Origin of the sequence: Clostridium ragsdalei P11, from assembly GCF_001675165.1 — a bacterium.
Classification (GTDB): Bacteria; Bacillota; Clostridia; order Clostridiales; family Clostridiaceae; genus Clostridium_B; species Clostridium_B ragsdalei.
Genome location: NZ_LROS01000023.1, coordinates 1 through 46,527 on the forward strand (window position 1 = coordinate 1; position 46,527 = coordinate 46,527).

41 protein-coding genes and 1 pseudogene are annotated in these 46,527 nt (G+C 29.7%); 38 read left to right on the forward strand and 4 right to left on the reverse strand.

Annotation, left to right across the window (positions count from 1 at the left end):
* Positions 1 to 20: 20 nt before the first annotated feature.
* From CLRAG_RS11650 to CLRAG_RS11810, 33 genes are all read left to right on the forward strand, one after another.
* On the forward strand, positions 21 to 932 hold the full coding sequence (locus CLRAG_RS11650; protein WP_065078583.1) for a DnaD domain-containing protein: 912 nt from the start codon (positions 21 to 23) through the stop codon (positions 930 to 932).
* Positions 933 to 1,023: 91 nt separating this feature from the next.
* Complete coding sequence (locus CLRAG_RS11655; RefSeq protein ID WP_065078584.1) at positions 1,024 to 1,779, forward strand: class I SAM-dependent methyltransferase; 756 nt, start codon at positions 1,024 to 1,026, stop codon at positions 1,777 to 1,779.
* A gap of 66 nt (positions 1,780 to 1,845) precedes the next feature.
* The gene (locus CLRAG_RS11660) at positions 1,846 to 2,586 is read left to right on the forward strand and encodes a class I SAM-dependent methyltransferase (RefSeq protein WP_065078585.1); all 741 of its coding nucleotides are present in this window, start codon (positions 1,846 to 1,848) and stop codon (positions 2,584 to 2,586) included.
* A gap of 259 nt (positions 2,587 to 2,845) precedes the next feature.
* On the forward strand, positions 2,846 to 3,607 hold the full coding sequence (locus CLRAG_RS11665; protein ID WP_065078586.1) for an SMEK domain-containing protein: 762 nt from the start codon (positions 2,846 to 2,848) through the stop codon (positions 3,605 to 3,607).
* A 192-nt stretch (positions 3,608 to 3,799) separates the two neighbouring features.
* Complete coding sequence (locus CLRAG_RS11670) at positions 3,800 to 4,027, forward strand: hypothetical protein (protein ID WP_065078587.1); 228 nt, start codon at positions 3,800 to 3,802, stop codon at positions 4,025 to 4,027.
* A 260-nt stretch (positions 4,028 to 4,287) separates the two neighbouring features.
* A complete protein-coding gene (locus CLRAG_RS11675; protein ID WP_065078588.1) occupies positions 4,288 to 4,752 on the forward strand; it encodes a hypothetical protein in 465 nt (154 codons plus the stop codon).
* Between the two features lie 206 nt (positions 4,753 to 4,958).
* The gene (locus CLRAG_RS11680) at positions 4,959 to 6,572 is read left to right on the forward strand and encodes a DUF4365 domain-containing protein (RefSeq protein ID WP_065078589.1); all 1,614 of its coding nucleotides are present in this window, start codon (positions 4,959 to 4,961) and stop codon (positions 6,570 to 6,572) included.
* A gap of 263 nt (positions 6,573 to 6,835) precedes the next feature.
* Entirely contained in the window at positions 6,836 to 7,372 is a 537-nt protein-coding gene (locus tag CLRAG_RS11685) for a sigma-70 family RNA polymerase sigma factor (RefSeq protein WP_083985690.1), read from the forward strand.
* Positions 7,373 to 7,411: 39 nt separating this feature from the next.
* Complete coding sequence (locus CLRAG_RS11690) at positions 7,412 to 7,576, forward strand: YvrJ family protein (RefSeq protein ID WP_023162382.1); 165 nt, start codon at positions 7,412 to 7,414, stop codon at positions 7,574 to 7,576.
* Positions 7,577 to 7,659: 83 nt separating this feature from the next.
* Positions 7,660 to 7,884, forward strand: a complete 225-nt coding sequence (locus CLRAG_RS11695; RefSeq protein WP_023162381.1) for a DUF1659 domain-containing protein — start codon at positions 7,660 to 7,662, stop codon at positions 7,882 to 7,884.
* 34 nt (positions 7,885 to 7,918) lie between these two features.
* The gene (locus tag CLRAG_RS11700) at positions 7,919 to 8,158 is read left to right on the forward strand and encodes a DUF2922 domain-containing protein (RefSeq protein WP_065078590.1); all 240 of its coding nucleotides are present in this window, start codon (positions 7,919 to 7,921) and stop codon (positions 8,156 to 8,158) included.
* 52 nt (positions 8,159 to 8,210) lie between these two features.
* Positions 8,211 to 8,891: a peptidoglycan recognition protein family protein gene (locus tag CLRAG_RS11705; RefSeq protein WP_065078591.1), complete on the forward strand. Its 681-nt coding sequence runs from the start codon at positions 8,211 to 8,213 to the stop codon at positions 8,889 to 8,891.
* A gap of 451 nt (positions 8,892 to 9,342) precedes the next feature.
* On the forward strand, positions 9,343 to 13,896 hold the full coding sequence (locus CLRAG_RS11710; protein ID WP_065078592.1) for an NACHT domain-containing protein: 4,554 nt from the start codon (positions 9,343 to 9,345) through the stop codon (positions 13,894 to 13,896).
* 267 nt (positions 13,897 to 14,163) lie between these two features.
* Positions 14,164 to 14,541 (forward strand): helix-turn-helix domain-containing protein, encoded by a 378-nt coding sequence (locus CLRAG_RS11715; protein ID WP_065078593.1) that lies wholly within the window; start codon positions 14,164 to 14,166, stop codon positions 14,539 to 14,541.
* Positions 14,541 to 15,362, forward strand: coding sequence for an ImmA/IrrE family metallo-endopeptidase (locus CLRAG_RS11720; protein WP_065078594.1), 822 nt, complete (start codon positions 14,541 to 14,543; stop codon positions 15,360 to 15,362). Before CLRAG_RS11715 ends, CLRAG_RS11720 begins: the two co-directional genes overlap by 1 nt.
* Entirely contained in the window at positions 15,346 to 16,152 is an 807-nt protein-coding gene (locus CLRAG_RS11725; RefSeq protein WP_154104985.1) for a hypothetical protein, read from the forward strand. Before CLRAG_RS11720 ends, CLRAG_RS11725 begins: the two co-directional genes overlap by 17 nt.
* Positions 16,153 to 17,394: 1,242 nt before the next feature.
* Positions 17,395 to 18,789, forward strand: a complete 1,395-nt coding sequence (locus CLRAG_RS11730; RefSeq protein WP_065078596.1) for a hypothetical protein — start codon at positions 17,395 to 17,397, stop codon at positions 18,787 to 18,789.
* Between the two features lie 327 nt (positions 18,790 to 19,116).
* Positions 19,117 to 19,950 carry an HNH endonuclease gene (locus CLRAG_RS20205; protein WP_083985694.1) on the forward strand — a complete coding sequence of 278 codons (834 nt, stop codon included), beginning with the start codon at positions 19,117 to 19,119 and terminating at the stop codon, positions 19,948 to 19,950.
* 149 nt (positions 19,951 to 20,099) lie between these two features.
* Entirely contained in the window at positions 20,100 to 21,662 is a 1,563-nt protein-coding gene (locus CLRAG_RS11740) for an ABC-three component system protein (RefSeq protein WP_065078597.1), read from the forward strand.
* Positions 21,659 to 22,381 (forward strand): ABC-three component system middle component 1, encoded by a 723-nt coding sequence (locus CLRAG_RS11745; RefSeq protein WP_065078598.1) that lies wholly within the window; start codon positions 21,659 to 21,661, stop codon positions 22,379 to 22,381. Before CLRAG_RS11740 ends, CLRAG_RS11745 begins: the two co-directional genes overlap by 4 nt.
* On the forward strand, positions 22,374 to 24,734 hold the full coding sequence (locus tag CLRAG_RS11750; RefSeq protein ID WP_065078599.1) for an AAA family ATPase: 2,361 nt from the start codon (positions 22,374 to 22,376) through the stop codon (positions 24,732 to 24,734). The genes CLRAG_RS11745 and CLRAG_RS11750 overlap by 8 nt, the downstream gene beginning before the upstream one ends.
* A gap of 151 nt (positions 24,735 to 24,885) precedes the next feature.
* Complete coding sequence (locus tag CLRAG_RS11755; protein WP_065078600.1) at positions 24,886 to 26,196, forward strand: hypothetical protein; 1,311 nt, start codon at positions 24,886 to 24,888, stop codon at positions 26,194 to 26,196.
* A gap of 1,155 nt (positions 26,197 to 27,351) precedes the next feature.
* Positions 27,352 to 28,491, forward strand: a complete 1,140-nt coding sequence (locus CLRAG_RS11760) for an AAA family ATPase (protein WP_065078601.1) — start codon at positions 27,352 to 27,354, stop codon at positions 28,489 to 28,491.
* Positions 28,484 to 29,263 carry a hypothetical protein gene (locus CLRAG_RS11765; protein ID WP_083985696.1) on the forward strand — a complete coding sequence of 260 codons (780 nt, stop codon included), beginning with the start codon at positions 28,484 to 28,486 and terminating at the stop codon, positions 29,261 to 29,263. Before CLRAG_RS11760 ends, CLRAG_RS11765 begins: the two co-directional genes overlap by 8 nt.
* A gap of 126 nt (positions 29,264 to 29,389) precedes the next feature.
* On the forward strand, positions 29,390 to 29,599 hold the full coding sequence (locus CLRAG_RS21315) for a hypothetical protein (protein WP_065078602.1): 210 nt from the start codon (positions 29,390 to 29,392) through the stop codon (positions 29,597 to 29,599).
* Between the two features lie 197 nt (positions 29,600 to 29,796).
* Positions 29,797 to 31,302 (forward strand): protein kinase domain-containing protein, encoded by a 1,506-nt coding sequence (locus tag CLRAG_RS11775; protein ID WP_065078603.1) that lies wholly within the window; start codon positions 29,797 to 29,799, stop codon positions 31,300 to 31,302.
* Between the two features lie 129 nt (positions 31,303 to 31,431).
* Positions 31,432 to 31,968, forward strand: coding sequence for a hypothetical protein (locus tag CLRAG_RS11780; RefSeq protein WP_065078604.1), 537 nt, complete (start codon positions 31,432 to 31,434; stop codon positions 31,966 to 31,968).
* Between the two features lie 937 nt (positions 31,969 to 32,905).
* Positions 32,906 to 33,493 (forward strand): sugar O-acetyltransferase, encoded by a 588-nt coding sequence (locus CLRAG_RS11785; RefSeq protein WP_065078621.1) that lies wholly within the window; start codon positions 32,906 to 32,908, stop codon positions 33,491 to 33,493.
* 29 nt (positions 33,494 to 33,522) lie between these two features.
* On the forward strand, positions 33,523 to 34,056 hold the full coding sequence (locus CLRAG_RS11790) for a GNAT family N-acetyltransferase (RefSeq protein WP_065078605.1): 534 nt from the start codon (positions 33,523 to 33,525) through the stop codon (positions 34,054 to 34,056).
* A 64-nt stretch (positions 34,057 to 34,120) separates the two neighbouring features.
* Positions 34,121 to 35,002 (forward strand): LysR family transcriptional regulator, encoded by an 882-nt coding sequence (locus CLRAG_RS11795; protein ID WP_065078606.1) that lies wholly within the window; start codon positions 34,121 to 34,123, stop codon positions 35,000 to 35,002.
* 81 nt (positions 35,003 to 35,083) lie between these two features.
* On the forward strand, positions 35,084 to 36,976 hold the full coding sequence (locus CLRAG_RS11800; protein WP_065078607.1) for an oxidoreductase: 1,893 nt from the start codon (positions 35,084 to 35,086) through the stop codon (positions 36,974 to 36,976).
* Between the two features lie 100 nt (positions 36,977 to 37,076).
* Entirely contained in the window at positions 37,077 to 37,700 is a 624-nt protein-coding gene (locus tag CLRAG_RS11805; RefSeq protein ID WP_065078608.1) for a class I SAM-dependent methyltransferase, read from the forward strand.
* A gap of 71 nt (positions 37,701 to 37,771) precedes the next feature.
* Positions 37,772 to 38,443 (forward strand): CPBP family intramembrane glutamic endopeptidase, encoded by a 672-nt coding sequence (locus tag CLRAG_RS11810; RefSeq protein ID WP_065078609.1) that lies wholly within the window; start codon positions 37,772 to 37,774, stop codon positions 38,441 to 38,443.
* Positions 38,444 to 38,469: 26 nt separating this feature from the next.
* On the opposite strand, the gene CLRAG_RS11815 is transcribed toward CLRAG_RS11810, so the two are convergent.
* A complete protein-coding gene (locus CLRAG_RS11815; protein ID WP_065078610.1) occupies positions 38,470 to 39,777 on the reverse strand; it encodes an exonuclease domain-containing protein in 1,308 nt (435 codons plus the stop codon).
* A gap of 73 nt (positions 39,778 to 39,850) precedes the next feature.
* A complete protein-coding gene (locus tag CLRAG_RS11820; protein ID WP_167351572.1) occupies positions 39,851 to 40,081 on the reverse strand; it encodes a hypothetical protein in 231 nt (76 codons plus the stop codon).
* A gap of 75 nt (positions 40,082 to 40,156) precedes the next feature.
* Here CLRAG_RS11820 and CLRAG_RS11825 point away from each other — a divergent pair, with 75 nt between their 5' ends.
* From CLRAG_RS11825 to CLRAG_RS11835, 3 genes are all read left to right on the forward strand, one after another.
* Positions 40,157 to 40,774, forward strand: a complete 618-nt coding sequence (locus tag CLRAG_RS11825) for a class I SAM-dependent methyltransferase (RefSeq protein WP_065078612.1) — start codon at positions 40,157 to 40,159, stop codon at positions 40,772 to 40,774.
* A gap of 19 nt (positions 40,775 to 40,793) precedes the next feature.
* Entirely contained in the window at positions 40,794 to 41,393 is a 600-nt protein-coding gene (locus CLRAG_RS11830; protein ID WP_065078613.1) for a nitroreductase family protein, read from the forward strand.
* A 327-nt stretch (positions 41,394 to 41,720) separates the two neighbouring features.
* Positions 41,721 to 42,575: a hypothetical protein gene (locus CLRAG_RS11835; RefSeq protein ID WP_065078614.1), complete on the forward strand. Its 855-nt coding sequence runs from the start codon at positions 41,721 to 41,723 to the stop codon at positions 42,573 to 42,575.
* Between the two features lie 141 nt (positions 42,576 to 42,716).
* On the opposite strand, the gene CLRAG_RS11840 is transcribed toward CLRAG_RS11835, so the two are convergent.
* Entirely contained in the window at positions 42,717 to 44,426 is a 1,710-nt protein-coding gene (locus CLRAG_RS11840) for a hypothetical protein (protein ID WP_065078615.1), read from the reverse strand.
* 370 nt (positions 44,427 to 44,796) lie between these two features.
* Here CLRAG_RS11840 and CLRAG_RS11845 point away from each other — a divergent pair, with 370 nt between their 5' ends.
* Together CLRAG_RS11845 and CLRAG_RS11850 are read left to right on the forward strand one after the other, a co-directional pair.
* Positions 44,797 to 45,369: a chromate transporter gene (locus CLRAG_RS11845; protein ID WP_065078616.1), complete on the forward strand. Its 573-nt coding sequence runs from the start codon at positions 44,797 to 44,799 to the stop codon at positions 45,367 to 45,369.
* A complete protein-coding gene (locus CLRAG_RS11850; protein ID WP_065078617.1) occupies positions 45,366 to 45,935 on the forward strand; it encodes a chromate transporter in 570 nt (189 codons plus the stop codon). Before CLRAG_RS11845 ends, CLRAG_RS11850 begins: the two co-directional genes overlap by 4 nt.
* On the opposite strand, the pseudogene CLRAG_RS11855 reads toward CLRAG_RS11850, so the two are convergent.
* Positions 45,917 to 46,408, reverse strand: a pseudogene (locus CLRAG_RS11855) (tetratricopeptide repeat protein); the annotation flags it as partial. The gene CLRAG_RS11850 and the pseudogene CLRAG_RS11855 sit on opposite strands and share 19 nt — an antisense overlap.
* Positions 46,409 to 46,527 lie beyond the last annotated feature (119 nt).

Genomic DNA, 46,527 nt, shown 5'->3' on the forward strand with positions numbered 1-46,527 from the left:
ATTTTTAGGAGGTTATTATAATGGCTAAGTACAGGCAGCTCCATACTGATTTCTGGAATGACGGATTTGTTTTAGATTTAACTCCCGAGGAAAAGTTCTTTTACATATACTTGATGACTAACTCGAACACTACCCAGTGTGGTATTTATGAGCTTCCTAAGCGAATTATAGAAACTCAGACTGGTTACAATAGAGAAACAGTGGACAAACTGCTTCTCAGATTTCAGGAGTATAAAAAGATATTTTACCTGGATGAAACAAAAGAAATAATGATTTTAAACTGGATTAAATACAATAAACCAAATAATTTAAATGCTGTAAAATGTGTCAATAGAGAGCTTAAAAATGTTAAAAACAAAGAATTTGTCTCACTATTTTATAAACAGTGTCTTAATGAAGAATTGGATATTGAAAGTATTTTTGATGGAATAGAAATAAAGGATCCTACTGATTCTGGAAATGAAGTTGTTGAGGACTTAAAAGAGCCCCTTACAAGCCCCTTGGAAGGGGCTTACAAGGAGCCTATAAGTAAGAAAGTAATAAATAATAAGCAAAAAATAATAAATAATAAGCAAGAAGTAAGGAGTAATAAGAGTACAGATGAACCTGTACCTTTTGACACCTACAGTAATGTGCTGGCATTTTTTGAGGAGAATATACATCCTGTAGGGGAAGCTGAGAGGGAGAAACTGCGTATGTGGAGCGGTGTTATAGACTTCGATGTGATTATCCTTGCGGTTGAGGAGGCTTTAAAGTACAATGCCAGGAATATAAATTATGTGGGGAGAATACTGCAGAGCTGGAGAAATAAAGGCTTGAAGACTGCCAATGATGTTAAGGAGTATAAGAATATGCGAGATCCGGGGGGAAAGTGCAGGCAGTATGATTTTAAGAAACTTGAAAGGCAGCTGCTTGGATGGGGTGATGGATAGATTTATACTTTTTGGGCTATTATGGTGTTAAAGGCTGATTTAGTATATAAGAATGTTAATAGAAATAGTAATTTGAAAGGAGGTTTAAATAATGGACTTTAGAATTACATTTGACCGAATACCAGAAATATTTGATAAATATAGACCTCGATATTGTGATGAACTCTTTACAGAAATTATTACTGTATCTGACTTAAATTCAAGCAAAGATGTACTTGAAATTGGTCCAGGTACAGGACAAGCAACAGAGCCTATTTTAAAAACTGGCTGTAATTATAAGGCAATTGAACTAGGGGAGAACTTTACAGAATTTATGGAAAACAAATATGGGACTTATAGTAATTTTGATATTGTAAATGCTGATTTTGAAACATATGATTTTGGAAATCAAACATTTGATTTAATATATTCAGCAGCTACAATTCAATGGATACCTGAAGAAATAGCTTTTTCAAAAGTCTACAATATACTAAAACCTGGTGGCATTCTTGCAATGTTTATGACCCGTTCAGATGAGAAAAGTGCAAATGAAGAATTGTACAATAGAATAGCCGAGGTATATAAAGAACATTTTTTTGTTAAGAAGAGATATAATTGTAAAATGAAATATGATAATGTTGTGAATTATGGCTTTGTTAATTACAAATATAAAGACTGGAAAAAGGTAAGAACACTTAATGCTGATGAATATATTTCATATATTAGTACACATTGTGAGCATATAACTTTAGAAGAGCCTTATAAATCTAAATTTTACACGGGAGTAAGAAAGGCTATTATGGATGCTGGCGATAAAATCATTATTAATGATACTATTCCATTATATCTTGCTCAAAAGCCACTATAAATTTCAATTTAAGGTTGAGTAGTAGAGATTGTAATACAAATAGTAAATTTGTGGAGGAACAAGGAAATGATAAAAGACAGTTCAACCGAATGTTGGAATCAGGTGAATATAGACGAATGGATTGAAAAAGCCCAAACAAATGATTTTAGAATATATTACATAATGCCATACACATTAGAAAAACTTGGAGATGTCAAAGATAAATATATTCTTGATTTGGGATGCGGCGAAGGTGGTTATTCGAGAGCATTATCACATAAGGGAGCAATCGTTACATCTGCTGACTGTTCAGAAGTTTTTATTGAGTACGCAAAAAATAAAGCAAAAGAAGAAGGTTTAAGAATTGAACATTATGTTCTTAATTCAAATACACTAAATGTAATTGACGACAATTATTACGATATAGTGCTTTGCTCAATGATGTTAATGGATGTTGAAGATTTGGATGGTACCTTAAAGGAAATTCATCGTGTTTTAAAGCAAAATGGGAAGGTATTTATTTCTATATTGCATCCGTGCTTCAAGGGTAAGAAAACTAAATGGATGGCAGATAATGAAAATATAGAAGTGCTTGTTTCTGATTATCATAATCCAAAAGAATGGATTGGAGAAATCAAAGGAATGAATGATCCAATTTTATATAGACATAGGACTTTGTCAGATTATATAAAAGCGTTTGTCAAAAATGGTTTTAAATTAATTGATATGAACGAACCAATACCAACAGAAGAACACTCTCAAATGTCATCGAGAGTCGCTTGGTTGAAGAAAATACCGATGTATTTGTTTATAGAATTAGAAAAATAGTCTCTAATTTAAGGATGAGTACTATAAATAGTAATTTAACTTTGAAAATGCAAATGAAATCTGAGAGTAGCATCTTGGATTTCCATGGTTTTTTCTATAAATTATTAAGGATAATATAACTATATGTAGAATTATAATTTATTCAAAGAACTAATGGAAAATAGTTTATTATTTCTACAATGCACGGTTGGAAAGTTTTAGGTTCAAGGAATTGTAAATACTAAGAAGTATATATTTAAGTTTAGTAAGGGGTGGAAAATTGATAAATAGTGGTAGATATATAAATTACATAATTGAAAAACTTAATATTATTAGATATGAACTCATAAGTAAAAACAAGTTAAATTTAACAGATGACAATATTATTTTAGAAAATTTTATAGGTAACATTTTAAATCTGACTTATAGCTACAGTTTAATAAACTTAAATTGTAAGGAAAAAAATTTTCCAGGTATTGATTTAGGTGATGAATCTATAGGGTTGGGAATACAAGTAACATCAGATAAAAGTGGTAAAAAGGTTCAAAAAACTTTGGATAAGTGTATTGAGAATAAAACCTATAAAAAGTACAATAAATTAAAGATTTTTATACTCTCAGAAAAGCAAAAAGCTTATTCTATGAGTTATAATAATGAGTTGCTTGAATTTAATGTCACTAAAGATATTTTTGATTTCGATGACTTGTACAGGGATGTTTTATATGTCTCAACTGATGTCAGGCGAAAAATATGTGAATATATAGATTCAGAAATAATTAATGTAATGGAGTCATTAGACGCTGATTTTTATGATCAATATGATTTTAAGCGTCTTGTTAAAGATATTAAAAAGGAAGAATGGGTTTACAGTGAGAAAGAAAAAAGCTATATGATTATCATAAATCATTTTTTTGGATATATCCCATTTCATGTTGATGTTTTGGAGGATAATTCAATTGTTATAGTTGGTGAAAAAAGATATAAGGATAAAGTGGAAATTTTTGCAAACGTTGCGTTTGACTGTAAGGTTTTGATTTCGTAATTTTACAATTTATGTAGTTATGGATAATCAAGCGTAAATCTATGCCAGAGACTAGAATGTATATATTCATACAAAATAATTAAATGATATAATTATAAGATATTGAATTAATAGGTAAATTCCAAATTTAAAGTTGAGTATTGTACATAGTAATTTATTGCTGATAAAATTGGAAGAATGGGGAGTCGAATTTTGAGTAATTATTCAGAGAAAAAACTTCGTGAAGTAGAAATATTAAAGAAAGTATTTGGTAATTCTTCACCGATAATCCAAGAAAGTGAACAACCAGATCTCATTCTTAAGTATAATGCTGATATTAAGTTTGGCATTGAGATAACAGAGTTGTATTACGACGGTACATCGGCTAGACTAAAAAAAGGAGAATATATAAATCAATTGCTACAAAAACAAAAATATTAGCATAAAGATGACAAGAAAAAAGTTAAAGTTAAAGAAATAACATATTTTTCAAAGAAAATGGAATATAAACAAATTAAAATGCCAGCATTATTTTTACCAAAATACACCATGCACAATTATTTAATTGCCTTAAAACATACAATCGAAAGTAAAGAAAAAAATCAGATAAATATTCAGCTGATGTTTCTAAGTATTGCATGTTAATAATATATGATTGTGAAGGATAATTTAAGGATACATCTGAAGAAAATATAGCAAAAATGTTATTTTCAATAGGATTAGTAGCGAGCATTAGAAAGTCACATTTTTATGAAATATATTTAGTAACAAATATAGATGGCGAGCAAAAATATATCCCACTAAAAGCCTATGTATTACTTTCAGATTGTTACCTATTTTTTGATTTTATAAGGGAATTTGAATTAAAAAATAAACTATGCAAAGCATGTGAACATCCTCTTTTTGGATTTGCTGAGGTATTAAAAAGACGAAGTAGCAATAAGGTTTTAGTAGGAAAGGTAGAAAATAATGAATTAATAGGAGACTTGGTTATTTATAATGGTAAATATGGCTTAGGAATGGTATTACACCCAGATGATAATTGGGAAATTGGAATTTTTGACACATTTCCTTTACAAAAAATTAGTAATATTAGAGAGATCGTGCTTGATGGTGAAAAAGATTTCTTTGATGATACATTGTTTCAAAAATATGAAAAAAACTAAAGATAGAATTGCTTCAATTGGATTTAATTTTCCAATAAATCAGTAATATTTTTTATTATTCCTAATAAAAAAGAAAACTGAATAACAGATAAATTTCAATTTAAGGTTGAGTAATGTAAATAGTGATTTATGGAACAGATAAAATAATTCGAGAAATGGTAAAAATATGGATGCCGTAATTGGAAAGAACCTAAAAGAGGGATGAAATGAAAGAAAAAAATATTGGTGGATATGATAAAAATTATAAATATGATAGGAAAGCAGTAAACTATTTAGAAGGCGTATTGTTAGAATCTGAACTTATTATACCTCATGTTGAGTCGGAAGATAAATTACCAAATTTGGATGGATATTTAGAGTTGTGTAAGTCTGCAGAACGAAAAGTTATCCCGATAGGACGATTTGATGTTCAAGTAAAATCTCTTAATCATGATTATAATAATAATAATGTGCGCGATAATTCAAAGTATTCATACAAGTATTCTTGTGATACAAAGGTTGTGAATGTTGTCTTGGAAGCACAAACGTACAATCCTGTGCTTCTAATTTTGGTTGATAGTAAAAACAAACATATATTTTGGAAGTATATGTCTATGCAGTATTGTTTGGAACTAGATGTTGGAACACAAGTAGAGAAAACAGTTTATTTTGATAAATCTGATGAAATCACGGATTCTAACAAGTGGTATGATATATTACATAATATCTATATAAAGTTTTCTTATGCGCAACAACATGAAGTTGAAAACTATTTTTTGTTATCAGATAAGAAACTAAAAGTTCCAATTACAATTGAAAATATGTCGGATTATCTAAATAATATTCTTGATAATGAATTATGGTTTATTAAACGAGTATACTTTCAGGATACATGGAAAATTGGAATAGCTTATTTAGATGGCGATAAAGGATCATTCGCTTGTGTTGGATTATATAAGATAAAAAAGGGTGAAAATGATTTATTTATAAAACAGTTCAAAGAAGAGGGTGAATATTTTTGTAGTATGCAGTATGGTGGAAGCTATAGTTTAGAGGATATTATTAGACAAACGCTAGAGAGATGGATCAATGATTTTTTCAAGAAAGATAACTATTGCTTGTTTTTATTCCCAGATATTGTGCTAGATGAGTTGCTTTTTAAAGACATTGATTATGCAATAGCGATATCAGAAACGAAAGACAGTACAAAGAAACATGTAGCTTTAGGGTGGCGTGGAACGAGTTTGTCAATGGAAGAATTTGATGATCTCGTTGAAAATATTCCAGAAAGTCAGCGTCTTCTAATTATACGACAAGAGTTAGAAAGAAGAGGTGTCAATCCTATATGTAGACCATGGGAAAAAATTATTGATTATCATATTTCAAAACAAGATGAACATTGTATTGAATATAAAGAAGATATTGACCGGGGAAAAGTAGATAGAAATAATATGGAACAATTTCTTAAACGATTTGAGGAGTTTTTTATTGCAAATAAAGAGAAATTTGGTAGTTGTTCAGAAAAGGTTTTTGAATTAAAGAATACATATGTATTAATTGTAGATGACAATATGGAAAGGTATACATATGGTGTAAAAGAATCAAAAATATTTTCTTTAGAATTTTATATTAAATCAGAAAATGAAAGCTTATACGAAGAAATAATTAATTCGTTTCAGTCTGCTTCAAAGAAATACATAAGATCAGGAAGAGGTATTCTTATTCCTAGTGATTATTCTTGGTATAAATTATGGAGAATTATTAATCGCAATCTTTTTCTGCATTATATCGGTGTAAAAGAAAATCATAGCATTGTAACTGATTATATGACATCTATGTGATTTGTAATTACATATTTAAGCCAAATTTTATCTGTGAAAAAATTCATAATAAATAATAAACAGACATTCTTAATAAAATATTGGATGCTGCAAGAACTGATTGGAGCTGTTGCACTTGGATATTCTGATGGAAAACCAAATTCAAGAGTGAGAAAGACACCTGATAGCATTATTGAATATAGGCTTTAAAAATCAATATTTTCCATTATGTCAAAAAATGGTCAATCACTGCCCTTTTACCTGTATAATCAAATAAAAAGGCGGTGGTTACCATAGAAGAGCTTGTTAGAAAAGCCAAATCCGGCGACAAAAACTCCATGGATTCTATCATTGCAAAATTCAGCTGCTTCATAATAAAAAAGGCATGCAAATACAATATTCCTTCCTATGATTTTGATGATCTAGTACAGCACGGATACCTTTCTGTAATAAAAGCAGTAAAACTCTACAAAATTGGAAAAGGCTCTTTTACAACTTACTGTACAAATTCCATAGTAAATAACTTCAATGCACTTTTAAAAGGTCAGATAAAACACTTTAGAGAAATACAGGATGAAGGGGTGCTGTCAATTCAGCCCTATGACTTTACCCTTGAGGATGAAGTTATTGCATTTGATCAGTCAGAAAAGATAAAATTTTCACTTAACAAACTTCAGGATATAGAGATGAAAGTAATTAAATCTGTGTACATGGAAGGCAGGACACTTAAGGAAACCGCTGAAATACTTAATATAAAATATAGACATGCTATAGAAATAAAAAAATCTGCCCTAAATAAACTGAAAAAATATATGAAATAGCATATATATTTTTATAATGGCAGAGGGAGGGTGATATTTATGTATGACCAGCTGGTTAGTTTAATCAGCACCGTAGGGTTCCCAATAGCAGTTAGTATATATTTACTCATAAGGTTTGAAAATAAGATTGACCTTTTAGTCAAATCTATTGAAGACTTAAGAGAAGATATATCAGCCGTTATAAAAAACCAGGAGAAGAAATAGGTAAAAGCCTATTTCTTTTTTTCTGCACTAATTTTTTAAAAGGCATATATATAAGTAAAAGTTAAAGAAAGGGGCGAATTGCTATGGCAGCAAAGTCAACAAAGCTTTCAAGTACGCTTTCTATTGTAGAAAAGACAGGGCTTAACAAACAGGGTAAAGAGATACTTAAGAAAGTTACACTTGGCAAAATTGCAATGGATGCAGCAGATCAGGATGTATATGATGTAGTAAAAGCTGTAGGTGATATACTGACTTATCCTGTAAATGAAATTCAAAAAGTGGACAACACCGTAATTACTAATGCCTAGTGAGCATGCAAAAATCAGGAAAGGAGGAGCTTAAATGGCAAACAGACTTAATATGAGGTTTACTACCGAGGAAGAAGGCAAATATTTTTCCCTGAGTGTGGACAACGTAAAAGAGGATGCAAATGGACAGCCTTCAGTTACCCAAGAACAGGTTGTATCTCTCATGAACCTTATAATTGCAAAGAAAATATTTGTTACTAAGAACGGTGCATTGGTTGGCAAGAAGGATGCTAAGGTTGTAACAACAGACTCAAAAGAATTTGAAATGAAATAGATCATAAAGGTTCTGCATATGTGCAGGACCTTTAAATTTTGGGGGTGGCATTTTGAACATAGTAAATTCTAATTTAAGTTTTAGGAGCACTTTAACCTGGGGCAATAATCCAGAAGTAGTTGTGCTCCACCATGCAGGTGCAAAGATGTGCAGCATAGAGGATATTCACAGGTGGCACCTTGAAAATGGATGGTGCGGCTGCGGTTATCATTATCTTGTGAGGAAAAACGGTACTATATATACGGGAAGAAATGAAAAGGCTGTAGGTGCCCATTGTCCAGGATATAATTCCAGATCCATAGGAATATGCGCTGAGGGTGATTTTAATGTTGAAGTTATGGGTCAAACACAGTACAGTGCATTATTAGAATTAACCCGCTCCATGTTAAGTAAATATGGAATAAGTAAAGTATATGGACATAGGGAGCTTTATTCTACGGATTGTCCTGGAGGAAATTTTCCATTAGACAGAATAAGAAATGAGGCTGCAGGAAGCAGCGGCAGGTTAGTTTATCCAGGGTATCTTATAAAGATGAATCCTAATTTGGAGGACAGCAATGTAAAAGCTGTTCAGGAAAAGCTTATGAGCAGAGGTTACAGCGTTGGAAGATGCGGTGCTGATGGATTCTTTGGAGGGGGTACCCTTGAGGCTGTAAAGAGTTTTCAGAGGGACAGCGGGCTTGTGGTTGATGGTATTGTTGGAGTTAATACATGGAATAGGTTGTTTGGATAAATTAATACCAGTATAAAGAAGGTTGGTATCATAAAAATGATGCCAACCTTCTTTATACTGTAAAATCAAAATCGCATATGGGGTATCTATAATAAGAGTTTAGTTAAAAGTTTGGTTTGTATGTGAATAAAAATATATAAGAGTAAGGAGCAGGGGCTTTCCAAACTTTAAATATTACAAAACTTGTATAGTCTTTGGTTTAAAAAATATCATTTAATAATGTATTAATTATTGAATGTAATATAAATTAGTATTAGCTTATTTTAAAAGATATGTAAAAAAGGTGTAAACTATATGTAGTAGTAGATATTTAATGATTAAGTATATGATTAAATACTAAAAAACGTATGATTGGTTAATTTGTGTTCATCTGTATTTTATATACAAAAAAATAGCTGTAGTTAGATTACATACAATGTAACTACAACTTAGCGAGAGGAGTCATTTAGATATGCCATATGAAAGCGGTGGACGTGCTGACAAATTAGGAAATACCTATGAAAGAAGATGGGTTATATATCAGATGCTGAGGGTTATAGAAGAAGAGTTAGTTAGTGTAGAATTGGAACCAATAGGTGAAGATGAAAAAGGAATTGATATATGGATTACATTTCAGGATGGTAGTTGCGAAGGACAGCAATGTAAAGGTAGAAATGCTAGTAAAGAAGAATGGGATATCAGTTCATTAAAGTCAAGAAATATAATTAAAAATTGGAAAAAACAGTTAGATAGGTGTAGTAGCAATAAGGTATCGTTAGTATCACCTTTATCATGCCAAATGTTGGAAGACTTAATTAAGCGTGCCAAAAACACAAATAATGTTCCGCAAGATTTTTTAAATTATCAAATTAAAAAATCCAGTCCAGAATTTATTAAATTTTTTAATGGTTATTGTAGTGAATTGAATTTAAATCCTGAAGTTAATATGGACTTATGTAAAATAATTAATTACTTATCAAGAACGTCTTATCATCAGGTGCCAGATTCGTTTCAAAAGGAGATAGTTTTAGATAAAATACAGTATTTATTTATTGGAGATAAGGATAATATATACAAATGTTTAGAAAATTTGGTAACTGAAGGTGAAATTTTAGGTAGAAATATTACTAATAGTTATTTGCGTGGGTACCTAAGGGAAAATAAGGTCTTATTTAGGGATATTGCTTTAGATACAAAGGTAGCTTCAAGAATTGAAGAATTAAATGATGAATACAAAAAAACGTTTATACCAATCAACGGAAAGCTAATATCTAGAAGTGAGTTTAAATTATGTAATGACAAAATATTAGAGGGAAAATCAATTATTATTCATGGAAAAGCAGGAAGTGGCAAAAGTGGCTGTACTCAGGCAATTATATCATTTTGTGAAAGTAATGGAATTCCATATATAGCTGTAAAGTTAGATATGAGGATACCTAATGTAAGTGCTGAAAAGTGGGGAAAAGATTTAGGATTGCCAGCTTCAATAGCACACTCTTTACATAGCATTTCTAAAAATGAAAATGCAGTAATAATACTTGATCAATTAGATGCGCTGAGATGGACACAAGCACATTCAAGAGATGCATTAAGTATATGTTCAGAAATAATAAAGCAAGTAGCAAATCTTAATTTAGAGCGGAATAAAAAAATATCAATTGTTTTAGTGTGTAGGACATATGATCTTGAAAATGATAACAATATTAAGTTACTTTTCAAGGAAAACAGTGAAGAAGAGAAGTCTGTAGGATGGTTAAAAATATTGGTTAAAGAGTTTGATGAAAATACTGTTAAAAGTGTTATTGGGAAAGAATATAATAGGCTATCAAAAAAATTAAAACATGTATTAAGAATTCCAAGTAGTCTTTACATTTGGAAACAGTTAGATAGAAAAAAAGCTTATGATGAATTTTCTACGGCTAATGAGTTAATTTGTGAATGGTGGAATCAATTATTAGAAAAATGTGAACAAAATGAAATAGATGAGCAAAATGTTCAAAAAGCAAAAAAAGAAATTGTTGATAGGCTTGATAGATGTGGAATGATGTATACTAATTATAAATTATTGAATGTTACACGAAGAAGCTTAAAGTATTTAGCATCTAATGGTTTTATAACAGTGATTAATAACAATGTTTCCTTTGCTCATCAAAGTATTTTAGACTATTTTTTGGTAGAAAAGATGCTGCATAAATACGATAATGGTGAAAATATTATAAGTATTATTGGATCTAAAGAAACCCAAACACCTGGAAAAAGGTATCAGATTCAAATGTTGCTTCAAAATATTGAAGAGTGTTATCCTGATAACTTTGTTAATGTTGGAGAGCAAATGTTAGAATCATCTAATGTTAGATTTTATGTTAAGTATGTATTTTTAGAAGTGTTAGGACAGAGTATATCAATAAATTCAAGTATAAAAAATTTCATTATGAAATACTTAGAAAAAGATGAATTTGCAAATCATATTATTGATAATGTAATTAATGGACATCCAATTTTTGTAGAATTGCTACTTAAAAATGGAGTTTTAGATAAGTGGATGCAGGATGAGACGAAAAAAAATGTTGCAATTAATTTAATGATAAGCTTACATCCACAATATAGTAATAATGATGTGGAATTTATTAAGAAATATACATTTATCTCTAAAGAAAACGATGAAAAATTATTCAGGTGTTTTAGTTTTAATATACAAGAAGATACTAATGAGATGTTTGAATTGAGAATGAAATTTTATGAGCATTATCCAGAGATGGCAGGATCTTATATTAATTTTAAAGAAATGTTTCAAAATTGTGATTTAAGATCTATTAGAATTTTTGAGCTATTATTAAAGTATAAGATTAAAAATAGTAGTAGAAGTATTTATAATTATGAAGAAAAATTAATAGATGAAAATAGCAATATATTAGTAAAGGACAGCAAAATAGTTTTAGATATATTACTGCCATACATACCACGAGAAAAGGAATATTATAATGTTTATTCAGGATGGGATGCAAGATACACTCATAACAGCGGGTTAGAAAGAGCATGTGTTGAGATAATAAAAAAAGCGAATACTGCATTAATTAATAAGAATCCAGGAATTTTTATAGAACGATATAAAGAATTTATGGGTAAAGCTTATGTGGTATTTAACGAAATAATATTAACTGCACTAGTGCAGCTCCCAGGTAAGTTTAGTGATAGGGTTGTGAGCTATGTTGCTACTAATTTAAATGAAAATATTTTTGATAAAACAAGCAGTAACGAAGATGAACTTGCTTTAGTTAAAGATGTATTAAGAAAACATACAGTATATTGCAGCAAAGATGTATTTTTAGCACTTGAAAATGCGATTATTTCGTATATTGATCCTAGAGCAAAGGAATGGTACAGAAGACGAATAGAGTACAATAAAAATGGAAATAGAGTGTATTGGAGTTTCTGGGGTGATATGCAAATGGCATTATTGCCATGTTTGCCGCTGAATAGAATTTCCCAAAAATCAAAGGAATTATTACGGGTACTTAATCGACGTTTTGAGAATGTACAAAATACATATACTCATTTAAATGGTCATTGTGGATGGGTTAGGTCACCTATAGCGGGGAAAAAATTAGGAAATCATCAATGGTTACAAGTGTTAACTAATAACAAATTGAAGAAAAAGAATTGTTCACATTGGAGTAAAGTAGAAGGTGGATTTATTGAAAATTCTATTGAAGAGTTTTCTACAAGTTTTCGGGAAGCCGTTTCTTATGATCCTGAAAGATTTATTAAATTGCTATTGAGTTGTGATAAAGATATGAGTGAAGTTTATATTGATTCATTATTTACAGGAGTAGCATTTAGTAATCGTTTGAACGAGGTCCCAATAAACTTGCTGGAAAAAATGATTTTGAAATATCGTTATAATTATGATTCATTTAGGGCTAGTTATATATGTGATATTATTGAGAAAAAAGAAGATACTCACTGGTCTCAAAATATAATTGACATATTGAATGATATTGCTATTAATCATTCAAATCCAAATAATGAAAAACCTAATGTAACATCTTCCGAAGATAAGGAGATGAAATCTTTTTACATGCTCCAAAGTAATGCTTTTAATTGTGTAAGAGGTACTGCAGCTATGGCTATTGGAAAGTTGTTATGGAGTAATAAAGAACTATATGTTAAGTTTAAAGATACAGTATCAAAATTATGTGATGACATAAATCCAGCAGTTAGGCTAGCAAATTTGTTTGCATTAGTTCCAATATATAATATAGATAGAGATTGGGCAGCTGAAAAAATTCTTTATACGTTTGAAAGAGATTATAGAATTGCTGGATATCATGGCTCAAAACAGTTGTTTTTTCTTATGTATCCTAAATTTAGAGAACGCATTTTAAAAATTATATTACAGTGTTACTTTTCAGATGATAAAGATCTGATAAAAGTTGGAGCTTGTAGTTTGACTGAAATGTATATTCAAAATGATGAATTTCAAGATGAAATATTTGATGTTCAAAATATGAATGAAACCCAGGTAAAAAGTATTCTGGAAATGGCATTACTTTATTTCAATAAAGAAGGATACAATGATTTAGTAAAAAGCATTATTAAAAAATTTACATTTAGTAAATTTGATTTGGAATTTCCAATATCCCAAATTTTTTATAATAATTTAGTCGAATTAGAAAGGGATAAGGATTTTTTAATTGAAATAATGGAATCTAATATGAGCAGAAGAATAATTTATGCTTTTGTACATTATTTAGAAGAAAATGCTAAATCAATTATTGATTATAAGGATATTATTTTATCTATGGGTTATGCTTTAATTGAAAATCATGTAGGAAACTCAGGTGATTATTGGAGAATAGATGATGAATTGTCCAAACTTATCATAGGCTTATATGATGAGACATCTCAATTATCAGATGAAAAACTGAAGAGTATTTCACAACAGTGCCTAGATATTTGGGATCTAATGTTCGAAAAACGAGTTGGTTCAGCTAGAGTGTTGAGCCAGCAGATGCTAGATAGGTAAAGGTGTAATAAATAATTAGTACTATTAAATTGATATTTACAATATTGTAAAGAAATTTTCTCTTTAGTAATAAACATGTTATTTGTAATACCTTCAATCTACTTGAAACAAAGTAACTTTTATCTAAAACAAGAGTATGTTACAGTATCTTATATAATAATTAAACAAAATAGATACTTTTTAATGAAAATATCATTTAAAAGTATCTATTTTGTTGACTAAAGTTAATCAAATTGAATATAATATAGATAAGAAGGAGGGATGTTTATGTTAAGTACGAATGAAATAATAGGAAGAAATATTTTAAAAATTTTAAATGAAAAAGATATAAAACAAACTCAATTAGCGGAAAAATTAAATATTTCAAAACAAACTTTAAATAAGATAATTCATGGAAGAAGGAACATTTCAATAAATGAAATAAAAGAGATATGTGATGCTTTATCTGTACCCATGGAAAAACTTACAGATGAAGATAGTTTAAATGAAGAGCAAATGGAGCCTATAAAGCTTTTTATGGGAGAAGTTAATAGCAAAGAAGCTAAATGCGGACTAATGCATGCACAGAATATTATGGATATGATTCTCTTTCATAGTGAAATTCAAGAGAAAAAGGGAATACTTCAGGAAGAGTGGGATGATTAATGCATGAACTAATTAGAAAAAGTATTTTTAATAGAAGTAAGGATACTTATGAAGAATTGGAAGATGGGGCTATTTCATTTTTAACTAGATATTTTGGTACCGGAGATAGAATGATTATGCAAGATGATATATTCAGTGTTATTATGAATTACTGTCCTGAACTAAAATTATTAATGTATCCAATTAGAGATAATGAAATATACGGATTTGTATGTAATTATAAGGGACAAATTTTCATGTATATAAACACCTATCTTCCACTAGAAAAGCAAATATTTACGGCAGCTCATGAATTATATCATTTAAAATATAATAAAGAACAGTTAGGTAAATGTTACAGTCATCTAGTGAAGAGTATAGATTTAGGAAAAGACATTGAAGAAAAGGCAAATCTTTTTGCAGCATTATTGTTGGTTCCAACTAATTCTTTAAAAAAGCAAGTTGAATTATTAAAGATTGATAAGAGAAAATTAAGTATCTTAGATATCATAAAGCTTATGGATGTTTTTGCTGTACCTTATAAAACTATTGTTTTACGTTTGTTTGAAATAGAATTTATAGATATGAAAAAAGCGGATGAACTGCTAGAAATTCCAGATAGGGATGAAAATGAAGGAATATTATATGAAATAAATAAGTATGAAATAGCTGTAAGGTGGCAAAAGAGAACAAATGATATTAGATATGACAATTTGAAAGCATTAATAATAGATAATAATTCGGAGGAATTAGTTCCAATTATGAAAGCTGAAGATGATATTAAATATATTACAAGAGATATTGATGATATTTATAGAGAGCTTGGTGAAAAAATTGATTAAGCTTGGTACAACTGTTTTGGACACAGACTCTATAATAAAATCTTCTATAACTTTAGAAGGAGAATCTTTACTGGAAAAATTCTTAACATTGGAAGGCTCCTATTATATTCATGCTCATATACGAAACGAAGTTGCATGGCCAGAAGAATCAAAAAAATTGCTAAACATGTTAATAGAAAAAGAAACTATAAAGGTGTTATCTGATAAAGACTTGATAGAGATGCTAAAAGAAAGTTATACGATGCCATACAGAACATTTTTAAGCAATTTGAAAGTTTGCTGCAGCATATTTAATACAAGGTATTATAATGACTATTATGTGGAATTGGAGAAACTAGATTTTAAAAATTTAGATATAGATGAGTTTTTAATTAAACTTAAAGTTATCGAGGATAGAATATTAGACGATTGTAAAAATAATAGAGTCCCTTCAAATTTAGGGGAATTAAAAACAGCTTTAATGTCAGCCATTTTATATGTGGTTAATAATACACAGGTAAATATTTTTGCATCTGATGATAGAAGAGCTAGAAGGTGTATGGTTATTGGATATAGTGGAGAGTATCATAGTTTAAAAGCTCTTAGTGTATTAGGAATTTTCTATATTCTTAGAGATTATTTAGATAAGGAAAAAGCTGTTGCATATATAAATAAATTTCATGAGCTTAGTTTTAAAATATGTGATAATAAAAACAATATGATTAAAAAAAGTGGAGAGGATATAATTGACCTGTTATATGCAGGAAAGCTTGTTTTACTTAAAGATGGTAATATGAAATTAGTACATTAAAAATAAGTACTGGTTAAAGCTGGTGCTTATTTTTTGTTGAGAGTACAAAGTAATTTGCTTTAAATTCATGAATCTATGGACTAGCTTTACCTCTTCGCGTACTCAGAATTAAAGCTGTTCCATAGAAATAAAGTTTAATGGGATGCTCCGCCCCAAACCCAGGCAGCAATCCTTTGAGGTCTTATAATAGGCTCCTTTTCAGTCGCAAGGAAGCTTTGGACAAGTACTTTCTTTTTCGCTTATTTGATGTATCAATAATCAACAAAAGTAAGATATTTTATATGTATACATAGTGTTTATCTTTGCAGTGCTCAAAACAAAGGCTAGTCCAAAGACAAATATACAAGTATATTAGTTAACTTCAGCTCGTGTGCTTATATCAATGTAACATTAGTATGGCAGATAGGTATCATAAAATAAATTCTAGTGTATTAAAATTATTTAATTAAATTGGATATGTATTTCAGGTTATAAAGGAAATTGGATCTAATAAGGATATAGTTACTGATGCATATAATGTATATTTAACATATTTGGGCACTTTAACTACCACCCAAAAAAGGACAGGTTTCTATCTAGTATTTCTAAGCTTTTATAAGTTCCTCCTTTATCCGGACCTTCTAAAAGCAAAGAAATACACGATTTTAACTAGTCCTTTATTTGGGTTCCCGGCAGAGTGCAAAGGGGAGGACATGCTCCCTGCAGAAACCTTTCATGTACAAGCATTAAAAAGACATGTTCATATAAGGTTTCGCAGCAAGGCAAGTCCACCCCTTCTCGGTATTCCTCTGGGGTCTTTCACTTGTGCTACTTCGCTAAACAAAGGGAGATTTAACGAAAGTACAAGCTTTTACAAAGCTTGATACAGTCGTCAAATCTATTGTTTAGCAAAATAAACAAGCGTTCAGGGGAGTTTCCAAGGGCCTTTATATGCATGAAGTTTTAGATAGCTTTTCAAAATATTTCTAAACAATTTGTAGTATACAGGTGAAAGGGTGGACATGCTTCTAATACTCGGCTCAGATATGGTTATATATGTAGAGATTGCTTATATGACCGGCATTACAAGGCAAGTCCACCCTATATAAAAAATCATACTTATTTTGTAAACATAAGTAATAATATGGATTTATATGATATAATTAGGGCATAACATCTTGTTGTATAGATGTTTAGTAGGTATAGAGGATTATGTCTATAATGGGTGGTTGGAATCAATAATACTGTGAGGGGGTACTTAATATGGAGTTATTAGATAATGGACTAGATTCTTTAAAGAAAGCAGTTTATAGATTAAAAGAAGTTAGCGAAATTGCAGAAACATCGCCTAAGTATGAGTATATGTTAAAGGAAATTATTATTAATTTGCACCATTCAACAGAAACCTTATTTAAATACTTGATTCATATAAAATCACCATATCTTATTTATGAAGATTTGAATAAATTCTTTAAGCAAAGTATAGAGAAGAAAATTAATAATTCTGAAAAGAATGTAAAATCAAACACTATACAATTTATGGATGCAATTAACTGTGTAATAACCATATACGATATTGATATTGAGAAAATTTTCTATAATAAAATAATAATGTTGAATGAAAATCGAAATGCTTTAACACATTATACTTTTTCATTCAAGCCCAAAGAAACTGAAAATTATATAGCATTGTTATTGCCAGAATTATTTAAGATATATGGAAAGTATATTCCTACTTTTGATACATTTGCAGAAACTAACAATTTATATGAAGATATAGAGAAAATAAGAGAGAAGATAGATGAACGAGGATTAGAAATAATACTTGCATTTATAAAAAAATGGGATGATGCAGAAGCAAATATGGTTATATTAGATCAGAATCCTAAAAATAAAGGCACTGTTTTTAACAACAGGAAGAAAGGAGCAACTTATTCTTTGTGTCCGTGTTGTAATGAAAATATGATTTATTTAACTTCAACATACATAACTAATTCAAAAGAAGAACTATATATTGGAAAATGTGAATATTGTGGTTTGGAAATTACTTTGGATGATGCTAAACTATTAGCTGCACAGTTTCAATCATATAGCAATATAGAAAGGAAAGATCTAGAACAAGTATTAAAATCATATCTATCAGGTTGTCTGTTGACATTTGAAGAGAAAGATTCAGAAAAGGTGAATGGATTTATCAAGAAAAATATTGGTATAATATCAGGAATCATCTCTAAAAATAGAGAAGACATTGTTGAAGACATGAAAAACAGATATCAGTATTTAATGGATGATATTTGTACTCAAATGGCAGAAGACTATTTTATGAAGAATATTTACTTTAATAATGATATTGTTGAGCAAAGTGTTAAAGATGATGATTTGGAAATTAAGCTAAGTTTTCTAGAAGCTTCTGAAAATATTGAATTAGATGAAAGATATGAAGAAATGATTAAAAGAATTAGAATTATTACTGAACGTATGAAGGCTATTGATTATAAGGCATATGAGATGTTGTTAAATAAATTAGCAACTACATATCTATCATATCATCCAGGGATGTATATGTCATGGGATCAAAATCAAGTTGATGTTGAGTTTACATTTTGCATCAATATTACCGGAGATGACCTTGAAAGTGTTATAAAATTCATTAGCTAGCAACTTGATTTGTTTTATAAAAATGGATTAAATAATATGATGAATATACAAACATAATATAACAATACGTTAGAATAAAACTTAGATGTCTTTATATAAGCACAATCGGCATACTAGTTTCTACGAATATGAATCTTCTTTCTAAGGTTGAAAAACGCAGTTGAAAAGTTAGGTGCTATAATATACTTTTAATTATTAACAAAATTAGACATGTTATATTATAACTACACTAATTAGGCTAAGGAATAGCTAAATATTTTAGATGAATATCATAGACAGAGATTAATAGTATAACGTAAATATTAATACGTTTAGGAGGTAGTTGTAATGAAAAAAACATCAATAAAAAAGTGGACAGAAAAGTTTATATTAAATAATAAAGAGGTAGAACAAAAGTTATTATTGGATTTGAATGATAACTTTTATGTTCAATCAGAGAAATATGAAAATAGTGTTCATTTGAAGGGAAATGATGGGCGTGTATATTGTCACTTAAATATAAAAGAAGGAAATTTATTTTTTATTAATCATATAACTGGTAATACATACAACAAAGTGGATGATAAGTTTATAAAGAATATTTATGCTACACTTTCAAATTATGAAAATCAAGAGAAGTTTTTTAATAATTCATATGGGAAAATTATATTATCTGAAAACATAGACATTTTAATTAAAAGTATATTAATAGAATATAGATTTAGAAATATGATTAGAAATGAAGAGATAGATGATATGAGTTATCAAGAGGATGTTATAAAAGCTGATGCAATTGATATTCCTAAAGAGCCACAAATAAGGTCGACAGCTGTTAATGTATGGCAAAGAGACCCTAAAATTGCAAAACGTGAAGTTATAAGAGCTAACTACCAATGTAGCATTGATAAAAATCATAAGACTTTTATTGCAAAAGCTACTGATAATAATTATGTAGAAGTTCATCACTTAATACCAATAAGTAAACAAGAGCATTTTAAAAAGAGTTTAGATGTAGCAGGAAACATTGTTGTTTTATGTCCAAATTGCCATAAAAAATTGCATTATGCTGTTTTTGATGAGAAGAAAGATATAATAGAAAAATTATATGATATGAAATTAGAAGAATTAAAAGCATTTGGAATAGAAATATCTTTAGATAGATTATTGGATATGTATAGATAGAAGAATAGAAATATGATTACATTTAAAATTCAATTATTTATAAAATTGGACAGACTATTTCTACATTGATTATCCTAATATAGGCCATAATGTTATAAATAATAAAATAGTCAAAAAACTCCAACATATACTATAGGAAGGATGGAAGTATGAATAAAGAAAATGGATGGGATGCTTCAGCTAGTTGGAATGGGTATATGTATCAAGGAAAAGTAGCTTTATTAATTACGTTGAAAACGATAAATGATATTGACGACACAAATGGATATTGGTTGGAATTAGAAGGAATAGAAGACTTTTCAATAGGGCTTAATAATAATTATAGATCTGTTCATCAGGTAAAGAACAGAAAAGATAATAAACTAGAAGATTATAAAGAGGCATTGTCAAATATAGTTAGGATGATAAGAGAACATCCAGATATCATTAATGGATATCTACATACAAAAAATGAAATTAAATCCGAAAATTTAGAACAGGAAATCATGGATAAATTAGAGAGTTACTATCCGGAAAAAATTCAGAAATTGCAAGACATAGTTCAGGATAACGATAAAAATGATATTGTTTATAATGAAATTGTAGAAAAATGGAATGAAAAGATAAAACGAATGAATCGAAATACAACTGATATAAATAAATTAATTATTGATAAAATTGAAAAAAATAATTCGATTAAAAATAAAGAAGATATAACAAAAGAAATGTTCAAAGTTGCAAGTAGGCAAGTTTTGCAAGATGAAAAGAAAAATTATGATTTCTCTGAGAAGAAAGAAGCAATTAAGAAAATTCTTTTATATACTTATCCAAATGATAACGGTTTTGCAGATAGTACTGATATTGTAGATATGACTTTAGATGAGATAAAAATATATTGGGGAGAATATAAGTCTTATAGAGAAGAAAAAGTTAATATATACTATATGAAACTTATGGAATTAATTAATGACAATATTACTAAAAGAGCGGAAATCAGGAGCAAAAATATTAGGATTTTGTTCACTGAATTTAAGGATATATTGAATTTAGATACATATTCTATTTGTACAGACACAAAAGAGGAAGAATTACTAAGATTAAAGTATTTGTATTTAAAAGAGAAAGATGATTTTTGTGAAAAAGATATATGTGAAGTAAAAAGTGAGAAAAATTGCTTGAATTGTAAGCTTGAAGAGATTTCAAATTATATTGTATCAAGTCCTTTAACTGAAATGGAGGGTATATTCAGAATCATGTCTTTACATAAGAAAGGAAAATTTACAGAAAAAGGATTTGAATTGTTTGGAATCACAGATTTGGAGAATGCATTTTTTGCTGGAATAACGGAGATAGATAAAGAATTTTTTATGAATCAATGCAAGGTGCTATGTCAAATTAATGATAAATTTATGATGTCGACAACTATTAGTGCAGAAAAACAAGGAAGAAAAAAACTTACAATAGAGGGGTTAATTGAAAATGATATTCAGGATGTTTGTAAAAAAATAATTAAAAATGATGAATATGATACAGAATTGATGGAAGTTGATAAATTATTAACTAGAGATTTTGATACAGAAGATGTCTTCGAAGAAGCATGTAAAATCAATGTTATTACTAAAGATGATGATAATGTCGAGGATGAATTAAAATATATGAATATAACTAAGACTAAAAAAGTAGGACTGATTTCAATTGAAAATGCAAAAAACAAATATGGAGAGAGAAAATGAATAAATTTGAGATGATTATTAGAGAGATATTAATAGAGTTAGGCTATACAAAACCCAAAAAAATTGATTTAAACGCAGATATTTCTATAAATATCTATAAGAGTGAAAATAAAACAGAAACGCAATATTATGTAGTTTCTACATGTAATCAGAAATATTTTGAGAATGCTGACTTTGATGAGTTACAGATATTAGTTTACAAAGGAATAAAGGAATTAATAGTACAGGAACCAGCAGTAGATAAAAATACATCATGGATTATAGGGATAGAGTGCAAAGATAACTATGATAATATTATGAATAAAATATTATCAATTGAAGAAAATCCATATTATTTCAAAAAGATGTTGTGTCCGTATTTAACGAAAGAGGTATCTGAATTTTCAGATGAAATAAAATGTTGTTCAAATTACATTGAATATATGATGCAGGAAACTAAAAAGGTAAGTAGATTTGCTGCTTTTCATGATGGAAAAGATAGTGCATATGATTTGCTAATGAGATTGTTAATAAAACTCCCTATTATTAAATTGAAGATAGAAAAAGAAAATGATTTAAGAAGTTTGGCTGATGATATAAAACTGGCTGTACAAGAAAAAGGATTGAATGAAATATATGAATTTTTAAAAGAGGATATTGAGAAAAAAACTAATATGATAGATGACAATATTAATGATTTGCATGATTTGTATTATCGAGAGGATGAAAAAAATGAGTAGATATAGGTTGGGAAGAATACATTTGGAAAATTATAAGTTATTTGATAAAAAGGATATAGATTTTTCTATGGCTGATCTATTTGTGTTGGATGGACCAAATGGTTATGGTAAGACAAGTATATTTGAAGCAATAGAATACTTGGTAACAGGAGATATAAAAAGGGCAGAGGAATGCCCAGAGGTATCAGGAAAGTTGAGTTATGATACACATTTTTTGTCAAAAAATGTGGATAAAAATGTTGTTGTTAGCGGAGAATTGATATCAGGGGAAAATGTTTTAAAAATAGAAAGATGTATTAATGTGCAGAGTATATCTGGAGTGGAGAATAACCCCAAAAATCTAAAGAATATTACGAATACAATGATTTGGTTTTGCGAAAAACTTGAATATAATGGCATGGCTGAAGGGGCAGATGCTGTTATAAAGAAGTATTTGGGAAATGATTTGCTAGAAGATTATTATAAGTTTTATTATATATCACAAGAGGATAGATTAAAATTCTTGATGGCATCTGAAACGAAAAGGATGGAGCAGATAAGTTCTTTGTTTAATATAGATAATGAAATTAGTGAATATACGAAATATAATAGCTTTAAAAAGAAATTATCAAGTAAGGTAAACAAATTAAAAGAGGACAATAAAGCAGAAAGAACAGAGTTGGATAAAGATAAAGGAAAAATTGAAAAAAGTAAAATAAATCGAGAATATAAGGATATATTTCAAAAATGTAAAAGGAAACCATACTGGAATGAAAAAGCAGTAAAGATAAAGGATAAAGAGAAATTAGATGAAATATTAACAGAGTTGAAAAAAGTGGCAGTGTTATCACGCCACATAGAAGAATTTCAGACTAGTTTAGTGAATTCACAATTTGATAGATACATCAGCAACAAAGAATTGTTGAAAAAGTTACTGATTTTTAATGCTATATATCAGGATATAGATAATAAGCAAAGAGAATATAAGACTTTCGAGTATTTGAAATCCTTACCGACAAAAGAAGATAGTGAAGAGATAGATATAGAAAAATTAGATTTTCAAAAACTGAAAGAAAATATAAACATTGAGATTGATATTGTTCCGGTTTTACGCTTACAAAGAGAGATATTAAAAGCAAGAAGAAATCAAAATACATACAATAAATCTCTTGAAAAATTACAAGGTTCTAGAGAAAATCTTACAAAAAGTTTATCTCAATGGAGAGAAGATGGGGGAACAGAAATTAAAGAAAATGTTTGCCCATATTGTGGAACAGACTTTAAAATTAAAGCGGAGTATGAGAAAGCGATTGTAGGTGTAGAGAGTACATTAAAGGAATGTACAGATGGTGAAACTGAAAAAATAAAAGAATATTTATTAGAGTTACAATCGGAGTATGATGAAAAATTTAAAGTTGTTATTACGAAATTTATAAATGAAAATTCATATATGGATAATGACTTGATAAAAAACATTTTGCATAATGTTGAGGTCGTTGCTCCAGAATATAGGAAATTTTCTTCTTTTTTACACAAACAACAAATTAATTTGAATAAATCTGATAGATTATTGAAGAATGAAGATGAATGTGAAATTGTAGTACAGAGGTTTCAAAAAACTATACAAGACAATTATATAAATTCTTTATCTGATGAATACATTCTTATGCAAAAGGAAAATTGCTTTTTCAAAATATTTGAATCTGTTTTTGATAGTAAAATTGAAAATATAGAATATATATCAGAGAAATTGGAAAATGAAAAGAGGCTTTATCTTGAAGAACAATATCAGTTACAAGAATATGATAAATTAATAGAAAGGGAAAAGATACTGAAGAAAAAAGAGAAAGTTACTAAAGACCTAGATAATATGAAAAGTAAGGTAAAAGAAATAATTTCAATATATAAAAACAAAATAGGCCAATATCAAAAAAAGATAATTGGAAAAATTCAAATTCCGCTATATATTTACTCTGGTAGAGTGTTGCAATATTATCAAGGGGGATTGGGTATATTTATCAAATATGATACTAAAGGGGAGAAATTAGATTCTATTAGATTTTTGGCTTCAAAACAGTCTGACCACGATGTCTTATATACTTTAAGTTCAGGACAGTTAACTGGTGTTATAATTGCATTAACACTGACATTAAACAAAATTTATGGCAAGGACAGTTTTTCATGTATGCTAATTGATGATCCTGTTCAAACAATGGATGATTTAAATGTAGATTCTCTGGTTGAGCTGTTACGAAATGAATTTAGAGACTACCAGATGATAGTATCGACTCATGAAGAAGAATTTTCGAGATTTATTCGGTATAAATATAAAAAGTATAAATTAATAGCTAGAAGATACCAACTTAATGAATAAATAAAAGGATTAAATGCATTTATTAATAAATATATTATGGCTCAAACTTCATATTATGTTTATATTGGATATAATATAGTCGTTATGATTAGTCTAATAATGTGAATTTAAGGTTTATTTATATAAATAGTAATTTGTGGAGGTAAATGATATGTTGACTATAGAAGATATGAAAAAAGATTTAGAGAAAAATCCTGGGCATAAAGAAATAATAGAAAGACAACTAGCATATTTTTTCCCTAAATGGGTAGAGAATAAAAATAAGACGGAAATATTGAATCATCTTCCAGAGAGTGATATGAAATTTTTATTTCAGTGTATTCTGCTTCAAAGCATTACAGAAGAAGAAATTGAACAGAGTCGGCAATCAGAAGATTGTCAGAAAATAGAAAAATTATTTATAAACATTATGAATGGCCAGAATGAACTTTTAGATGAAGTAAATCAAATATATGTTAATAATGTTAATGTGATAAAAGCAGAGTATGAAAAGAAGATAGCAGATTTGAAATATAGCAAATTACCCAAGGATAAAAGAGTACAAATAGACAAACTTAAGTCTAAACAGCAAGATGATAAAGCAGAAATAATAATAAAAACATATAATAAATATGAAGAAAAAATAAAAAAAGTTGAAAATGGCTATAGCATTTTTGCTAGATTAGTAGATTTATTTGATGTTTACCAGTTTAGTACAAAAGCATTACAATTAAATAAGAATTTATTACCCAAACTGTCTTTAGCAGTAAATTCACCAGAGTTTTTGATGCCAGCATATGTTAATGAATTGCTTAATCAGACAGAAGAACTACCTAGTAATTGGTATTTATATCGCAAACTTACAATACCTGAGTATAAGAAGTTAATCAACAGTAAAAATAGCCAACAGACATGGAATGATTTGTTTAATATGGTTAGAAATAATATTTTGAATAAAGCAGATATTCCTATAGTGCCAATAATAAAAAGAAAAGATTTATTAAATAGCATTATTTATAACTTTCAGAACCAATACTATGATAGTGCATTGATTATTACATTTTCAATTATTGAAGGCTTGTTATGGGAAGTGTCCTGTGAAGTTAGTAAAAAAGAAAAAGTATTTATTAGTAATAACGAAATGTATGATTGTAATAAAAAAGAAAAATTTCAAAGTACTAGGATACGAGATGTCATAGAGCGAACTGTAGTAAAAAATTATCTAGATGAAGAATTTATTAAGGAGTTTTGCAATGAATTGTATGAAGAACGAAACCCTGTTTTACATGGAAATTCTGTATGTCATTATGAGTGTAAGCAACAAGAAATTTGCTTCATAAAAAAATTATTTGTCTTGGATTATATAATGGATACTCTTGTGGAACTATATCAGAAAAATTTATTTAGCGAATGGGATAAAGCATTTGACCAAAAAAAGGTTAATGAATTCATAAAGCAGTTTTATGGCAGAGATTTAAGTTAATTATGGGAGATGAATGTCAAAACTAATTCTACACTGTAATTACCTCAATAATGACAGACAACAATACAATTGAAAAAATCAATTATCTTGTAGAGATGTATTTTTAAAAATTCCAGTTTATTTGGCAGCTACTTAGCATAATAGGAACACGACAAATTCCAATTTGTTTGGTGAAACAAAATTAGTAAGATGTATGCTTTAGTTAATAAATATTTTTCTGAATTTGAGACATCATCTATAATAATATCAAAGCCGCCCTTATGCTTGCTTTGATAAAAGCATGTATAAGGTGGACTAGCCCTGGGCTTGTCAAAGGCGCCAATCGTGCGTGAAAAATCCAATTTAATTAAATACTTTGTGCGTAGAGGGAATACCCAAGAGGAATACATCGGTAGTACAGTTAAAATAGGAACTTTTTATGAATTATTAAGGAAGCACTTTATCCGCAGGAAGCCTTCCTTTTATTTTTATATGGAAATTTATCTATTATAAGGCTGATGAGGACTAAAAAAGTGCTGGTGCTTGAAGAAAAAATAAAGCGGTTTATTATTTTAAAACATATGGATAAATTAAAGGTATATATAGAGTATCTGTATGTATAGTCATAAATTTTTCAGGTGATAGCGAAACAGGATTATAATAGTGTATTTCAAATTCATATGCAGGTATTAGATTTCATGAAAATATAGAAATTTATTTTGTAAAGATAGAGGAGCACTGCGCTGCTTATTTGAAGTGCTAGATGAGATAACTTATAAATTGCCTTTGGACAAGCCTTTGTTTTGAGAACTATAAGGATAAGTCCTACATATAAGAGATATTTTACTTTAAGTGATTATTGATGCAGTAACTAAGCGAAAAAGAAAGTGCTTGTCCAAAGCTTCCTTGCGAGGGAATCCGAGCCTATTATAAGACGGAGAAGTATTACTGCCTGGGATTGGGGCGGAGCATCCCATTAAAATTAAAGGCACTGGCCAAGCTTTTTGTCTGAGTGAGGGAAGAGTTAAAGCTTGGCCAGTACTTCAGTTTATAGAAAATAGTGTTTGCATGCACACAATAAGCGTAAAAAAATTACACAATAAATAAAAATAGACGTAAAAAACATACACTTTCTTTGAAATTTGGATATAATATAAATAGGAGAAGGTGATAAAAATGTTAAGCAAAATAGAAATAGAAAACTTTAAATCTTTCAAACATTTAACAACAGTAGACTTTACAAGCACTAATTATAAAATTCTTAAAAAAAGAAATGTTTCAGATGATGGAATACTAAAAGGTGGAATATTTGTAGGAGCTAATGCCTCAGGCAAAACTAACATAATACTATCCATTAAGCTTTTACTAGAATTACTATTTGCAGAAAAGATAATTGATATTGGTTTATATAAATGTTTATTTTCAAAAAGTGACAACATAAAGCTTCACTATGAGTTTCAATTTGGAGATAACGTTATTAATTACAACATTGAATATGATACAGGAAAAAAAATTATGGTTGAGACTTTGCTCGTAAATAATAAAATTATGCTAAATAGGATTGGGGAAAGTGCAAAATCATATATTACAGATAATGAAGTATTTGATAATCTTGATAAAAAATCCTTGCTTTTAAGATCCATATATTTTAATACAAAGTTTAACAATTACCCTGTTTTAAAAGAATGGTTTAACTATTTGATAAATTCAGTTTTTCTCGATGCCTTTCTAAGGAGAGGAATAAATCCGTCAAACAATAACCTGGATTTAAAAGAATACCTGGACAATAATGGTGTAGAGGATATTAATAGTTTCTTTAAAAAATATAATTTCGGTCAATTAATAGAGTATTCAAAGGAAAGTACGGGAAGCTTAATTTCTATAAATACAGAAGGAAACAAAAGCATTTTCTTTAAAAGAGATGATATTGGAGAACCAATTCCATTTGTGATGGAGTCATTAGGCAATAGAAATCTTTTAAATATGCTGCCTGCATTTTTCCATGTTATAAAAAATGGAGGTATGTTAATTATAGATGAATTTAGCAGTGCATTTCATAATGATTTAGAAGAACTTCTTGTTAGATATTTTATGGAAAAATCAAGTAATGCACAGATATTTATAGTTTCACATTCAACTAACCTATTATCAAATACTATCTTTAGACCGGATCAGGAATATGCAGTTGAATTTAGAGGAAATGATGGAAGTTTTATAAATAGATTTTCTGATGAAAGGCCGAGAGAAGCACAGAACATAGAAAAAATGTATACAAGCGGAGTTTTTGGCGGAAAGCCGGTATACGAAAATGAGTAAAATAGTTTTTGCTGATAATAACAAACGAATTGGAAAAGTATTGTTTATTGTAGAGGGTATTAAAACAGAAATAAAAATATTGCATAAAATATTTACTAATATATTTGATTACCAGTATGAAAAATTGGATAGGTTAGATAGATATAGGCCATATAATAAAAAAGATAATCCGCTGTCCTCCATATTCGTCATTAATACAGAAGAATCAAACATTAAGGATATAGAGGATGCCAATGGCTACCTGGATAATTTATTTGAAAGGCTTATTGATGAGTATAATTTTCCTGTGGATAAAGCCGCTATATTTTATATTTTTGATAGAGATAATTATTCCAATACGAATAAGACACTTATCAGTGATTTAATGAATAAGCTTAATAATTCAAGGGAAAGCAATGATGAATATGACAGACAGGGGTTACTCCTGCTGAGTTATCCATCAATTGAAAGTTTTACCGCTTCAAACTATATAAAAGATACATTTAGTATAGAAATAGAAAAAGGTGCGGATCTAAAAAAGTATTTGCATGAAAGAAGCATTGGTTATCAGAAAATAAATAAAGATACTGTTGCATTAGCTGTTAATGAAATGGATAAAGCAATAAAAAGTATAGGAATCGAAAATTATGATTTGGATAATTTTAGAGGTGCTAATTTGGAGATATACAGCTATGAGGAGAAGTACTATGCACAAACTAAAAAATACAAATTGCTAAGTTTATTATGCATAGCCCTTCTTGATTTAGGATTGATAGCACTAGAAGATGAATGATTTGTTAAAGTGACATATACAAATTCATATAATTTGCCTTTGGACAAGTCCTTGTTTTGAACGCTGCAGGGCTGAGATCTATATATAAAATGTCTTACTTTAAGTGATTATTGAGGTGTTAACTAAGTGAAAAAGAAAGTGCTACAGCTCATCAATAGTAAATATTTAATGGAAAGATGTGTAGATGCTCACTATTTATGTAAAATAACTATAAAAGGGTTTTTAAACAAAGTAAAACCATATGGATTTACTTTGTTTATTAAGAGATATGGAATTGAAGAACGTTTAGATTGTTTAGAAAGAAATGAAAAAAATAGAGTAGTATATCATAGATAAGGAATAAATAGAGATTATGGTGATGTTGAGGATTTAGTATCTTCTATTAAATCTGTAGTTCGATAAATTTCAACTATTGCTTTTTCTGGCAGCCTTGTAGTATATATTTATCCGTAAAAAGGTTTACGGAGTACTACGGTTGTAAAAGAGAAAGGAATTCAACTAATTACTAAGTGAAGTTCATGGGAGGTGAGCTTATGATATCTGATTATACACTTCAAACGATATCTCATATTTTCTGTGGTGATATTGAAGGTTATTTCAGCTATAAATCAGGTTCAAAACTTGTCAGCTTTTTTAATGAGTATTTTAACGGAAATGACAGATATGGACAAGGTTTTCCATCACGTTGGGCATATGTATATGACAAATTAGTTGATATACTTAATTCAGGGTCATTTGATTCTTTTTTGAACCTCATCCTTAGCAAAGAACATTTAATGCGAGACTGTGGATTGTCACAGGTTCAGGCAGCGGAGCGTTCTCAGGAAATATTTGAGGAATTTAATCGTATAGTACAAAAAGACTTATATATAATTACGCATACAAATAGCAAATACCACCTCTGTGCTGAAAACACAGACCTTGTCCTTATTGGCAGCGGTGGTTTCGCAAATGTGTACAGGCAAAAATCAACTGGGCGTATTCTGAAGAAGTTGAAAGATGATTTCCTCATGGATAAAAGTATACGTAGCCGTTTTAAACGTGAATATGAAATCACGAAATCTTTGCAAGATGCTTATGGAATCATCGAAGTATATACATTTGATGCATCTTCATGTTCATACACAATGGAAGTGGCAGAGCAGACTCTTGAAAAGTACATTAAAGGTTCATCTATAACAGAAGAAATCCGAATTAACTGTATACGTCAAATACTTTATATCATGACTGAAGTCCATAAGCGTGACATTATTCACAGAGATCTTAGCCCAAATAACATTTTTATTGTTCGTGGAATGCTGAAAATAGCGGATTTTGGTCTTGGAAAAGATTTAAATGTCTTCACTTCTCATCAAACTATACACACAAATGCTGTCGGTCAGTATTACTATTGTGCGCCAGAACAGTTTATGCTTTTGAAAAATGGTGATAAGCGTAGTGATGTTTATTCATTAGGGCGAGTAATAAATTATATTATGACTGGAAGCCCAACAGATTCGTGCCATATTTTCCGTAGTGTGTCCGAAAAAGCCACTAACAGTGATGCTGCTTATCGATATGCAGATGCCGGACAGTTGTCTGCTAATTTTGAAAAAAGCGTCCTGTTTCACCAGAAAGCAGAGAATGAGAATACTGTCTTTAGTAAAATTGCGTGTGGAGTATTTGATGTTGATGTGGAAGCATACATCTACGAATCGACTTCAGAGAGAATCTCTAGGTACCTTATGGAAGGAAAGAGCGGAATCATAAACTGTCTTTTGCAGTTTATGAAATGTGACGAGACTCATGCACAGCATATTATCCAGAGTGTTGACAGCACTTATAAAGATGTTTGCGGTCGAACATTTGCAGCATATGATCCGTTTGCAACATTTTCATACCGTGTCTTGCAAGAAAACTTCTCTTTTGTGGTTAAGGAGACTGCCGCAAATATACTGAGGTATGTATCAACTGATGTGAACCGTTTTTCAGCACGACATATGGTGGATGAATTGGAGCAAAGTGGTATTGAACCAATGCTTGAGGATATTTTGAAGTAGTTCCTGATGTATGTTTGTATTGTATAGACGAATCAGGATTAGATGATTTTATGAAAGAAAAACTATTTAGAAAAGAGATTAATGAAGTATATGATAAGTTAATTGATTTGTAAAATAAGGAGAAGATTTATGATTGTAGATAAATTTGAAACCCCTGCTGGGTCATTTAAAGTATATAAAAATTCTAAAATTTGTCCTTTCTCTATAGAAGAGAGTGCATATAATACATTTTGGTTGAATGGAAATAAGACACTTCATCCAGAAGGGTGCTATAAAATTTCATTAGATTTAACTCTTTTTTCGGTAGGTGATATAATTTCATGCGAACTGGATAATGGTGAAATGGTTAATGATGGCGGAGGTGAAAATACTCTTAATATTGTCGGGGAAATTGGTGATTATACAATTGGAATTGGAGCACCTGATTCGGATTCTATAGAAGAAGGTTATTCTCAAGATGAATTACCAAAAGATATGAACCATACCCAATATGAATTGCCTTATGATACAATAGATATTACCAAAAGAGGGTATATCTTTAAAATTAAAGATACTCCATCAGAATATAGAGATAGAAACTTTAGAAAATATATAGAGCTTTCTTTGGTTTGGGAAAAGAAAGAAAAGGATTATTCTTGGGAGATTGTATCTTACTTAACATGCTAAAATTTAAATTTATGCATTAATAGGTATTTTTATACACCAATATTATTTATATAGTTATTACTAAAATATGTAAGAAATTTTTAATAAAATAGCTAAATTTAATATTTGATCTGTAACACAACCGTAACACAACCGGGAGAAAAAAGTGCGTATTTTAAAGGAAATAAAAGGGACAAGCAATGTCGTAAGCCTAGATATATCAACTGATAAGGGAATGGATAAAATTAGGTAAAAACTTTTTAGCCAAATCCAGAGGCCGGGAGTTCGAATCTCCCTGGGTGCACCAGTATCAATGCTTTCACGATATCGTGAGGCTTTTTTTATTGCCAAATAACACAAATAAAAAGACGCCCTATGAATTTATAGAGCGAACAAATCATTATCTACATATTTTGTCTTTCCGTAAAACTGCTTTCGTACAAGCTTTCCAGTATCGTCGTGTCCTATAGTAATTGTAGTTATCCATTCCTTTAGAACTCAATCTTTATAATATTTTTGTATGGAGCCTTCAGCATTTGCTTTTTTAGAGGGCATATATTACCCATTCTTTCCATATGTAATTATGACTGCTGTTTGACTGTGTATTTTGATGAATTTAGTGTATCATCAAGCAGATCTGTAAAAACTTTTCTTAGTGTTTTGAAAAATAATTTTTATTAAACTCATTTTCATTATCAAAATTTGTAAAAATATCAGAAGTATAATTTATAGAGCAAAAAATAATAATTAATAGGCAAGAAGTAAGGAGTAATAAGAATATAAGGTATAGGCAGTATGATTTTAATGAGCTTAAGAGGCAGCTGCTTGGATGGGGTGATGGATAATTTATGATTTTTGATGCATTTTTGTATTAAAAGGTGCTATTATGGTGCTAAAGGCTGATTTAGCATATAAAAACCTTAATACAAATAGTAATTTGAAAGGAACGAATAGGATAATGGATTTTACAGAAATTATGAAGCAAAATAAGGAATATTTTTCAAAGCATACAGATGTGCAGTCAAAATTACAACAAAAGGCGAAAGAATTATGCTGGAAATATAATCAGACTGGACCATCTGAAGAAGAAAAGAGAAGCAGTATTTTAAAAGAATTACTTGGAACTTATAATCCACTGACATTTATTGAACCATCATTTCATTGTGATTATGGCTTCAATATACATACCCATGGACTTACTGTGATTAACTATAATTGTGTAATATTAGATACATCGCCAGTCTATATTGGTGCAAATGCATTTATAGCTCCTGGAGTTTGTTTAGCATGTTCTGGACATGCTATACTTCCAAGACAAAGAGCAGAAGGAATTGGGACTTCAAAACCTATTACAATAGAAGATGATGTATGGATTGGTGCTAATGCTGCTGTGTGTGGTGGAGTTACTATCGGAAAAGGCAGCGTTATTGGAGCCGGAAGTGTGGTAAATAAGGATATTCCAGCAGGGGTAATTGCAGTAGGTAATCCTTGCAAAGTATTACGAAGGATTACAGAAAAAGACATAATTAATTTGTCATATGAGTAATGCAAATAGTAATTTATGAGGTGATGAATATGAAACTTAAATTGATTCCACTTAAAGCAAAAAACATTGAAATGTTTAAACGAGACATGCAAGAGGCATTTCAATATGGATACGAAACGGAATTCGGGCCATCCGATGAATTAATTTTACCAGAAAAGGACATAGATGATTCACTCAATGTCAATGGTGCTGAAGCATATCAGGCAATTGTTAACGGTGAGGTTTCTGGTGGAACAGTCATAACTGTTGATAACGAAACATATCATAATCATTTGGATTTTCTTTTTGTTAAAGTTGGTTGTCAAGGAACTGGCGTTGGGCAGGAACTTTGGAAGGCAATAGAAAATTTACACCCTGAAACAAAGGTATGGGAAACATGTACACCGTATTTTGAAAAGAGAAACATTCATTTCTATGTCAATAAATGTGGGTTTCATATTGTTGAGTTTTATAACCCACTCCATCGAGATCCAAATATGCCAGAGACTGTAGGTGGAATGCCAGCTGATAAAGGTGATTATTTCTTTAGATTTGAAAAAAATATGAACGGAACTCTTTTATAAATTCCAATTTAAAACAAGACCTTCTGGGGATATATTTAAATTAGGAAGGAGATGGACTTTAATTATGCAAATAAATAAACTTATTTATTTTTTAAGTGTAGCAAATCATTTGAATTTTACTAAAGCAGCACAAGAATGTTATTTAGCACAGTCAGCAATTAGCCAGCAGATTACTTCATTAGAACAGGAAGTTGGATTTCAATTATTTAAAAGAAGTAGTAGAAAGGTTGAACTTACTGAGGCTGGGAAGATATTTTACGAAGAAATAAAAGATGTAGTAGAGAGATATAAAAATGCAGTAAAGAAAGCCGAAAATATTGCCCACGGATTTAAGGGTATGATAACAATTGGAGTGTGCGGAGATATAGAAGAAATATTTTTGCCACAAATATTAAATAAATTTAAGGAAATGTATCCATTAATTGATATTAAGTTTAAAAGGGCATCCTTAGAAGATACAAGGAAACAATTAGAAAATAAGATTTACGATGTGGTATTTACATGGCCCTATGATATTGAGAATTTAAAAAATATTGATTACAAAGTAATATTTGAAGAAGATGCCTGCGCTATGATGAATTCTGATAATGATTTAGCCAGTAGATCCGCTGTTTCTAGAGAAGAGCTTGCTGGAGAAAATAATATAATGGTAGAATATAAAGAAAAAACAAAGAATTATAAGCATTTTTGCAAGTTTTACAGTAAATATAACATCATTCCTAAATCTATTATAACTGTACCGGACGGCAGTATATTAAATTTGATGATAGATTTAAATATGGGTATAAGTATTGTACCTAAAATAATTAAAAAATTAAATAGACCTAAAGTTTCTTTTGTGGAAATAGAAGGAGAACCCCACCCTATTAAATTTTGTTTAGCATATTTAAAGGATAATACAAACCCTTGTGTGGAGTTATTTGTTAAAGAAGCATCTATAAGTTAATCTTATAGATGCATTGCTTTATTGTATTTTTAATAAATAAAAGGAGATGTTATAATAAACGCATAGTACAGGAGGGATATTATGGATAAGAATTCAAATATTTTTAAACCTATTCATATTGGGAAGGTTATATCTAAAAATCGTATTGAAGTTGCGCCAGCAGGAGCATTTTTATGTTCAAGAGATGGTGGAAATAATTCTGAATTTTTAGCTTATCTAAAATCATTAGCCAAATCAGGAGCGGGAATTGTTACCTTAGGAGTTTCATCAGTAGATGAACAAAGCTCAGGAGTACCTGTTACTAATGTTGGAAATTCACTGTATATATCTGATTTAGCTGATATTGCAGAAGTAATTCATAGATATGGAGCATTAGCAAGTATAGAATTAATATCTGGACAATATATGCTTATGCCGCCTGAAGTTGTGGCAACGGGAAGCAGTAAGAAATTAATTAAACATATCATAGAGTTATTTGCAAATGCTGCTGAGAGATGTATGATTGCTGGCTTTGATATGATTATGATTCACGGCGGACATGGAAACGTTCCAGCTATGTTCTTTTCAAAAAAACATAATCATAGAACTGATGAATATGGCGGATCTTTTGAAAATAGATGTAGATTTGGACAGGAACTATTAGAAGCAATACGTGTAAAGGTAGGAAATAGAATAGCAATAGAATATCGTATAAGTGCAGAAGAATTACTAGAAGGTAATTCAGAGATAGAAGAAACTTTAGAATATGCAAAGAAAATTCAAGATAAAATCGATATTATTCATGTATCAAGAGGATTACTTCAAGAAGAAGCGTTACTACCTTATATATTCCAACCAACATACTTTCCACGTGCAATGAATCTAGAGGCAGCTAAAAGATTTAAAAAGGAATTGAATATTCCAGTATCAGTAGTTGGAAGCTTTGATTTAGAAACTGCAGAAAAAGCTGTTTCCAGCGGCGATGTGGATGTAGTTGCCATGATAAGGAATATTTTAGCAGATACAAACTGTGTAAGTAATGCTTATAAAGGCAAGAGTGATCAGACGAGACCTTGTGTACGTTGTAATACTTGTATTAATAGAACACATACACAATTCATACGTTTAAGATGTGCAGTTAATCCATTAATAGGAAGGGAAACTCAATTTCCTGAGATTGTGGAGACTAGACACAGTAAGAAAGTAGTTATAATTGGTGGTGGTCCATCAAGTCTTGAAGCGGCTAGAGTAGCGTCAAAGAAAGGTCATACTGTAGTTATTTATGAGAAAGATAGTGAATTAGGTGGAGCGTTAAAAATGGCTGCTGCTGCATCATTTAAAAAGGATTTAAAACGTTATCTTGATTGGTCAATAAGATCCGTTATCAGTGACCCTAAAATAGATGTCAAGCTTAATACATTAGCAACTCCTGAAAACATACTTGGGCAAAATCCTGATGTCGTTCTAATTGGAGTTGGAGCAAAACCTATCATTCCTAAGTTTACTTTAAGTGGTACTGATAAAGTTGTCTGGGTTGGAGATGTAGAATTAAAGAAGGTTCCAGTAGGTGAAGATGTTGTAATTGTAGGAGCTGGATTCACTGGATTAGAAGCCGCTCTTTCTTTAGCAGAAGAGGGCAAGAAAGTTAAAGTTATAGATATGATTCCAGAAGAAAAAATAGGTGCTGATGGTATAAAAATTAGCATGATTGGACTAAAGGAGTTACTTAAAAAAGCAGGTGTCACCTTTATTTGTGAAGTTAAGTTATCCGATGTAACAATGGAGGGAGCTGTTATAGAAGATAAGAATGGAAACAAGGAAACTATTCCATGCGATACTGTAATTTTATCCTTAGGGGTGAGGGCTGATAAAGAACAAGTTGAATTATTTAGAGACCTAGTAGAAGAAACTTATGTTATTGGAGATTGTAATACAAAAGGTGGCACTTTGTGGAATGCAACAAGAACTGGCTTTGATGCTGCAATGGAATTATAAAAAGATGCTATTATGGTGTTAAAGACTGATTTAGCATATAAAAATCTTAATACAAATAGTAATTTGTTGTGGGGATTAATTTATAAAAGAGGGCGTGTAAGTGAAGAGTGTATATGATATAAAATTGTTCGTGAATCTATATGATTGTTTCATGAGAAAAATCATGTTCCCAAGATGCTTTAATACGACAATAGAAACACATATGGGCATATTAAAAAATGAGTTGAAGGATATACATGGAAAAAAGGTGATAGAGTTGGCTGCAGGAACTGGGAGTACGTCAGAGATTCTACCTATAGACAATTCTTATATTGGAACAGATGTAAGTATGAGAATGTTAAATATAGCAAAATCAAAGTTTAAAAAGATGGGTTTTGAAGATACTGTATTTGAAATAGCCGATGCATGTAATCTTAAATTTGAGGCTGAATACTTTGATTTGGTAATCTGCAACTTGGCAATGACCTATTTTATTAATATAGATGATTTTGCTGATGGACTATACCATATTTTACGGCAGGGTGGAGAATATCTATGCAGTGTTCCAGTGTCGTTAAAGAATGGAAATAAAAAATATAGAATCAATGAAAAAATATCCACACCTCAAAAAATCAAGGATTTATTTGTGAGGCATGGTCTAGTATTTGAACCGCTAAAAAAACAGGCGGGAGAATTATTATATTTTAAAGCATATAAAATTGGGAAACAAATTGATGAAATTTAATAATGATGATTGTTTGACAAATTCCAATTTTAAGTTAAGCATTATAAATTAGTAATTTAGGGGAAGGATGAATGCATGATAAAATGAAATTAAAAATAAGCATGGCATTTTTATGGGTGGCTATATACTTCGTAGTTATGATGATATATACTTTTTTTGATATTGCTATATGGCGAAAAATTACATTAAAGTATTCAAATTGTTTAAATATTGTTTTTATTATAGCATGTGTTATTGCATTTATAATTCTACTTTGTAATAGAACAGGATATAAAGTTAAAATTTTTAAGAATGTAACAATTATAAATATCTTATTAGCAGTGGGTTGCTCTGTGTTATTTTATTTTCTTTTAGATAAGTGCTTTGACCCAATATTTGAAAGCCTTTATCCTGCCAGTGAGCAGGCATATGAAAATACAATACAATCGTTATTAAAAACGCCAATTACGAGTTTACTGCAAGTATGTATTATTGCACCCGTTATTGAAGAAATACTTATGAGAGGATTTGTATTAGGTGGATTAAAAGATTCTTATGGAAATGGCATAGCATTGCTAATATCAGCAGTTTTATTTGCAGTGCTCCATTTTAACATGGTTCAGACAATTTCTGCCTTTATTTGCGGAATTATACTCGGGATTCTTTTTCTTAAAACAGATTCAATTTTGAGTTGTATAATTGCACACATCGGTTATAATTTAATTTCATTTGCTATGATGATTATGCCTTATATAAAGAGATAAATTCCAATACCTCTATAATTATTTATTTAACCTATAGGTTGTACACTGTTATAAGAAAGATAAAAATCTTTTTTCTGCATATCTAATAAATATGCTGGAGCTATTCTTATAATTTTATCATTAACTTTTATTACTATGGTTTCATAAAATTCACTTAAACAATTTAAATTTGTTTTCTTAGTTGAGTATCCTATGATGTCACATTTATAAGTTTCATTTTTATTTTTATAATATATGTCTTTTAAATTAGCTGCTGTACGGCTTAAAAGTTTCCATTCTTTTAGCTTGTTTATCTTGTCATCTAAAGTGTTAAAAATAATAGTTGAATTTAAATCAACAACTTCATTGGAATCATCAAAACTATTTTCTTTATTAGGAGTTTTGATCAATTCTAGAAATTCGGATTCATTTAAAATTTTTATAGAAGATCCATTTTCATTCAACTCAGCTGCCTTTTCTTCCTTGGAACTCATTCCATTTTCACCTACAAGAGATTTATCCTGATTCCCAACTATTAAGTAATCTGTCTTTTTAGATACACCACTTTTTAATGTGCCACCTAAGTTGACTACTTTTTGCATAGACTCTTTTCTACCTAAACTTTCAAGTTCACCTGTAAAGACTACATTTTTATTATAAAATGGGCTGGATGTATCAATAATATTGTTATTGTCAGGTTTAATTTCAGATATTTTAACTGTATTGAATTTGTTATTAGTGAAACTATTTTTAGTATTATTAATAAAACCTTTTTGAGGATTCAGATCTTTAAAAGTTTTTATTGGAAGGCTAGTATATGTATGACAAAAAGATTCAAGATTTTTTTTATGAGCACGTTTTATACATTCAATTACTAAATTGGCACATGCTACAGCATCATCTAAAGAATTATGATGATGTCCTAAATCTACTCCAAAATATTTGGCACGGTCTTCTAAAGATTTACCAATTCCTTTCCCTCTACATAATTTTGTGGATATAGGTATACTGCAGATATAGTTGAAATTAGGCATAGAAATATCATATTCTAATAAACAATTTTTTAGTACTGACATATCAAATACGGCATTGTGAGCAATTATTATATTATCATCAAAATAAGTATGTATATCGTTCCATATATTAGGAAAAAGAGGTGAATTCTCTATGTCCTTAGGAGTTATTCCATTTATGGATATATTCTTTTTATTAAAATCAAGAGTTGGTGGATGAATTAAAAAGTAATCTTTTTTACATATTTCATTATTTTTTACAGCAGCAATTCCAAGTGAACAAGCACTGTTGAAATTATTATTTGCTGTCTCAAAATCTATTGCTACAAAATCAAATAACATAATAGTTTCCCCCTTATATTTTATCCGTCGTTTCTGCCTTCTTTATCATCTTGCAATACTTACATTATACATATTACTTTCTAAGTAGGTACTGTGTCAATATAGGTGTATCTTCAGGCATATCTTTAAATAGTATAGCTAGTATGTCTATTATTTTTTTAGAATTATTTATGCTTACTTTAGTGTCTGATGATATTTTATCAGGTCTTAAAGTGATTTTATTTTCAATTTTTATATCTGAATTTTTGTTAGATAATGCTACTATAATAATAGCAGTTATTGAAAACGAACTAAAGAATAACAATAAGTATCCTTCTGACATAAAAATCTTAATACAAATAGTAATTTGCAAGCATTGAGAAAGAGGGTATAAAGTAGTATGAATAAAGAAATTACAAATAAAAATTTCTGGGAAAAGATTGCAAAACTATATACACCAATGCAGGAAAGAAAAAATGCAAAACTATATCGGGAATTATGTGAGATTATATCAAAATCGTTGGATGAGAATATGCAGGTATTAGAATTGGCTTGTGGAACTGGACAACTTACATTTCCACTATGTAAAAAAGTATCTTCTTGGGAAGCAACTGATTTTTCAGAAAAAATGATTGAAGAAGCAAAGGCAAGAGCATTTAATTTACCTGTTACTTTTACTGTACAGGATGCAACGAACCTACCATATGAAAATGGAAGGTTTGATACAGTCGTTATTGCAAATGCACTTCATATTATGCCAAATCCTGATAAAGCACTAATGGAAATTCAGCGTGTGTTAAAAAAAGGAGGATTGCTGATTGCCCCCACATTTGTATATGATGAAAAAATCAATAAGGTACGAATTTGGCTAATGGAAAGAATGGGATTTCATACTTTTCATAAATGGGAATCTGATGAATATATAGAATTCGTCCGAAAAAAAGGCTTTGATATAATTAATAGTTCTGTAATTGCAGGAAAAATTCTGCCGGAATGTATATTGATTTGTAAAAAATAAATTTAATGAGGTGAAATAAATGAGCATAGAAACAATTTACAATAGGAGGAGTATACGAAAGTATAAATCTAAAGAAATACCAATAGATATTCTTAATGAAATATTGGATGCTGGAAGAGCTGCACCATCGGGAAAAAATAGACAGCCTTGGAGGTTCATTGTGTTTGGTGGAATTAAAAAGGAAGAACTTTTATCAAAAATGGACGATGGAATACAGCGTGAATTAAATGAAGAAGCATTATTGACTAATTCAAGAGATGGAATACCAGATGCAAAGAATACTTTACGAATTATGAAAGAAGCTCCAATTATCATCATGGTTTCTAATACAAACGGTAAATCGCCATTTGAAAATATCACTACGGCAGATGAACGATTTACAGAAATTGTAGATACACTTTCTATAGGTGCAGCTATTGAAAATATGTTGTTACAGGCAGAAGATTTAGGAGTAGGTACATTATGGATTGCAAATACATGTTTTGCATATAATGAACTGGTAAATTATATTGATGTAAAAACACAGCTGGTTGGGGCTGTTGCACTTGGATATCCTGATGAAAAACCAAACCCAAGACCGAGAAAGACGCTAGATAGCATTATTGAATATAGACTTTAAAAATTTACTTGTATTTTACACAGCATATTCAAAATTATGATTATAAAATTAATTACGAGTTTTTTAGAATGGGATATCTTAAATTTGAGATATCCCATTTATTTATCCATATCATTATAAATTTTTGTTCGTGCCTTAGTGACATCAGAAAAATTTTCTTGTGCATCTTTATAATTATTTCCATTAACAAATTTTAATACACTATTAAATGCTTCTTTATATGTATTTTCAAAATAAAAATTCAAATAAAAATAATAAATTTTAGAAAAATTTCAAGAAAGGAATTAATTACATTTTTTAATAATATTATGTAATGAGGTGATTAATATGAAACAAGAAGAAATAAGCTGCATAGTAGATCATGAAAAGTTAAAATTACATATAATATATATTATAATCATTAGTATAGCAGTTATAGCAATTTTTATAACAACGTCGTGTTATTGGAATATTAAATTTGTAGATGAAGTGTCTTTTGCAGTGGCAATATCATCAATAATATTATCAATAATTGCTATAATAGTGACAATAAATGGAGAACAGAAGTCTAATAATACAAAGAACAAACTCGAAAATATATCTGATAATCTTGTAGACGTATCTCGAGAGACAAAGAGCAAATTTGAGGATGCATTTGATAATCTTGCAGATGTATCACAAGAAATAAATGTAGCAGCAAACAGACTGAATCAGATTAATGATATGAAATTTAAAATAGAAGAATTAAATAAAAATTTAGATGGAATGGATTCCAAAATTAGTCATAAATTAAGGAATTTGGAATCGACGATGACTAGCTTAATAGGTAATGAAGCTAATAGTTTAGATAGTGAAGATAATGATAGTTATATTAAAACATTGAAAAATTTCTTAAAATATAGTAAAAATAATACAGATAGGAAAATTATTATTTGTACTATATATTGGATTAATTCAATAAGTGAGATAATAAAAACTAATAAAGATAAAAATTTAAAATTTAAGTATTGCTTTGAGCAATATAACCAATATCTCAATGATATTGGTGGGAATAAAGGTCTTCAATATTATTATTTAGGGGTGGCAACAGTATTTGCTAATAATGTTTGGGTTAAAAAGCAAATATTAAATGAAATGGAAGAAAAATACTATAATGAAAAAAGTATGCTGCAAAATCAAGTAGAAAAGAGATTCAACGGCTAAAGCAAAATAGAGTGAGATTGTTGAAAACTTGCAAAGAAGATATAATTATTCAAATAAGGAATGGGTATAGATTTGTGTAAAAAACCAAATCTATACCCATTATTTTTAGATGAATATTACTTTAATAAATAGAAACAAACTTTAAAGTTTTATAGTGCCATTTAAGCCTTTATTTGACGGCCAATTGATAATTCTGTTATTAAAATTAATTTCAACATGATCATTTAGAACCCTAATACATATACTTCGAGAATTATTTCTATACTTTAATATATTAGCTAAACATATAGCCTTTTCCAGACCATCTCCCCTTTGATAGTTGCATACTTCATCTGGTTGAGCCATTCGAGAGCCGTTATATATGGATACATTAGGCATATTCTCCAATGCATTTATAACTTCATCTTCACTTAAGTTTTGGTACATATTAATTGAAACGGGATTTCGCTCTAAAGCTGCTTTGATAAAAGGATCCCATTCAGTTCTGGAAAAATCTCTTAATGCGTAAAAAGCAAGATCTGCAGAAACGTTTGTGTCTCTAATAGACTCTAAATAGTTAACAATATCTTCACGGCTCATTTCTGACGATAACTGTATTGGTTCTGCTTTAATAAAATTCTTATTCTTTCCAGGAAGCCTTGGATCTATATTGCAAAATTCATATAGTGAAGTTAAAATCTCCTTTAGCGGCATATTAGGGCAGTTAAGTTCATCCATTACACTGGTAATATCATTCTCATCATTAAAATCTACTTTGTGTTTTTTAAAGAATTCATCAAAGTTATTAAGACATATCCTATTTTGTATTGGTTCCTGAGAAAATTCATACTCATCAATCTCAGACAGCAGTTTGTCTCTCGTACTCTTATTGATCTTGAAAGAGCTAGTATGTTCATAGGCATAGGCCTTTTCAGCGGGAATATATCTGTGGCCGCCATGATACTCATGCTTAATTTGAAAGAATTTTTGAAGATGGCTCTCCTGCCTAAGAAAATTGCATAACATCTCATAATCTATGTCATGTACAAGGAATTTCTTGAGTTTTTTTTCAAAGTCCATATATACTTCATGATCTATGGTTGCTTCGGGATATACCACATGAACAAAACCTGTGTTATGAGCAATAATTGTAATTTGTTCGTTTCGTATTGCTCTTTGAGCTTTTACTGTAAGTTCAGTACCGTTAAACCACATATTTTTAGTAACAATCCTTCTATTATTTGTTACTATTCCACCCTTTACATCTACAAAATTTTGTGAATGAAGTGGTGTTGCAAGCAGGTATATGTCTTTAAGTGGTATTTTACATATTATAAACAATGCAGCGGCATAAAGAGTAGATAAGGACACACATTCACCTGCACCCTTTTCGTAGTTCTTTTTGTATTTGAATGCATTCATTGCTTCTACAGTTTCAGTCTTCCAATAAGGAATCATATTAGAGTTATATTTATCAAGACCAAAATGCCGTCTAATATCCATACTAAAATAATATTTGTCTCCTTCATAACCAAACAAGGCATTACTTCTGCTTATTGTATCAACATTCATAAAGGGTTCAAAACGTGCTATTTCATTCTCTTTAGTTGTAAGCCCCCATGTATCAATATCCAGATTAAAATCATAATTGTCCATTATATACTGCTTAAGTCTTAATATTTTCCTATATGGATTTAGTTTGTCAATATCCTTAAACCATTCATCCTTCTTCCATTCCCATATAATTGGAGACATTATGTTTGCTAGCAAGAGACTATATAGAAGTTCCGGAAATATGAAAATCTCCATATCTGATAGGGTAACTGCTGATGAATATTTTTCTATATCCTTATTATTAAAAATCTTAAACACATCCTTTTTATTGATAAAATTATACTGCTACGTATATAAATTTTAACATCTTCATAGTGTAGCTACAAGTCTAGAATATGGCGAAAATATTATTTATGCTTATGAAACTAAAAGTTTTTTGGTAATTTAAGGTTACTTATGACAGATAAAAGTTTTATTTTTTAAGTGATTCAAGTGATCAATTCTTTTGTTTGTAAATAGTTGAGTTTCTATGAAACTTTATCATAAAAATAATACATTTTTTACATATTTATGGAGAAGAAATAGAACTTGTACTATAATAAAAATATATATTAGGATGTTTAATTTTTTGATTATGTAAATTCCTCAATTATAAAAACACCCACTAATCAGCTGTGAAGGAGAAAAGATGAAAAGAAATTTAAAGTTTTACAAAACACTGTTTGTGTCAACATTTTCAGTTAGCGCTTTCACCTTTGGGGGCGGATATGTGATTGTGCCATTGATGAAGCATAAATTTGTTGATACACTTCATTGGATTGATGAAAATGAGATGCTGGATATTGTTGCCATTTCACAGTCTTTGCCAGGGTCAATGGCCGTCGATGCTTCTGCTTTGGTCGGCTACCGTCTAGCTGGTATTCCAGGAGTAATTGTGGCGCTTATCTCAACGATTTTGCCACCTCTGGTCATTATAGCTGTTGTTTCACTCTTTTACCAGATGTTTAAAACAAATCCAGTGGTAAATGCTGTTCTAAAGGGAATGCAGGCGGGAATTGCGGCTGTTATTGCCGATGTGGTGATTTCTGGTGGGACTGAAATCTGCAAATCGAAAAACGCTCTTTCAATTTTTATCATGATCGCTTCCTTCTGTACAATTTATTTTCTAAATGCAAATGTCATATGGGTCATTCTGGCGTGTGGTGCACTTGGTGGCATTTTAACAGCTATTCAAAACCGAAAGAAGGTGATGAAAACATGATTTATTGGAAATTGCTTTTGAGTTTTCTACAGGTAGGACTTTTTAGTTTTGGCGGTGGTTATGGAATTCTTCCACTTATTCAGCAGCAGGTTGTCACCCAGAATCACTGGCTGACGATGAAAGAATTTGCCGATGTAGTGACGATTTCTCAAATGACACCAGGACCGATTGTCTTGAACGCTTCCACATTCATAGGAATGAAAATGGCAGGGGTAACAGGTGCTATTGTGGCGACTTTTGGCTGCGCATTTCCAACGACAGTACTAGCAATTATTGTTGGATACTATTATTACAAGTATCGAGACATGACGCTTGTAAAAGGAATTTTTCAAGGGCTGCGCCCGGCTATTGTTTCTCTGATTGCCACAGTTGGGATGTCCATTTTGTTTTTATCACTGTTCAATGCTGAAGTATTCACTTTGAGTGTATTTTCTCATGTAGATTGGAAAGCTGTAGTCATGTTTCTAAGCTGTTTGTTCATTCTGCGCAAGTGGAAAACGAACCCAATTTACATCATGCTTGGTTCTGGAGTTATAGGGATAGTAGCTTATCTTTTCATGGGGTAATATGAAGGAATGTGTAACTTAGCGGAAAATTCCTTAAATGAACTTAGTTTTCTTACTTTTTCTAATTCCTCATCTTCCAAAACATATTTTAAAAATTGAGGATATAACTTTAAAGCTGTAATTATATCTTCACAGGCCTTATTTTCTTCATTAATTAAGGCATAAAAACAACTTCTGTTGTAATATAAAAAATGTACCTTGCTGCAATTATTAATTCCATCAGATAAAATTTCTATACCTTTTTTTGTATCTTTATATTTATAAATTACTGCTAAATTCAAATAACTGTATTCATAATGCTTGTTTTTATTAATTGATCTCTCATAGAAGCCAATAGCCTTTTTTATCATATTAAACTTATAACAAATTACTCCCATATTGAACAAAGCTAAATAATTATTTGGATCTATTTTTAAAGCTTTTGAAAACTTCTTATACGCAAGATCATTTCGATTTTGTTCTTCATATAGGGTTTCTAAGTGATAATTTAACTTATACTAGGAAACTTCTAGCATAAGCTAATGAATGAATCTTAGCAAAATTAGAATTAAGTTCGTCAAAAAGAATTTTAATATCTGATACTAATTCCCAT

Coding starts and splice junctions, on each gene's coding strand:
- CLRAG_RS11800 (WP_065078607.1), top strand. CDS start 35,084: ATGGATAAGAATTCAAATATTTTTAAACCTATTCATATTGGGAAGGTT.
- CLRAG_RS11675 (WP_065078588.1), top strand. CDS start 4,288: ATGTTATTTTCAATAGGATTAGTAGCGAGCATTAGAAAGTCACATTTT.
- CLRAG_RS11695 (WP_023162381.1), top strand. CDS start 7,660: ATGGCAGCAAAGTCAACAAAGCTTTCAAGTACGCTTTCTATTGTAGAA.
- CLRAG_RS11715 (WP_065078593.1), top strand. CDS start 14,164: ATGTTAAGTACGAATGAAATAATAGGAAGAAATATTTTAAAAATTTTA.
- CLRAG_RS11745 (WP_065078598.1), top strand. CDS start 21,659: ATGAATAAATTTGAGATGATTATTAGAGAGATATTAATAGAGTTAGGC.
- CLRAG_RS11830 (WP_065078613.1), top strand. CDS start 40,794: ATGAGCATAGAAACAATTTACAATAGGAGGAGTATACGAAAGTATAAA.
- CLRAG_RS11775 (WP_065078603.1), top strand. CDS start 29,797: ATGATATCTGATTATACACTTCAAACGATATCTCATATTTTCTGTGGT.
- CLRAG_RS11760 (WP_065078601.1), top strand. CDS start 27,352: ATGTTAAGCAAAATAGAAATAGAAAACTTTAAATCTTTCAAACATTTA.
- CLRAG_RS11720 (WP_065078594.1), top strand. CDS start 14,541: ATGCATGAACTAATTAGAAAAAGTATTTTTAATAGAAGTAAGGATACT.
- CLRAG_RS11690 (WP_023162382.1), top strand. CDS start 7,412: ATGTATGACCAGCTGGTTAGTTTAATCAGCACCGTAGGGTTCCCAATA.
- CLRAG_RS11750 (WP_065078599.1), top strand. CDS start 22,374: ATGAGTAGATATAGGTTGGGAAGAATACATTTGGAAAATTATAAGTTA.
- CLRAG_RS11680 (WP_065078589.1), top strand. CDS start 4,959: ATGAAAGAAAAAAATATTGGTGGATATGATAAAAATTATAAATATGAT.
- CLRAG_RS11850 (WP_065078617.1), top strand. CDS start 45,366: ATGATTTATTGGAAATTGCTTTTGAGTTTTCTACAGGTAGGACTTTTT.
- CLRAG_RS11835 (WP_065078614.1), top strand. CDS start 41,721: ATGAAACAAGAAGAAATAAGCTGCATAGTAGATCATGAAAAGTTAAAA.
- CLRAG_RS11755 (WP_065078600.1), top strand. CDS start 24,886: ATGTTGACTATAGAAGATATGAAAAAAGATTTAGAGAAAAATCCTGGG.
- CLRAG_RS11655 (WP_065078584.1), top strand. CDS start 1,024: ATGGACTTTAGAATTACATTTGACCGAATACCAGAAATATTTGATAAA.
- CLRAG_RS11795 (WP_065078606.1), top strand. CDS start 34,121: ATGCAAATAAATAAACTTATTTATTTTTTAAGTGTAGCAAATCATTTG.
- CLRAG_RS11780 (WP_065078604.1), top strand. CDS start 31,432: ATGATTGTAGATAAATTTGAAACCCCTGCTGGGTCATTTAAAGTATAT.
- CLRAG_RS11765 (WP_083985696.1), top strand. CDS start 28,484: ATGAGTAAAATAGTTTTTGCTGATAATAACAAACGAATTGGAAAAGTA.
- CLRAG_RS11810 (WP_065078609.1), top strand. CDS start 37,772: ATGCATGATAAAATGAAATTAAAAATAAGCATGGCATTTTTATGGGTG.
- CLRAG_RS11700 (WP_065078590.1), top strand. CDS start 7,919: ATGGCAAACAGACTTAATATGAGGTTTACTACCGAGGAAGAAGGCAAA.
- CLRAG_RS11825 (WP_065078612.1), top strand. CDS start 40,157: ATGAATAAAGAAATTACAAATAAAAATTTCTGGGAAAAGATTGCAAAA.
- CLRAG_RS11790 (WP_065078605.1), top strand. CDS start 33,523: ATGAAACTTAAATTGATTCCACTTAAAGCAAAAAACATTGAAATGTTT.
- CLRAG_RS11845 (WP_065078616.1), top strand. CDS start 44,797: ATGAAAAGAAATTTAAAGTTTTACAAAACACTGTTTGTGTCAACATTT.
- CLRAG_RS11740 (WP_065078597.1), top strand. CDS start 20,100: ATGAATAAAGAAAATGGATGGGATGCTTCAGCTAGTTGGAATGGGTAT.
- CLRAG_RS11710 (WP_065078592.1), top strand. CDS start 9,343: ATGCCATATGAAAGCGGTGGACGTGCTGACAAATTAGGAAATACCTAT.
- CLRAG_RS11660 (WP_065078585.1), top strand. CDS start 1,846: ATGATAAAAGACAGTTCAACCGAATGTTGGAATCAGGTGAATATAGAC.
- CLRAG_RS11730 (WP_065078596.1), top strand. CDS start 17,395: ATGGAGTTATTAGATAATGGACTAGATTCTTTAAAGAAAGCAGTTTAT.
- CLRAG_RS11650 (WP_065078583.1), top strand. CDS start 21: ATGGCTAAGTACAGGCAGCTCCATACTGATTTCTGGAATGACGGATTT.
- CLRAG_RS11815 (WP_065078610.1), bottom strand. CDS start 39,777: ATGTTATTTGATTTTGTAGCAATAGATTTTGAGACAGCAAATAATAAT.
- CLRAG_RS20205 (WP_083985694.1), top strand. CDS start 19,117: ATGAAAAAAACATCAATAAAAAAGTGGACAGAAAAGTTTATATTAAAT.
- CLRAG_RS11785 (WP_065078621.1), top strand. CDS start 32,906: ATGGATTTTACAGAAATTATGAAGCAAAATAAGGAATATTTTTCAAAG.